Below are 43,243 nucleotides of genomic sequence, written 5' to 3'. Positions count from 1 at the left end.
CCAGCATCCGCTCTGCCAGGCGGTCATCGGCATCGTGCAGGATACCAAGCTCGACTGCACGTTCCTTGCCATTATAGACCGGTGTAAAACTGTGAACAGTAACGATGACCGTGTCCTGCCCGCGTGCCTGCCGTTCCTTTACGAGCCTGCGCACGGCATCGTGAAAGGGAATGTAGAGCGCTTCCGTGCGGGCAAGCCGCTCTTCCCCACTCAGATTTTGATTGCCGGGGATGGTGTAGATCTCGCTTTTCTCGGGCATCGCGCCCGGCGAATCCGGCGGGCGGTTGCAGTCATAGATGAGGCGGGAAAAGCGTTGGTAGACGAGAGTGGCATCGAGCGCAGAGGAGATGTTGCGGGCAACAGCCAAAGCACCGGGATCCCAGGCGATATGGCTGTTCAAGGCTTCCTGCGATAGGCCGAGATCGCCGAACTGCTTTGGCAGCGCGCGCGAGGCATGTTCGCAGATGACCAGCAGCGAGCTCTTGCCATGCGGCCGCTCGATGCCGACGCATTCTCCATCCACTTCGCTTAGGACCCTAGTGAGCACGTCGCTGCGCCTCGCCCTGTGCTTAATAAAATCTTTATAAGAAAAGAATTCTTCAGACGATGCGCCGTGTCAAGCGATTCTGAAAATTTCTCTTCACAAAGGAGGTTGACATAGATTGTGACAGCGTTGTTAACTTCCATTGGGAAAGTGGCACAAGACCAATCCCGGGGAGCAAAATCGCGTGACCGCTGCGTCGAAGACGGTTTCGGACGTCATCCATTTGCATTTTGACGTGCTGACGCGCGCAGAGAAGCAGTTGGCCGAGAGTCTGCTGGATAACTATCCCGTTTCCGGGCTAGGCAGCATCACTACGATTGCCGAAAACGCCGGCGTGTCGACGCCCACCGTCGTGCGCATGGTACAGAAACTTGGCTTCAAGGGTTACCCCGACTTCCAGGCGCATCTGCATCAGGAGGTCGAAGCGACGATCTCCAATCCGATCGCCAAGCACGATCGCTGGGCGTCGAATGCGCCGGGCACGCATATTCTCAACCGCTTCGCCGACGCCATCATCGGTAATCTGCGCCAGACACTGAGCGATCTCGACACGGCAACGTTCGACAGCGTCGCGAGCCTGCTTTCGGACCGCAAGCGCGGCCTCTATTTTGTCGGCGGCCGCATCACTGGAGCGCTTGCGGAGTATTTCTTTACCCATATGCAGGTCATCCGGCCAAATACCGCCCTGCTCTCGTCCAATTCTTCCAGCTGGCCTCAATACGTTCTCAACATGAATGCGCGCGACCTGCTGATCATCTTCGATATCCGCCGTTACGAGCAGGAAATGGTGAGCCTTGCCCAGGCCGCCCGCACACGCGGCGCCGAGATTATCGTCTTCACGGACCAATGGGGATCGCCTGCGGCGAAGCTCGCCCGGCACACCTTTCGCGTCAAGATTGAAGCACCGTCCGCCTGGGATTCCTCGGTTGTGACCCTCTTTCTAATCGAAGCGCTGATCGAAGCTGTGCAGAACTCCACCTGGGACGAGACCAAAGAACGCATGAGAACGCTGGAAGGCCTGTTCGAGCAGACGAGGCTTTTCCGAAAACCGGGTTAGGAGGAAAGGGGCAAGAATAAACAAACAACGATGACGGGCCGGTACAAATAGAACAGCATGTCGCAAACGAAACAGCGTCTGCAAATACCCGCGATCGTGGCGAATATTACCGTCACGCAACCGTCACACAAGCTTCATCTAACGTCAGTAACAGCATCGCCAGACACTGAAAACCGAAGGAGAACGACAGTGATCTCTAATATTTCTCGACTGCTTTCGCTTTCTACTGCGATCGTCGTAGCTTCGACTGCGATCGCCGCAGCAGAGCCGAGCGCAGAACTCATCGCAGCCGCGAAGAAGGAAGGCACGCTCACGACCATCGCCCTCCCGCACAACTGGTGCGGCTATGGTGACGTCATTGCCGGCTTCAAGGCCAAGTACGGCCTGGAAGTCAACGAACTGAACCCAGACGCGGGTTCGGGTGACGAAGTCGAAGCCATCAAGGCAAACAAGGGCAACACCGGCCCGCAGGCTCCGGACGTTATCGACGTTGGCCTCTCCTTCGGCCCGACCGCCAAGGCTGAAGGCCTCCTGATGCCCTACAAGGTCTCCACCTGGGACTCCATTCCGGACTCCGCGAAGGACGCCGACGGCTATTGGTACGGCGACTATTACGGCGTTCTCTCCTTTGTCGTGAACACCGACATCGTCAAGAACGTTCCGAAGGACTGGGCAGACCTGAAGAACTCGGACTACGCCAACACGGTTTCGCTCGCTGGCGACCCGCGCGTTTCCAACCAGGCCGTCCAGGCCGTCTATGCCGCCGGTCTCGCAACCGGTGAGAAGGACGCTGCAAAGGCTGGCCAGGCCGGTCTCGATTACTTCGCCGCGCTCAACAAGGCCGGCAACCTCGTTCCCGTGATCGGCAAGTCCGCATCGCTGGCACAGGGTTCGACCCCGATCGTCGTCGCTTGGGACTATAACGGCCTCGCATGGCGCGATAGCCTGAACGGCAACCCGCCGGTCGAAGTCGTCGTTCCGTCGTCGGGCGTTGTTGCCGGCGTTTACGTCCAGGCTATCTCCGCCTTCGCTCCGCATCCGAACGCTGCCAAGCTGTGGATGGAATACCTTTATTCGGACGAAGGCCAGATCGGCTGGCTGAAGGGCTATTGCCACCCGATCCGCTTCAACGACCTCGCTCAGAAGGGCCAGGTTCCGAAGGAGCTGCTCGACAAGCTGCCGCCGGCTGAAGGCTATGCCAAGGCCGCCTTCCCGAGCATCGAAGAACAGAACGCAGGTTCCGCCGTGATCACCAAGCAGTGGGACAGCGTCGTCGGCGCCAACGTTCAGTAATAAGCATGACATCCGGCCTCCCCGCAAAAATGCGGGGAGGCTTTCTTTCACTCCGAGCCCCCTGAGTAGCTAAGCCATGAGCACTGTTTCTTCCCCCATGGTCAGCACGGCCCCCTTGATCAACAAAGACCGCGTGATCGATTGGCTTGGCATCGCACCATTCGTTATTTTCTCCCTGCTGTTTTTGATCATTCCCACCATTTATCTGGTGGCCGGTGCATTCCTCACTCCCGAGGGCAACTTTACCTTCAAGAATATCGGCGATCTGTTTACGCCGGGTATTATGAGTGCCTACTGGATCAGTATCCGCGTTTCCGTCGCCTCGGCGCTCGGTGGCGCGTTGATCGGCTTCTTCCTCGCTTGGGCGGTCGTGCTCGGCGGTCTGCCGAACAGCGTGCGCTCGACGCTTCTGACCTTCTCCGGCGTTGCATCGAACTTTGCGGGTGTCCCGCTTGCCTTCGCCTTCCTGGCGACCCTCGGCCGCACCGGACTCGTCACCCTCTTCCTGCGCGACTGGTTCGGATTCAATCTCTATGGGACGGGCTTTAACCTGCTGTCCTTCTTCGGCCTCACCATCACTTACATGTACTTCCAGATCCCACTGATGGTGCTGATCCTGACGCCGGCGCTGGACGGCATGAAGAAGGAGTGGCGCGAAGCCTCTGAAATCCTCGGCGCTACCAACCTCCAGTACTGGACGATGGTTGCCCTGCCGATCCTCTGGCCGAGCCTGCTCGGCACCACGCTGCTTCTTTTCGCGAACGCCTTCGGCGCCATCGCAACCGCCTATGCGCTGACCGGCAGCTCCCTCAACATCGTGCCGATCCTGCTTTATGCGCAGATCCGCGGCGACGTTCTTCACAACGCAAACCTCGGTTATGCGATCGCGCTTGGCATGATCGTGATTACCGGTGTCTCAAATGTCCTCTACCTCATGCTGCGCATGCGCGCTGAACGGTGGCAAAAATGAAAGCTCAACGCCTCGGTGCATGGATCGCCATCATTCTGGGTGCATCCTATTTCGTCATCCCGCTGCTCGGCACCCTGGAATTCTCGCTGCGCATGCGCCGCGGAACCTACAGTTTCGACGCTTACGCTTCGGTCTTCTCCGACGAGCAGTTCCGCGCCACTTTCGGCTACTCCATGCTGATGGCGCTGTTGACGATCATCTTCGGCATGCTGCTCGTCGTCCCCACCGCCTATTGGGTTCGCCTGCGCCTGCCGCAAATGCGCCCGATCGTCGAGTTCGTGACGCTGCTGCCGCTCGTCATCCCGGCGATCGTGATCGTGTTCGGCTATCTGCGCATGTATAACTCGTCGTCGATCTTGCCGCTGACCGGCTCTACGACCGGCACGAATATCCTGCTCGTCTGCTCCTATATCACACTCTCCCTGCCCTACATGTACCGCGCCGTCGATACCGCCATGCGCGCCATCGACGTCCGCACGCTGACGGAAGCGGCAGAAAGCCTCGGAGCCAGGTGGACGACCATCATGTTCCGCTGCATCTTCCCGAACGTCATGAGCGGTGTGCTGTCCGGCGCTTTCATCACGCTCGCGATCGTCATGGGCGAATTCACAATGGCAGCGCTTCTCAACCGGCCGGCCTTCGGACCGTACCTGCAGCTCGTCGGCGCCAACAAGGCCTATGAGCCCTCAGCGCTCGCCGTCATCGCCTTCTCGATCACCTGGCTCAGCATGGGCCTGCTCAACCTCGTTTCCCGTTTTGGCAAAGCCCGCCCGGCTAAGGCATAAGGTATTTGGCTCATGTCTTTTCTCACACTGACCAACATTCAAAAATCCTTCGGCCAGGTTCAGGTCGTTCATAACTTCAACATGGACATCGAGAAGGGGGAATTCGTCTCCTTCCTCGGCCCGTCAGGCTGCGGCAAGACCACGGTCCTGCGCATGATTGCCGGCTTCGAAGCGCCGACCGGTGGCAATCTCTTCATCGACGGCAAGGACCAGCGCCCGCTGAAGCCGAACCAGCGCAACATCGGCATGGTCTTTCAGGCCTACGCGCTGTTCCCGAACATGTGCGTGCATGACAACGTCGCCTTCGGCCTCAAGGTCGCCGGCATGGCGAAGGCCGAGATTGATACCCGCGTCAAGGAAATGCTCGGCCTCATCCGTCTCGACCATCTGGCGGACCGCTATCCCTACCAGATGTCCGGCGGCCAGCAGCAGCGCGTCGCCCTTGCCCGTGCGCTTGCCGTCAAGCCGCAGGTGCTGCTGCTCGACGAACCGCTCTCCGCGCTCGACGCCAAGATCCGCGTTTCGCTCCGCGAGGAAATTCGCGCGATCCAGCAGCAGCTCGGCATCACCACTGTCTTCGTGACACACGACCAGGAAGAAGCGCTTTCGATCTCCGACCGCATCGTCGTCATGAACGCCGGTAGGGCAGACCAGATCGGGACGCCGTTCGAGATCTACAACACGCCTGCCACGCGCTTCGTCGCGTCCTTCGTCGGGACGCTGAACATGATCGAGGCGAAGGTTGTCGATCCGGCCGCTAACCGCATCCAGATCGGCGATCAGGGGGTGACGCTCAGGCATTCGATCGCGGCTTACAAGGCAGGCGACACCGTCTCGCTGGCGCTGCGTCCGGAAGCGGGCTCGCTGTCCGATAACGTCAAGAGCGATACGGCGCTGACCGGCGAGGTGGTCTCTGCCCACTTCCTCGGCTCCGTGATCCGCACCCGCATGAACGTCGGCGGCAACGTGATTTCGTTCGACATGTTCAACGCCCCTGGCGTCACGCCACCACAGGCCGGCGAGACCGTCACCCTGCGCTTCATGGCAGCTGACCTGCTCGTCATCCGGGACTGATCGAGGCTAGACCAGCACTGCAACGCGATGCTGCGGCCCGGAGCCCCCTCATCCGCCCTCCGGGCACCTTCTCCCCGCTGGGGAGAAGGGAGAACTGCCGCGACGCTGACTGCCCCCTCTCCCCTAGGGGAGAGGGTCAGGGTGAGGGGGCCGCGGCCGCAGCTTTGCGATACGCGCCGGCAAACGCCTGAAATGCCCTTGAATTAGGCGCCCTAATAGCGCAAGGACCGACATATTACCGGTCCACAGAGAAGCGCAGTCTCATGTCCCCCACCTCGACGCCCGCCCCTCGCCGCCTCACCTCTCAGGATTTTCGCACCCTCGGCCTTTCCGCGCTCGGCGGTGCCCTGGAATTCTACGATTTCATCATCTTCGTGTTTTTCGCGACGGTCATAGGCCATCTGTTCTTTCCGCCGGATATGCCCGATTGGCTGGTGACGATCCAGACCTTCGGCATTTTCGCTGCGGGCTATCTCGTGCGGCCTCTGGGCGGCATCGTGCTTGCGCATTTCGGCGACCGATTCGGCCGCAAGCGCGTCTTTGCCTTTTCGATCCTGCTGATGGCGCTTTCGACGCTCGGCATGGCCGCCACGCCGACCTATGACTCGATCGGCGTCGGCGCTCCGATCCTTTTGATCCTGATGCGCATTCTGCAGGGTGCGGCGATCGGCGGCGAAGTGCCGGGCGCCTGGACCTTCGTCGCCGAGCACGTGCCCTTCCGCCGTGTCGGCTTTGCCTGTGGCTTTCTTTGCTCGGGCCTGACGCTCGGCATCCTGTTCGGCTCCTTCATCGCGACGATCATCAACTCGGTCTTCACGCCAGAGGACATCGCGGCTTATGCATGGCGCATCCCTTTCTTCCTCGGCGGCATCTTCGGCCTCGTCGCCGTCTATCTTCGCCGCTGGCTGCAGGAAACGCCGATCTTCGCCGAAATGAAGCAGAGCCGTTCGCTTGTGCGCGAGCTGCCGCTGAAGGCGGTGCTTCGCGATCACCCGCGCGGCATCATCATCTCGATGCTGCTCACCTGGGTTCTCTCCGCCGGCATCGTCGTGACGACGCTGATGACCGCGACGTTCCTGCAGAAGCTCTACGGCTATACCGCCCAGCAATCGCTTGCCGCGACCAGCTTCGGCACGCTGTTCCTGATCTTCGGCACCGCAGCCGCGGGCGCGATCGTCGACCGCGTCGGCTCCGGCAAGTTCTTCGTCGTGTCGAGCATCTTCTTCGGCGCCGCGACGTTCACCTTCTACAGCTATGCTGCCGTCTCGATGAGCGTGCTCTTTGTGCTCTACGCGATCATGGGACTTGCTGTCGGAATGGTTGGCGCCGTGCCTTACGTGATGGTCCGCGCTTTCCCGGCGCGCGTCCGTTTCACTGGCCTGTCCTTCTCGTATAACGTCTCCTACGCCATCTTCGGCGGTCTAACCCCTCTCGCGGTCGCCTCGCTTCTGGCGGTCAGTCCGATGGCGCATGCCTACTATCTGCTCTTCATCGGAGCGCTCACCTTCGCTCTCGGCCTTTACCTGATGGCAAAGGGAGACCGCATCGAGGCCGAGGTCGGGATCGAAGAACTGACTGAGCGGCTGGCACAGAAGGCGTAAGTCTCCAACAAAAAGCCCCGCTCAACGGCGGGGCTTTTCTTTCTGTTAAGCCTAGCGGATCGCCCGGCCATCCGCGTCAAAACGGTGCATATGCGCTGCGTCCGGCGACGCGAAAACGATCTCGTCCGGCTCATAGGCATGCGCGCCGAAAAGGCGCGCCGTCAGCAGGCCGCACTGCTCGGACTCAAGATAGACGATCGTGTCGGCGCCGAGATGTTCGACATGCACCACCTTCGCCTTCCACGTTCCGCTGTCGCGCGAGAGCGTCAGGTGCTCCGGCCGCACGCCGACGGTCTTTGCCTGGCCGTCGCTCAGTTTGTCGGCCGGAATGAAATTCATCATCGGCGAACCGATGAAGCCGGCGACGAAGAGATTGGCCGGCCGGTTGTAGAGCTCCATCGGCGAACCGATCTGCTCGATCGCGCCGGCGTTCAGTACGACGATCTTGTCGGCAAGCGTCATCGCCTCGACCTGGTCGTGGGTGACGTAGATCATCGTCGCCTTCAGCTGACGATGCAGCTTGGCAATCTCCAGGCGCGTCTGGACACGCAGCGCCGCATCGAGATTGGACAGCGGTTCGTCGAAAAGGAAAAGTTCCGGTTCGCGCACGATCGCGCGGCCGATTGCGACGCGCTGGCGCTGACCGCCGGACAGCTCAGCCGGGCGGCGCGCCAGATAGGGTTCGAGCGACAGCATCGCCGAGGCTTTGCCGACGCGGGTCTCAATCTCCCCCCTCGGCGTTCCGGCCTGCTTCAGACCGAGGCCCATATTGTCCTTTACCGTCAGGTGCGGATAAAGCGCGTAGGACTGGAAGACCATGGCGATGCCGCGCTTTGCGGGCGGCGTCAGCGTTTCGTCCTTGCCATTGATGAGGACGGCACCGGACGTGACATCCTCGAGGCCTGCGATGCTCCGCAGCAGGGTCGATTTTCCGCAGCCGGACGGACCGACGAAAATCACGAACTCGCCGTCACGCACCTCTAGGTCGATGCCCTTCAGCACTTCATGCGTGCCGTAAGCCTTACGGATGGATTTGAGTTGAAGCGATCCCACTACTCATATTCCTCTTATAGTTTGACCGGTTGGCCGGTGCGCACGCTCTCGTCGGCGGCAAGGCAAATCCGCAGCGACGCCACGGCATCGCTCATATGACGGTTGAGGTCCAGATCTTCGCGGATGGCCTTCAGCATGAAGGCCTGCTCCAGATCGCAGAGGTCCTGATGGCCGGGCTCGCCCGCCATCGTCATGTCCTGATCCGGCCTGATGAACTTGCCCTCCGGTCCCGTCTCGGCACTGTGCAAACGGATCACGGAGGTCTTGGTGTGCGTATCGATATCGTCGGACTTGGCATTCGGATCCATGACGATCGAGACCGCCCCGTTCGGCGACATGACATCCTTCACGAAGAAGGCCGTCTCCGAAATCATGGGACCCCAGCCGGCCTCGTACCAGCCGACGGAACCGTCTTCGAAGATCACCTGCAGATGGCCGTAATTATACATGTCCGGCGCGATCTCGTCCGAGAGGCGCAGCCCCATGCCGCGCACCTCCACCGGCTTCGCGTCGGTGATCTGGCACATGACGTCGACGTAGTGCACGCCGCAATCGACGATCGGCGATGTCGTCTGCATGAGCGACTTGTGGGTTGCCCAGGTCGGGCCGCTGGATTGCTGATTGAGGTTCATGCGGAAGACATACGGTCCGCCAAGTTTCCGCGCTTCCTCGATCAGCTTCATCCAGGATGGATGATGGCGAAGGATGTAGCCGATCACCAGCTTCCGCCCGGCCTTCTTCGCCGCCGCGACGACACGCTCGGCGTCGGCGACGGTGGTCGCCAGCGGCTTTTCCACGAAGACATGGCAACCGGCCTCGAATGCCGCGACGGCATAGTCGGCATGGCTGTCGGAATAGGTGCAGATGGAGCAGAGATCGGGCTTCAGTTCGGCAAGCGCCTTCTTGAAGTCGGGCAGGATCTCGTAGCCGGAAAGCTCAGGCGCCAGCACCGGCTTCGAACGATTGACGAGACCGACGATCTCGAAGCCGGGATTGTTGTGATAAGCGAGCGCATGGCTGCGCCCCATATTGCCAAGCCCGGCGACGAGAACGCGGATCGGCTTTTCGGATGAACTCACTTGACGGCTCCCGAAGTGATGCCGCGGATCAATTGCCGCGAGAAGATGACGTAGAGGACGAGGACCGGCAGGATCGCCAGCGAAAGGGCCGCCAGCACCGCGTTCCAGTTGGTGACGAACTGGCCGATGAAGATCTGCGAGCCGAGCGTGACCGTCTTCGTCGCTTCGCTCGGCGCGAGGATCAGCGGGAACCAGAGGTCGTTCCAGATCGGGATCATGGTGAAGACCGCCACCGTCGCCATCGCCGGCCGCACGAGCGGCAGCACCAGACGGAAGAAGATCGCGTATTCCGACAGCCCATCGATCCGCCCGGCATTCTTGAGGTCGTCGGAAACGGTCCGCATGAATTCCGAAAGGATGAAGATCGCAAGCGGAATGCCCTGCGCCGTGTAGACCAGGATGAGCGCGGTCAGCGTGTTGACGAGGCCGGCGGCGACCATCCCCTGCAGGATGGCAACGGTACCGAGGCGGATAGGGATCATGATGCCGATCGCGAGATAGAGCCCCGTCATAAGGTTGCCGCGGAAACGGTATTCCGAGAGCGCAAAGGCCGCCATTGCGCCGAACAGAAGCACGAAGAAGATCGAGGCGACGGTGACGATCACGCTGTTCTGGAAGTAGGTGGCAAAGTCACCCTGCCCCAGCACCGTCTGGTAGCCGATGAGGCTGAAGGAAGTGGGCGTCGGCACCGTAAGCGGCGCCCGGAAGATCGAGTTCCTGTCCTTGAAGGAATTGATGATCGTCAGGAATACCGGGAAGAGCGCTACCAGCGTGTAGGCGATCAGCGCCAGATGCACGAAGCCGGAGCGGACGAGAGATGTGCGTGCCTTGGACATGGCCGTCCTCCCCTCAGAACTGGTAGCGGCGGATGCGCCGCTGGATGACGAAGAGATAGAGCGAAACGCCCGCGAGGATGATCAGGAACATCACCGTCGCCACCGTCGCGCCCATGGAACGGTCGCCAAGCTGCAACTGGAAACCGAAGAAGGTGCGGTAGAGCAGCGTTCCCAGGATGTCGGTCGACATGTCCGGCCCGGCGAGCGCGCCCTGCACGGTATAGACCAAGTCGAACGCGTTGAAATTACCGACGAAGGTCAGGATCGAGATGATGCCGATCGCCGGCAGCACCAGCGGCAGTTTGATCTTCCAGAACTGGCTCCAGCCAGTGATGCCGTCGCATTCGGCGGCCTCGATGACTTCTTCCGGAATGTTGAGGAGCGCCGCATAGATCAGCATCATCGGAATGCCGACATATTGCCAGACGGAGATCAGCGACACGGCGATCAGCGCGCTGCCCGGCCTTCCGAGCCAGGGCGCAAAGAGCGACTTCATGCCGACCAGGTCCATCATCCAGGGCGCGACGCCCCAGATCGGCGACAGGATCAGCTTCCAGATGAAGCCAACGATGACGAAGGAAAGCAGCGTCGGCAGGAAGATCGCAGTCCGGTAGAAGGTCACGAAACGCAGCTTCGGAATGGAAAGCATCGCCGCGAGCGCAACGCCGATCGGGTTCTGCACGCACATATGGATGATGAAGAAGATGACGTTGTTCTTCAGCGCGTTCCAGAAGTCGTGCGCCCACCGCGCATCGCCGAAAAGAACCTTGTAATTTGCAAAACCGACGAATGCGGGCTGGCCGTCGATGACATTGTAGAAGGACAACCGAAGCGTCTCGATCAGCGGCAGGATCATCACGGCCGTATAAACGAGGAAGGCCGGCAGCAGGAAAACGAGGATGTGCCAGCGGGCGGGCCGCTTGATCGGAGCCACATCGATGGCGGCGTTTTCGGCTTCGTTCATGGCTTTTTGGCCGTTCTTGTTGGCCGTCGAGGCACGGCGCAGGTGGAAATAGGGATGGCAACGAAGAAAACCGCTCATCCGCCCTGCCGGGCGCCTCTTCGCTACGAGCGAACCGCCATGCCTCCGGCATGACGAGACCCCTTCTGGCCTGCCGGCCATCTTCCCCACAAGGGGGAAGAAGACGCGCGGCACGATCCCCTCCCCGCCAAACCGCGCATCGGCGGCCGCCTAAGCCCCTCCCCCTTGTGGGGAGGGGTTGGGGAGGGTTTTCCCATCACTTCGCCGGCTTGTACCAGCTGTCGAGGCCCTTCTGCAGCTTCTCGGCAGCAGCCTGCGGCGTGTCGGTGCCGTTGATGACATTGGCCGATTCAACCCAGGTCTCGTTTTCGAGGCTCGGGGTGCCGCGCGCCAAGATCTGGTAGGTCGAGCGGATCGTCGGCTTGCACTTCTCGCGCCAGGAGACGAATTCCTGGGCCAACGGGTCGTTCATCTTTACCGGCGTCGAGTTCAGGCTGAAGAAGCCCGGCAGCGAGTTGGCATAAATTTCGGCGAATTCCGGAGAGGCAACCCAGGTGAGGAACTTCTTGGCTTCCTCGGAATGGGCGCTCTTGGCATTCAGGCCGATGCCGATGTCGTTGTGGTCGGAGATGTAGCAGGTGTCGCCGGCGTTCTGAACCGGCGGCGGGAAGGCACCCATCTTGAACTGAGCCTGAGAGTTGAACAGGCCGATTTCCCACGATCCGGCCGGGTAGATCGCAGCGCGGCCGAGCGTGAAGAGGTTCTGGCTGTCGGCATAGGTCTGTGCCTCGAAGCCGTCGCCGAGATAGGGCTTCCACTTGGCGAGAGTTTCGTAAGGCGCTACCCAAGGCTTGTCCGTCAGCTTCTGCTCGCCCTTGATGAGGGCTGCGCGGCCTTCCTCGCCCTTCCAATAGTTCGGGCCAATGTTCTGGTAGCCCATGGTCGCGGCTTCCCAGAGATCCTTCGTACCCATGGCCATCGGGATGTAGGTGCCGTCAGCCTTGATCTTGTCGAGCGCTGCGAAGAATTCGGCTTCCGTTGTCGGGATTGCGATACCGAGCTTGTCGAAAGCGTCCTTGTTGTAAATGAAGCCGTGGATGACCGAGGCCATCGGCACGCAGAAGGTGGCCTTGCCGTCGTCAGTGGTCCAGGCCGCCTTGGCGACCGGCGAGAAGTTCTCCATGCCCGACAGGCTCGTTAGGTCGGCAAGGAGTTTCTTGTTGTAGAGTTCCAGCGAGACATCGAACGGCCGGCAGGTGATGAGGTCGCCTGCAGAACCGGCATCGAGCTTGGCATTGAGTGCGGCATTGTATTCCGTCGGCGCGGTCGGCGAGAACGTAATCTTGATGCCCGGGTTCTTCGCCTCGAAGGCCGGGATGATCTTTTCCTGCCAGATGGACAGGTCGTCGTTACGCCAGCTTTCAACCGTCAGCGTGACGTCGGCGGCATATGCAAAGCCGGCAGACGTGAGCAGGCTGGAGGCAAGCAGCAGGCTTTTCAGAGCAGTGTTCTTCATTTCCCTCTCCTGTTTAAGCGCCATGGGGCGCTATCTTTGGTTCTGAAACAAGCAGTTGGTGTGCCTGAGGATATACCTCAACACTCCGTGAGGGCCGCCATATACTGCCGGCCCCGAAAGCTCGACGGACGCGGAAAGCGATGCCGCCTCCGGCCGGTGCGCCCTCCGGTACGCTCAACCGGGCGCGATAAACTCGCAAGGAATAGCTGGCTGATCTCCCATGGCGCTCGCACTGAAGCGACATCCCGACGCGACCGTTTAAAGACAGCGACTGATGCTTGGCGCCGTTCTATCTGCCTCTACTTGCTGTTCCCTATCCGGAATTAAGGCCAAAAAAATACCAATTGTCCAGCCGAATTTAACTTTTGAGGCCAATAAATTTCTTTCAAAAATTTTTTCTTTAAAAATCAGCATGATACAAAGATGAGGATTTTGAAAACCAATTCTGCTTGGTAAATGGTATTTTTTTGGTATTGTAACAAAGCCAAGCGGACGCGGCATTCGGAGGTTAGATGACGGGGCTTGCAATCGGCATAGACGGAGGCGGATCGAGCTGCCGTGCCGCAGTTGCCGACAGGGTGGGCAATATTCTGGGTCGCGGCAATGCCGGACCTGCCAATATCCTTTCCGATCTGGAAAGCTCGCTGATCAATATCGTCGAATCAGCGCGTGAGGCTTTGCGGGCGGCAGGCCTTTCTGCCGACACCCTTTCCAAAGTCTCGGCCGTCGTCGGCGTCGCCGGAGCCAATGTGGGAGACTATGGCGTACGTATCGAGCGAGCCCTGCCCTTTGCGGACGGCCATGTCGTGACGGATGCCCTGATCGCGCTTCAGGGCGCGCTGGGAGATTCCGATGGCGTCATCGGCGCCTTCGGCACCGGCTCGGTCTATAATGCTCGCCGCGACGGCAAGCTCCATGGCATCGGCGGCTGGGGGTTCGTCATTGGCGATCAGGCAAGCGGCGCGCGTCTCGGCCGCGACCTCATGGAAAAATCCCTGCTCGCCTACGACGGCGTGCGCCCGCCATCACCTCTGACAGCAAGGATATTGGCTGAGTACGGCGACGATCCTGAACGCCTCGTCGAATTCGCCCACGTTTCGAAACCGAAAGACTTCGCACGCTATGCGCCGCTGGTCTTCGACTACGCCGCGCAGGGCGATGAGATCGCGGTCGGTATCGTCAAGGATGCGGCCGCGGCAATCGGCGAAAACCTGGACGCGCTGCTGTGGCCGGAATGTCCGGCAATTTGCCTGCTCGGCGGCCTCGCCAAGGCCTATGAACCGTGGCTTTCAGAGCGACATAAAGCGCTGCTCGCACCGCCGAAAGGCGACGTCCTCCAAGGCGCAGTCAACCTTGCAGTCAAGCGCCTGACCGCTGCAAAGAGAGGCGCCGCATGACCGACGACCTCGCGACCATCCTGTCGCCCGAGCGCCTGCAAGCCGGCGGGACCGGCCCTCTCTATGTAAAGCTGCGCCGCACTCTGGAAGATGCCATGCGCACCGGCGCCCTCGGCCACGGCGACGCCCTGCCGCCGGAACGCGATATCGCAGAATTCGCCGCCGTCAGCCGTGTCACGGTTCGCAAGGCGATCGACGATCTCGTCGCCGATGGCCTGCTGGTCCGTCGCCACGGCTCCGGCACCTTCGTGGCCAAGCCGGTCTCGAAGGTCGAACAGCGGCTTTCGCAGCTCACGTCCTTCACCGAGGACATGGCGCGGCGCGGCATGACGGCGCGTTCCGAATGGCTGCATAAGGGCATCCATACCCCCTCGCCCGACGAAATGATGATTCTGGGCCTCGCCACAGACATCAAGGTCTCGCGTCTCTCGCGCCTTCGCATCGCCGACGATCAGCCGCTGGCGATCGAGCATGCGAGCGTCTCCGGCGAGTTCCTGCCCGATCCATCCGTGGTGACGACATCCCTCTATGCCGAACTCGAACGCCGCGGCGTCCGCCCCGTCCGCGCCGTGCAACGCATCTCGGCCACGAACATGAAGGAAGCCGACGCCCATCTCCTCGGCGTTCCGGTCGGGGCCGCGGGCCTTTCGATCGAGCGTATCTCCTATGTCGGCTCCGGCCGGGCGATCGAATTCACCCGCTCGCTCTACCGCGGCGACGCCTATGATTTCGTGGCTGAGCTTACGATCGGGGCCAGTTGACGGCTACCAGAGCCGGGCAATCCAGCGTTGATCGCTGGAGAGCCTGTCGAAAACCGTGTCCGCCGAAATCAGCGGAAGTCCGTTCGCCATGGCCGTGGCGGCAATCAGCCGGTCGAACGGGTCACGATGCGCCCAGTCCATCGTTGATGCCTGCAGGCAAACGTCTGGCGTCAATGCAACGGTTCGTCCGCCCTGCCGCTCAAGCAGCTCCGCTAGGTCATGAATGTATGACTGCATCGCGGGCCATTTGCCGAGCCGCACCTTTTGACCGATCTCGAACAATGAAATGGGGCTGACGAGAACGGCATCCGCTTGCTGGATCACAGTGACGGCCCTCGCCGTCAGCCGCGCGTCGGCCGTCAAGGACCATGCCCATGCGTGAGTGTCGAGCAGAACCGCGTTCAATTCGCGCCTTCCCAGTTCGCCAGATCGTCCTCATCCATCGGCTCGAAGAAGTCGGGCGCGCTCCCGCCGACCTGCCCCTTCAGAATTCCGATCGTGAAGGAATTCTGCGGGATGGGTGTAAGCTTGACGACGGGCTTCTGCCCCTTGGCAATGACAACCTCCTCACCTGAAAGCGCAGCGTCGATCAGTTTCGAGAGATTTGTCTTGGCTGCGTGAACCGTCACTTTCATGGCCACCTCATTAGCTAACTTAGCTATGTTAGCATAGGAATATCGCCCTTGCCAGATCAGCCGTCAGGATACTCAGTTGCGGAAAATCCAGTTGCCGCAAAAACATAAGGGCGGAAAGTGAAGCACTTTCCGCCCTTCTTGATTCAATCTCTGAACTGACCGCCGACGATCAAGCCGCGTCGTCGATTTCCTCGTCCACCTTGCGCGGCAGGTAGTTCAGCACCGGCCCGAGCCAGCGCTCCACGTCGGAAATCGTCATGCCCTTGCGCGCGGCATAGTCCTCGACCTGATCGCGCTCCACCTTTGCAACACCGAAATAGTAGCTGTCGGGGTGGCCGATATAGAGGCCGGAGACGGACGAACCGGGCCACATGGCGTAGCTCTCCGTCAGCTTCACGCCGGCTGCCTTTTGGGCATCGAGCAGCCGGAAGAGCGTTGCCTTCTCCGTGTGGTCGGGCTGCGCCGGATACCCAGGTGCCGGGCGAATTCCGGCATACTCCTCGGTGATAAGCTGCTCGTTGGTCAGCTTCTCATCCTTGGCATAACCCCAGAACTCCTTGCGGACCCGTTCGTGCATGCGCTCGGCGAAGGCCTCGGCGAAGCGGTCGGCGATCGCCTTGACCAAAATCGACGAGTAGTCGTCATTCGCCCGCTCGAACCGCTCTGCAATGGCGACTTCCTCGATGCCGGCCGTCACAACAAAGCCGCCGACATAGTCCTGGACGCCGCTCGAAACCGGCGCCACGAAATCCGACAGCGCCACGTTCGGGCGGCCGTCGCGCTTCGAAAGCTGCTGGCGGAGCGTGAAGAAGGTGGCAAGCTCTTCCTTCCGGGCTTCGTCCGCGAACAGACGAATGTCGTCGCCGACGCTGCCTGCCGGCCAAAAGCCGATGACGGCACGCGGGCGGAACCACTTTTCGTCAATCACCTTCTTGAGCATCGCCTGCGCATCGGCCCAGAGCGCGCGTGCCGCCTCGCCCTGCTTCTCGTCGTCGAGAATGGCAGGGTAACGGCCGCGTAGCTCCCAGGTCTGGAAGAACGGCGTCCAGTCGATGTAGCGGGCGATATCCGCCAGATCATAATCCTCAAACACCTTGGTGCCGATGAACCGCGGCCTGGTCGGCTTGTAGGAGGCCCAATCCACCTGGTGCGCATTCTCGCGGGCACGCGGGAGCGGCAGGCGAACCTTTTCAGCTTCGCTGCGCGCATGCGCCGCGGCAACCTTGGCATATTCGCCGCGGATACCGTCGATATAGGTCTGACGCGTATCCGGAGACAGCAAGGACGAGACGACGCCAACGGCGCGGCTCGCATCCGTAACATAGACCGTCTGGCCCTTGTGATATCCTGGATGGATCTTCACTGCGGTATGAACACGGCTGGTCGTCGCGCCGCCGATCAGAAGCGGGATATCGAAGCCCTCACGCTCCATTTCGGCTGCCACGTGCACCATCTCGTCGAGCGACGGCGTGATGAGACCCGAGAGACCGATGACATCGACCTTCTCCTGCACGGCTGTCTCGAGGATCTTCGTCGCCGGCACCATGACGCCCAGATCGATGATCTCGTAATTGTTGCACGCAAGTACGACACCGACGATGTTCTTGCCGATATCGTGCACGTCGCCCTTGACGGTCGCCATCAGGATCTTGCCGGCAGACTTCCTCTCGTCGCCGCCGTTCAGCCGCTTCTCTTCTTCCATATAGGGTAGCAGCACGGCAACCGCCTGCTTCATGACGCGCGCCGACTTGACGACCTGCGGCAGGAACATCTTGCCGGAACCGAAAAGATCGCCGACGACGTTCATGCCGGCCATCAGCGGGCCTTCGATGACGTGCAGCGGGCGCTCGGCCTTCTGCCGGGCTTCTTCGGTATCGGCCTCGATATATTCGGTGATGCCGAGGACCAGCGCATGCTCGAGACGCTTCTCGACCGTCCACTCGCGCCAGGAAAGGTCCTGGGCTTTCGCTTCCTTCGTGCCGGCGCCGCGGAAGCGTTCGGCGACTGCGAGCAGGCGCTCGGTCCCATCCGGACGGCGGTTCAGGACGACGTCTTCGCAGGCCTCGCGCAACTCCGGATCGATGTTATCGTAGACGGCAAGCTGGCCGGCGTTGACGATGCCCATGTCCATACCCGCCTGGATGGCGTGGTAGAGGAACACGGCATGCATCGCCTCGCGCACCGGCTCATTGCCGCGGAACGAGAAGGACAGGTTGGACACGCCGCCGGAGATATGCACGAGCGGCATCTCCTTGCGGATGGTGCGCGTCGCCTCGATGAAGTCGACGCCGTAATTGTTGTGCTCGTCGATACCGGTCGCAACCGCGAAGATGTTCGGATCGAAGATGATATCTTCCGGCGGATAGCCTGCCTTCTCCGTCAGCAGCTTGTAGGCGCGCCGGCAGATTTCCACCTTACGCTCGTAGCTGTCCGCCTGCCCTTTCTCGTCGAAGGCCATGACGACGACGGCCGCACCGTAGCGGTGCAGCAGCTGCGCGTGAGCAAGGAAATTCTCCTCGCCTTCCTTCAGCGAGATCGAATTGACGATTGGCTTGCCCTGAACGCACTTGAGACCCGACTCGATGATCGAGAACTTCGAGGAGTCGATCATGACAGGCACTCGGGCAATGTCCGGCTCGGCGGCAATCAGGTGCAGGAACTCGACCATCGCCTTTTCGGAGTCGATCAGGCCTTCATCCATGTTGATGTCGATGATCTGCGCGCCGTTTTCGACCTGATCGCGCGCAACGTCGAGTGCTGCTGTGAAATCGGCGTTGGTGATCAGCTTGCGGAAGCGGGCCGAACCGGTGACGTTGGTGCGCTCACCGACGTTGACGAAGGGGATTTCCTTGGTCAGTTCGAAAGGCTCAAGCCCCGACAGCGACATGAACGGCCGATGCTCCGGGATCGGGCGCGGCTTGTACTTGGCGACGGTTTCGGCGATCGCGCGGATATGCTCCGGCGTCGAGCCGCAGCAGCCGCCGACAATATTGACGAGACCTTCGCGCGCAAAGCTGTCGATCTGCGCCGCCATCAGTTCCGGTGTTTCGTCGTACTGGCCGAACTCGTTCGGCAGGCCGGCGTTCGGATAGGCGCAGATGAAGGCATCGGCGACACCCGAAAGCTCCTGCAGATGCGGGCGCATCGCATTGGCGCCGAGTGCGCAGTTGAGGCCGATGGTGAACGGGTTGGCGTGGCGGACCGAGTTCCAGAAGGCCGACGGCGTCTGGCCGGAAAGGGTGCGGCCGGAAAGGTCGGTGATCGTGCCCGAGATCATCATCGGCAGGCGGATGCCCTTGGCCGCGAAACGCTCCTCGCACGCGAAGATCGCGGCCTTGGCATTCAGCGTATCGAAGATCGTTTCGATGAGGATGATATCCGCGCCGCCGTCGATCAGGCCATCGATCTGCTCGCCGTAGGCAATGCGAAGCTCGTCGAAGCTGACGGCCCGGAAACCTGGATTGTTGACATCAGGCGAAATCGACGCCGTGCGGTTGGTCGGGCCGATCGCGCCCGCCACGAAGCGGCGGCGGCCATCCTCGCGCTCGGCGCGAATTGCCGCGCGCCGCACGATCTCGGCACCGTCCTTGTTGAGGTTGTAGACTTCGCCTTCCATCTGGTAGTCGGCCTGCGCGATGCGGGTCGAGGAAAAGGTATTCGTTTCCAGAATATCCGCGCCGGCCTTGGCGTATTTGTAATGGATTTCCTCAAGCGCATCTGGCTGCGACAGGATCAAAAGGTCGTTGTTGCCCTTCTGGTGACAGGCGCAGCCGATGAAGCGCTCGCCGCGGAACTGGTCTTCATTATAGCCGAGTCCTTGGATCTGCGTGCCCATGGCGCCGTCAAGAACGAGGATTCGCTCGCTTGCGGCTTTCCGCAAAGCTGCAAAGATTTCATTGCCGTCGCGTTTTGCCCCTTGGGGACCAAAGAGATTAGTGAACACGGGCGGACTCCTTGACAATCGTTTAAAGGCCAGAGCGACCAATCACATAAAGATATGTTTATGTCAATATATGCTTTGACTTTGTGATGGTTCGCGAGGCGGGGTGACAGACTCGGGCTCGGCCTATATAGGCTCTTTCGCAAGTCGTTGTTACGAAATCGGAGGAATGACATGGCATCTGTAACTGGCGACGCCGGCATTGGTCATTGGAGCACCCGCGCCTATCATCGCAACTGGCTTCTCGCCCAGGCAAACGGCCTCTTCGATTTCTTCCAGCACAATTCGATCAATCCTAAGGGCGGTTTCTACGATCTCGATGATCACGGCCAGCCGCTCGACGCCGACGGGCAGGTCCGCGGCATTCACATTGCATCGCGCGCGGTCCACTGCTTCTCGATCGGCACCCTTCTCGGCCGCCCCGGCGCGAGCGATGTCGTCGATCACGGCATGGATTACCTTTGGAACCATCACCGCGATACGAAGAACGGCGGCTATTTCTGGTCGCTGAACAATGATGGCCCTGTCGACTCCACCAAGCAGGGCTATGGCCATGCTTTCGTCTTGCTTGCCGCCTCCTCGGCAAAAACCATCGGCCATCCGCTGGCCGATGCCATGCTGGCCGACATTACCGAAGTCCTCAACACCAGGTTCTGGGAACCAATGCACGGCGCCATCGCTGAAGAGTTCACTGCCGACTGGCAGCCGCTCGACGGAGGTCGCTATCGCGGCCAGAACTCCAACATGCATCTCACCGAAGCACTGATGGCCGCTTTCGAAGCCACCGGCGACAGAGATTATCTCGCTAAGGCCGAAAGCATCGCCGATCTCGTTATCCGCAGGTCGGCCGGTTCCGTCGGCTGGCGCGTCGCTGAGCATTTCAGCGCCGACTGGGGTCTCGACAAGAGCTACTACCATCCGAACGAGATGTTCCGCCCGGCCGGCACCACGCCAGGCCATTGGCTGGAATGGGCACGCCTTATCCTGCAGCTCTGGGCACTCGGCGGCAAGAAGCACGACTGGATGCTGGATGCCGCCAAGGGCCTCTTCTCGCAATCGATGGCGCTCGGCTGGGACAACGGCAAGGGCGGTTTCTTCTACACGCTCGATTGGGACGATAAGCCGGCGAAGCGCAACAAGCTCTGGTGGCCGGCCTGCGAGGGTGCGGCTGCCGCACACTTCCTGAACGAGCATCTGCCGAGCGACTTCCACGAGCAAAGCTATCGCAAGATCTGGAATGTCATCGAGAGTGCCTTCATCGACCATAAGAACGGCGGCTGGCACGAAGAACTGACGGAAGACCTCGTTCCCTCTCACAGCCTCTTCCCCGGTAAGGGCGATATCTACCATGCCCTGCAGGCCTGCCTCATCCCCCTCTTTCCGGCGACGGGCAGCGTCACCAAAGGCATTATCGAGGCAAAAGGGAAGATTTGAGCAGGCGACTGCTGGCGCGTGGCCCGATGACCGCTTCACGCCAGCCGCAGGGAATCCAGATCTTTCGCCAGCATCAGCGACAGCGCCTCGACGACGAGATTGTGGTCGTCCCGCTGCGGCAGGCCCGAAACCGTGACCGCGCCGATGCAGCCGGTTCCCTTGACATTGATCGGAAAGCTGCCGCCATGCGCTGCATAGTCAGCGCTCGAAAGCCCGTTGTCTTCGACGGTCTTGCCGTCCTTCTGAAGCTTCAGGCCGCAGGCGTAACTGCTCTTTGAATAGCGGAATACCACGTTGCGCTTGCGCCGCACCCATTGGACGTTGTCGGGCGTAACACCCGGCAGCGCCGCGTAAAAAACCGGCATCGAGTGCAGCGAAACGTCGATCGCCACGCCAAGCCCGCGTTCCGTCGCGAGTTCCTGCAGCAGTTTGCCAAGCTGCCAGGCTGTCGTGAGGTCGAAGGCATCAAAGCTCAATACCTGTTCCTGCTCCGCAATCCGGCTGAGATCGTCCTCAACAGTCATAGGCCTTGCTCCTCCTGCCACATCGAACCGGCAGAGAGCATCCGCAAGCGGCAGTGAAAAGTAAAGCAACGTCTGGAGATTTCGACAGCTTAGTGCGCCACCGATGACAGTGAACCGATGATATCCTCCGGCGACATGGGCTCTTTCGAGCGTAGCAACACCGTGCCGTCACAGTCGAGCAGGAGAAGGCCGAATTCGCCGGGCCGCGGCCCCTGGAGATCGTCGCGGATTTCATCGGCGTCGAGGTCCTCGGATCCCTCGAAAGTGGGAAACACCCCGCCGCCGGCGACATTCAGCACCTCTATATCATTCTCGATGAGCGAAAAACGCGCCCGGCGCAGCGACTCGTCCTGCACCGTGGCACGGTCATCATCTGCATCCGCAAAAATGATGAGAACACGTTTCCGGCCGATGAATGGTTTGAGACAGTCCGGGGACGTGGGCGCCTGCGGCGCCGGCCCGATGATTTCGCGTATGATTGATTTAAGCATGATGCTCACATCCTTCGTTCTGTCTTCAACGATTGGAAGTGAGAGCGGTTCCCTTCAAAAGCAGAGGGGATCGCGGACCACCGCGATCCCTCGCGCGGCCTCATTCGGATGGTTTGCGCTCCGCCGGGCGGGTGGGAACGGCCACCACATCGGCCGTGCCGTTGGCAAGAAGGCGTTTGCGGACCAAGACGCGCATGACACGGGCGGCCGTCGAGAAGCTCATCTGGTCGAGCGGCCCCTCGCCTTCCCACGGCTTTGTCAGTCTTTCGGTAACGGCGCCGACAATGTTGTTCGGCACGATGTCGTCGCACTCGCGCATGGCTTCGAAGACGAGGCTGATCGGAACGACCCGCCCTTCGAAGGTGACGATTGGTTCTGTGAGTTCCGTATCCCATTCTTCGAAAGCATAGAGGGCTTCGCGGAAGAGTTCCTGAAGGGTGATCGGCGCGTGTCCGTTGTGAAGTGGCGGCAAGGCATTCGTCATGTCTGTCTCCTCTCTAGGATTAAGCCAGTTCCTCCTTATCGGCCGGATCGAATCAGAACTCGGAACTCGGGGCTCCTCCGGAACCGATAACACGATTCTTTTTATAGTGTAACACTCGCGTGATAAAGCGATTTATGCCCGCCGCGCCGTTGAGATGCGTTTCCAAATAAATAAGCCGTTGATATTCCTGAAGAACATCAACGGCTTTTTCCCGGAGTTTGAAAGGCCCTAGGCCTTACTGCTCGAGCGCGAAGGTCAGGTTGACGGTGACATGATAGGTGTTTTCGCCGCCCTGAATCGGCACGGAAGAGTCGCCCGCCTCCTTCGCCATCGTTGCGCGATAGGCTGGTTGCGGCATCGGCCGAACGCTGCTCTCGCTGATCTCGATGACGCGGCCCAATTTCACGCCGGCGGCCTCCGTCAGCGTCTTTGCCTTCTTCATCGCGGCTGCGACGGCATCCTTGCGCGCCGCTTCCATGGCCGCCTCCGGCTTGTCGTTGGTGAACTGGATGTCGCCGCCCTGGTTGACGCCGAGCGTCACCGCCTGGTCGATCAAGCCGCCCAATTCGCCGAGATCGCGCACGCGCACCGTCAGCCCGTTTGAGACCTGATAGCCGATAAGCTCCGGCGGCTTCGGCTGGCCGTCGTTGCTCTGCGGATAATTGTATTGCGGCTGCACGGAGAAGCCCGAAGTCTGCAGATCCCTGTCGGCGATCCCCTCTTTCTTCAGCGCCGCCAGAACGGCGGCCATCGCCTTGTTGTTCTCGTCGAGCGCCTCGCGGGCCGTCTTCGCCTGCTTGACGACCGCAAGGCTGAGGACGGCCATATCGGGCGCTGCCGCCGACTGCCCCTCGCCCGAGACCATGACCACCGCCTCACGCGGCCTCGAATCATCGGCAGCCGCCGCTGCCATCGGCAGGACGGCCGGCACACCGATCAGCACGCCGAAAGCCAGGTTTCTAATAGTCCGCAGCGCCATGTTTCACTCCTTGGTTGTCGCGACCCCGGCTAGCTGTTTGCCGATTGATTGTGAAGCTATTGCGGCAACGTCTTGTCGCTGCATCCGAATTGCGTTAGAGCGAAACCGCACCGGGGGACCATTGCCCCGCTGCCGGCGCGGCCAAGCCACGCACGGGCCTGTAGCTCAATGGTTAGAGCCGGCGGCTCATAACCGCTTGGTTGGGGGTTCGAGTCCCTCCGGGCCCACCATCTCGCTTTGTGCCGTTGCGATTCTTGCTAACACCTTGAATGGAAAGGTGGTATTGGCGGTTCGATAACCCGATTTCCGCGAGTAGCGAACAGGCTCCGCGAATACCAGCCTGAGGACTGCCCTTTTGAAGGGAAGGTCCCCATTATCGTATATATCCCAAGGGCTTGCTAATAAAGCGAGCGCCGGTTCGATAAATTCGTCCAGCCGGCGTGCCGGGGGCACGATTCGAGCTATCTTCTCTTCGAGAAGCAACTTCTCCCGTTCCAGCTTCTCGATCTTGTCCTCATAGGCTTTTATCACCGTCGAGTTTCCAGTCTCGATGATTCGGTCGAGGAGCGTCTGTATTTGCTTCTCGACACTACGGAGTTGGTTTTCGACTTGGCCCTTGCCCTGATGAGCTTCGGCAGCCCGCATGTTCCACGCATCAATGAACATCGTTTTAGCCAATCCAAACAGCTCGCGCGTCGGCTGAAGGCTCTGCAAAATCTCCGCAAACCCGCCCTCTATTTTCTCACGAGGGATTGATTTGCGGCTATTTTCGCAACCTTCTGTATCGCAAAGGTAGTATGGATAGTATTTGGAGCGGCCCTTCGACCAGCAAGCGGTCATTACGCGGCCGCAGTCATCGCAGAGGACGAAACCGCGCAGCGGGAAATCCTGATTGATGTCCTTCCGCACGGGAGCCTTCGGATTTTCGTTCAGGCGCTCCTGAATCCGCTCGAACGTCTCCAGGCTGATTAAAGGTTCATGGTGCCCTTTTCGTGGTGACACGCCCCACGCCGGCATACCGACGTAGCCCGCATAGATAATATTCGTTAGTAGGCGCTCAACCCGCGTGTAGTACAGTTTGCCGGTACTCGTGTCTTTAGGGAACGCAGGCCTTGCATCTAAGAAGTGCTTGAACTCGCCCTTTGACTGCAGATGCCCAGAAGCGAAGCTTTCCAGAGCCTCAACGAGAATGGACGCGACTGGCTCGACTCGAACCAAAATCTTCCCATGCTCTCAATTCGCGGCGTACTTATAGCCTATCGGCGGGGCGAACACCGCATAACCCCTTTCAAGTCTTGCTGTCATCTTCTGGATCACTTGACGTTGATTCTGGGACCGTTCAAGCTCTCCCGTAGCGGCGAACATCGTCTCTACGAACCTTCCCTCGGGGGTGTCTTCTAGTTTTAGGTTCAAGCACACGACGTCCGCTCCGCGCGTCCTAAACTCGCGGCGAAGCCTCCAGTGAAACTCCGTATCGCGCGCAAATCGCTTGAGATCATCGAAAATGATGACGTAGGGCTTCCCCGGTTGGGCATCGAGGTAACTCAAGAGTGCCACAATGCCAGGACGTTTCATGAAATCACCGCCACCCGTGATGTCATCGGGGAAAACAGCCGCGACCTCTAAGTCGTTTTGGTCAGCAAATTGGCGGCAACGGTGCTCCTGGCTCTCTAAGCCATGGCCTTCAATTTTCTGTCTCAGACTGGATACGCGGCAATAGATAATCGCTTGCGGCTTGCCGGTCGGCTCTACGCTTTTCTTTTTCATTCTACCTCCAGTACGCCCACGGGGCTCGAGCAAGTTGATTGTCTTTTACGGTCGGATTTCTTCGATTTTACCGTTTCGAAGGCCATATCCGATTCCACCGCGCCATCCGCGGAATTCTGTCAGCAGACTCCATGCAGTGGGTGAACGCCGAAACCGAGCTCGACGAACGTCATGACGATGGACCACGGCGACTGGCCTGGACCTTGTAACCTTTCAATTCCGCGTACTGGCAGCAACGGTGCTCCTGACTTTCCAGGCGGCTCCCCTCAATTTTTCGTCTTGTTCTGGATACGCGGCAATAGATAATCGCTTTCGGGATAACTGCCGCCTCGTCATTTTCCTTGTTCATTCTGCCTCCAGAACGCCCAGGGGGCTTGAATATGTTGATGGCCTTATACGATCGGCCTTCTTCGATTTTACCGCATCGAAAGCCCTTTTTGCTCCTACCGCGCCATTTGCGGAATTCTGTCCGTAGACTGCTTGCAGCGGGTGAACGCCGAAGCCAAGCTCGACGAATGTCATGACGATCAACCATAGCGACTGCGTGAACTCTTCCTTTTGCGCGGCGCTCAGGTCCGCAGCGTCGAACCAGGCTTGATACCTTTCGACATCCACGGTTACGATGGGCCGAGCCGACGCAACGAAGCCGTCGGGAAGACCGTTTCTAACAAGATTGCTTTCGCCTTTGTTTGTGCGGTTTTTCTTATCCTTCATGATGCAAGCCTTCCCACCGCCGACGGTGTCAAAGCCTCTCCCGTGCATACTTAGGACGCGGCGCTTTCCTTTGCGCTCCGACTCCGACCCTCGCATTGCCGACCCCTTTCCTGTTAGGTGCGCCTCTCTTTTTGAGAGTTCGAGGTTCTATTTTCGTACTGCAAGGCTATGTGTGTTTCTCCGACCGTCCGTTCCAAAGATGCGTTCTTGTCGGCTTAACGGCGCTACCGTCATTCACGTTAATCGCTGTTCGACTAGAAAGGCGGCCCGGGCAGTCTGATACTGGTCGTTGATATTGGAGTTCCTGACCGAATTTCACGTTAGCCAATACTAATAGATAAGATGAGAAAGAGTCAATAACTCATTGGTTATAATCGGAGTCTTGAATTATTGTTTGATGTGAACGTGATTGGCTGAGCTGGATACATCCAACGATGTCCTGGAATTTTCTTCTTCAGAAGGTCGGAGTCTTTCGATACTTGTCGCTACCCAACTCTCGCAAAAGCTGCCACTGAAGCGGCACGAATTTTGCGACCTCGAGTTTCAGCTCTAGGACGAGCGATAGTTTCAATGGCAACATGACGAATCGCCTCGCGTCGATTAATTGCAAGAGCGTTGACGAAGGCTATCTCGCCGACGTCACAGGGTGACACGTGAAGGAATTGGAAGACATCGATTACAAGTCAGCGGCAAACGAAAGAAGCATTCCTATGAGCCTCGCAGCGTCTATAGCCAGCCGATCCATTTGAAGGTGAAGCTGGAGATATAATTCGAGAGCGGACACTTCGCGTTTGTGGGGAGCATATTGAATCGGGCCTCGCCGACAACAACTGTGAGCAACGGCTGTGCTCTGACGACCACTCGGTATTTTGGCAACAGTTTTCTGAAGTGCTCCTGGCGCATCAACTGAAAGCATCCGGATTGAAGCTGTCCCACGCTACGGAAGGTCCCGATTTTGGTCGAGCATGGCGGTCAACGCATATGGATTGAGGTGATTACGCCTGAGCCAAAAGGCCTGCCAGACGCCTGGATAAATCACACCATCGGTAACGTAGTCATCGTTGCCGACTACAACAGCGAAAAGGACCGCACGACGATCGAGGAGACCTTCAGGCGGCTGGTTGAACTTGTTCAAAGCCTCGACGAGGAACAGGAGCGGGCTGCGAGAGAGAACCTCTCGGATGAGGAACTGGCCGTATTCGACTTGCTGAAACGGGACGATCTGAACAAGACGGATCGTGAACGTGTCAAGCAGGCGAGCCGGGAGATGTTGGCCACGATCAAGCAGCAGCTCGCAAAACTCGAACGTTTTTGGGAAAAGGAGCAGACGAAGGGCGAAATGGAGACATTAATTCTGGATGAAGTCTTCATCAAGCTCCCGACGCCACCCTTCACGCCAGAGAAAAAACAGCTTGTTGCCAACAACGTCTACGCGCATTTCTGGCAGCAGGCGATGACTGGGGGATACGCGAGACTCTGACCATGTCCGCGAGGACGCCGTGCAGTCCCTGAGAAAGATCGGGCCTCAGGCCAAGGCTGCGATCCCGGCTCTGGTGGCAATCGAGAATGAGAGTTTCATCGGCAGCTACGCCAAGGATGCACTGAAGGAAATAAGGAGTCACTGACGACACCATCGTCTCCGGCCCATCGCCCGCTCCCCCCAGCTTGCTGAGCCCTCTCATCTACAGTCTCAAATGGCCATCGCGTCAGCGTGCAGCGGCTCCAAACGCGAGGAGCCAGTAGACTGCGAAGAGAAGCGTGACCCGCGTGAACGACCAGGCCATCCAAGATCAGAAAGAGCTTGACCCTAATGCCCGATTAGAGATGCTGTCATTGAATGGCTTGAGCATCTCGCGTCTTGTCGAGACGCATCATTACTTCGTCATGGAAGACGTCGCCGACCTTCAAAGCCGCCCTGTCCGTTGCCCACTCCCGAAATCCGACCTTGGAATAGAGGCGACGCGCCGCGTGATTACTTTCCGCCACCGCGAGGCGAACGGTGTGACAATGCTCGAAAGCATGTCCGATTGCTGCGTCAAGCAGATGTCTTGATATAAGAGATCGAGGAGCTTTTTTGAACGGCGAGCCAATTCGTCCCTCCTCGACGGACAGCCTCGCGCGCGCGGTTGTGAGCACGGGCTTTCCTCACGAAAAAAGCGATATCGCGCCACTCTTGCAACGTATCAAAGTATTTTGACAAGTTCTCAGGATATCCGTCGAAGTTCGTCGCCAGTTCTGGATATTTCTTATGTCGCGTCAGGGAGGCTCGATGCTCATACAGAAACGTTGTTTCCATGGGATATCGTTGCGGCTGGGCTCATCGCAACTGAGGCCGGGGCAATTCGAAGCAATCTTGTCCCCGTTCCAGACCACATCCCTGCCGATTTATGGGGAGAGGAAGTCGTCTTTGCTTCATCAGAGATACACGGCGCACTTGTGGCGCATCTTCTAAGTAGCTGACGCACAAATGCGGTTTTCCGACCCTTGCGGGTCGGTGGCACGAAGCTAGGATGAAGGATCGAAACTGCAGGAACCGCTGGGTTTCAACAGGCGGTGCATAGCCTTCAGCACCTTGGACTGATTGGCCATGTTCATCATCGACATGAAGGCGTCTGTACTCCCTGCTCGATGACAACGGGAAACGAAAATGACTTCCCCAACGCCGTCTGGTCACCTCGCAAAACTGAATCAGTGCATTTCGGAGAACGAATACCTCGGGAATGGCAAACGGCGGGCGGCCAACGGATTGCCATACACCGCTGACTCATGCATCAAGCCGAAGAAAACTCTAGCCAGCCCTGTTATGTCCTCGATAAGGGGTCATACCGTCGCCTCCGTCGCCTGCCCTCGTCGCTCGTTCACGCCAAAGAAGAAGTATCCGGAGTCTCAAAAATGCGCATCGAGCCGGAGCAGCGGATTTATGTTTGCTTTTTCCTGTTTGCGACTTCGATGGGAGCGTTGCTATCCAGGCTACCTGATCTTCAGGTTGCGCTCGACATAAACAAGTCTGAGCTCGGGTTGACGCTTATAGGCGCGGCAATAGGAGCGTTAACATCTCTGACCTTTTCGTCGCCCATCATCGTCAAGCTAGGCGCACGAACAACGGCATTCGCTACCGTTCTGGGGACGTCGGCGATGATCGCGATCGTTCCATGGGTTGGCTACGCGCCACTGGTCTTCTTCGTGCTCTTTTGCGAGGGTTTGCTGGCCGGGGCCCTTGAGATCAACTTGAATGTCGAGATCGACCGTATCGAGGCTCAGCTTGGGCGCGGCGTCATGAACCGAGTCCACGGTTTTTGGAGCCTTGGATTCTTCGTGACCGCATTGGCCTCTTCAGCAATCAGGCAAGCTGGCGTTTCAATGCAGCTCCATCTGGCGATTACATTTGCGGTCGTTTTGATCGTGGGAACGATCGCCATAAAGGGAATGCGCAGTGCCTCGGCACCCCATCTATCACGACAAGCAGGTTCTTCCCATATTGCCCTGCCGACAGTAGCGCTGTTGCCGCTTTGCTTGATCGGGATCGCAGCGTTCCTTGTGGAGGGAGCAGGGATCGATTGGTCCGCGATTTACATGCGAGACGTTTTCGCGGTGGAGCCTTTCATTGAAGGGATGGGACTCACGCTTTTCACCTTCTTCATGGCCCTGGTCCGGCTATATGCAGACCCGTTTGTTGATCGCCATGGTTCCCGCGCGGTTGCCGCCGTCCTGCTAACGTTGGCTTCACTTGGCGTGTGCTGCGTTTGGCTGGCTCCTGTTCCGATCATCGCACTCGTTGGATTTGCCATGATGGGCGCTGGATGCAGTGCGGTCTATCCCTTGGCAGTCTCTGCGGCAGCACAGAGAAAGGATCGAAGCCCTCACTTGAACGTAGCGGCGTTGGCGCAGATGTCGTTTGTCGTTTTCTTCCTCGCTCCTCCGCTCCTGGGCTTCGCCGCCGAAACGGCAGGCATACGAACTTCTTATCTACTCTGCCTTCCGATAATTTTGACCGCGTTGTGGTCGGTGCGGTCACTCGCGCCACGCCGTCAAATGAAAGCATTCGGACTGGCTGAATGAATCCGACATCTCATACTTGCAGCCCATGTTGGAGACAGGCCGCCGCCTTAGTGGATTAGGTGGACGAATATATAGCTTTTCCAGATTCCGGTTGCAGATAGCATTCTGTGGAGGATGCTATCACCGCAATTGGCTGTAATGGATCATTCGCAGTCGCCGGACGTGCTTGCGCCCTAATTTATGCCTGATGCGGGCTACCCGTCTTGATGTTGGGCAAACTGTCACAACATTGCGGAGGACGGCATAAACGCTGATTATCCCGATTGATTGTTTTCTTGGATTTCGAGGCCTCATCTCTCAGTAAGAAAAGCTTCCCCATTGAAGTGGCATGGGTCTTTGAGAATGGCGAATCGCGATCGGCGCTGATCCGCCCTGCCCCAGACTGGACGGACTGGTCGTCTGAGGCCGAAGCTATCCATGGCATTCCACGCCAACGCCTTCTGGATGAAGGTGTGTCTGTCGATATTATTGCGGCCGAGATGATCGATGCACTGAGCGGACACAAGCTCTATGCCAGCGCACCGTCCTGGGATGGAAAATGGCTGAGTCTGCTCCTGAGGGCGGCGGGATATCCACGACATGCCCTCCGGCTTGCCAGGTCAGAGGAAGCTTTTTTCGACGCCGCGCGTATGGCCGCCGGAGCCAAACTTACGGACGCGGAAATTTCGGCGTTGGTCGCAACGATCCTCCTGAAGACCGACCCAATCGCCCTCGCTCACCGTGCCCTGCCAGATGCCGTGCTCGAATTGGATCGGTGGAGGTCGATCCGAGCTATCGTTGATGTCCGGACAGGCAAAATCTGAGAGCGATTGTTGCCTGCTCCGCCGGCCTTTCCGCGAACTCTGCCGAGCCGCCCGAGATCAGTTAACAGTCATCAAGTACGTGAGCTGCTCCCGCTTCCCGATCGGAGCATTGAAGCGGTCTAAGGTCACGCTGAGTGACTGCGGTCACTGGATTTTGGCGTTCTGCTGCTCGTCAATGCTTTGAAGAAGACGTTGGCGCGTTGATCCTCATGGAATTTTTGCCAATAAATTTTGTGATCAACAGCGTCGATAGCTCCTCCTGAGTTCGATGCCCTTGATTGAATAACTCAACTGCAGTGCTGCAGAGCAACTGTGAAGCCTGTTCATTCGGCGTCATTCGATAGTGGCGGTACCAAGCCTGGACAGCGTTTGACACGATCCTCAAGTCGCTCTCTCTCACCGATACACCTAGATCGATCATCTCATCCCCCTTGCTTAACAACTACTAATCTACACTACTAAAGTAGTAAGGTTCGTCAATGACGAACGCTCGTGTGCGTTTCCGCGAAATCCCCTCTCAAGGAAGGCGTACAAGCCTTAAGCTGTTGCACAGTTCATATTGATCGCCGCCTTGCGGCTCTTCGCTTAATTCGTTCCCAGCCCAAGCGGGGGTCATCAGGTGCAAATTGCCCATCGCGAAGCTTTTTTAACTTTGAGATCAGGAATTCCAAGCCTTCTTCATTAAAGCAGATGACAACTTCACCCTGTTCTAGCTTCTCTTTTTCTACGGTAAGCAGCAACTCGGCATCCTCTTTGACAGACTTCACTATATAAACGGCGACCACAGCGTCGACTGGATCGCGCCAACACCGGTCATATCGTTGTTACCCAACTGTACTAGCTCACCACGCAACGGCGGTGAGGTTCATGGCACAGATCATTTTCTTGCATGGTGCATCAAGCAGCGGAAAGTCCACAATCGCTGGGGCGCTCCAGGCTCGCATCGAGAAGCCTTTTTGGCACATTTCCATCGATCATCTACGAGACTCAGGGGTTTTTCCCATGAGCCGGTTCCGTAGCGGTGAGTTCCGATGGTCCGATGCCAGAGCAGCTTTCTTCGATGGGTTTCACCGTTCGCTGAAGGCCTATGCAGATGCAGGTAATGATCTGATCCTAGAACACATCTTGGATACGGAAGGCTGGTTGGAGACGCTTCGGAAGCTAATGGCGCAACACGACGTGTTCTTCGCGGGCGTTCACTGCCCGCTTGAGCTTCTAGTCGAGCGGGAAGCAGCGCGGGGCGATAGGCCGATTGGTAGTGCCAAGCAGGACTATGAGACGATTCATCTTGGCAAAACCTACGACATAGACCTGAACTCAGTCGATGGGACTGATATTAACGTGGATAAGGTACTCCTGGCTTGGCGGAGCGGCGATCGATCCTCAAGTTTCAGCTCGCTGGACCGCTGACGCACGACCGCTTAGGGCCGAATGCGGAAGCTCGTCCAATTCCGGAATGCGCCATGTGTGGACGGCTCCGGGTTGGCAAGAGGTTTTTGACTTTTTGCACGCTGCTGGTCGGAGCTGCCATGTGTCCGGCCTTTGAATGCGGCGCAGAACAGGGCCGCTGGCCATAATGCTCTCCGCAGATTGGGTCCCGGTCAATAGCTCGCGCTCGAAGCGCCTGGCGCATAGTGGGTTGTCCCTTTCCTTGGGCCGACTGGCATAGGTGCGTTATAAGTCTCCTGCTCTTTACCAACGACGTTCACGACATAGCGTCGTGTTTTCAGGCTCCGGCTAGGACCGGTGTTATTCGATAGGGTTCGTTACGGCTCATCATTGCCCAGGCAACCCGCGCCATCTTGTTGGCGAGCGCTACCGCCACCACTTTCGAGGACCGGCGCTCCATGAGGTTGACGAGCCAGGGGTGGCGAGTATGACCCAATAGCTTCGCTCGCTTGATCACCGCCAACGCGCCGACGACCAACAATTGCCGGAGGTATCGGTTTCCGGCCTTGCTGATGCCTCCAAGCTTCTCCTTGCCGCCGCTCGAGTTTTGCTTGGGTACCAACCCGATCCAGGCACTCAGATCACGACCTGAGCGAAAGACGGTTGGATCGGGGACGCTGGCCGCCAACGCCGTTGCCACCAGGGGGCCAACGCCTGGAATTGCTTCGAGCTTGCGGCTGAGATCGTTGGCGCGATGCCATTTCAAAATCCGCCGATCCATGTCCAATATGCGCTGCTTCAGCAAGTCAACTTGATCTGCCAGTGCTGCGAGACATAGGTACGCCTCTGCCGGTATCTCAGTCTTTTCGCCCTTCCGGATAAGATCAAGAAGTGCCTGCAGCCCATTGCGCCCGACGCCCGCGACGATGCCGAACTCGGCAAGATGGGCGCGGACAGCATTGATCGTCATCGTGCGCTGGCGAATGAACAGCATACGGGTACGATGAAGCATCAGGATCGACTGCTGGTCCACTGTCTTGATCGGGACAAAGCGCATGTTCGGTCGCATCACCGCTTCGCATATGGCTTCGGCATCAGCCGCATCGTTCTTGTTGCGCTTCACGTACGGCTTCACATAGCGGGGCGGCATGAGCCGCACCTCGTGACCGAGCTTCGTCAGCTCTCGCCCCCAATGGTGGGCAGTCGCACAGGCTTCCATGCCAATCAGGCACGGTTTAAGGCCTGCAAAGAACTGAGCAATATAACGGCGCTTCAGTGGTCGGCGAACGACGGCCGTGCCGGTTGCGGAAATGGCGTGCACCTGGAACACCGACTTAGCAATGTCGAGTCCAATCGTGGTAATCTCTTCCATGGATGGCTCCTCCCATGCGGTTCCTAGCAACACCGCAATCTTGGCACATCGCGATGCCGGCGGAGGAGCCGTCCACAGCATCAACAGCGGTCATTCACGCTATAGTCTAGGCCTGGTGGGCGACAAACTCTTTACATCTGAAGACCTCGGCCAGAAGCCGCGTTCCCATATCCGCTTCCTGCTCCGAGAGCGCGGAAAACCCCAGCAGCAATCGCAATCTGTCCGTGGAGGTCACGTTCATCCGCGAAAGCGGCATGACGACGACACCTCTCTTCAGAGCCGCGGAAGAGACGGCGGTGTCATTGTTCCAGCTCCCGGTGCTTTTGATCGTGAGATTGATCCCCTGATCCGGCAGCAGCACTTCGATATGCTCGGCCATGCGTTCCATCAGGAAACCCGCCAACATGTCGCGTGAGGCACGAAGCCGTTCTCTCAGACGGCGGAGATGCGCAGGAAAATAGCCCTCTTCAAGGAAATCTGCGATCACACGCTGCTGGAAGGTCGGCGGGCAGCGGTCGACCGCCGGACGCACAGCCCTGAACGCGTTGACCAGATCGGTCGGAACCACGAGGTAGCCGATCCTGAGGCTCGGCAGAAGCGCCTTGCTGAACGTGCCGGTGTAGAGAACCCGATTGGCCTTATCGAGGCCATGCAGCGAGGCGATCGGATGCCCCTGGTATCGGAATTCGCTGTCGTAATCGTCCTCGACGATCCAGCAATCATTCTCCTCGGCATAGGCGAGAAGGCCGAGCCTTCGCGAAAGCGAGAGGACCGACCCGACCGGATATTGATTGGAGGGCGTCACGTAGAAGACCGAGGGAGGCGACATGACATCGGCCATCAGTCTTTGCGTGTCGATCCCATCCTGATCGACGGGGAGGCCGACAACGTTGATGCCGTTCAGCGCCAGGCACTGTCTGGCAGGCGGATAGCACGGGTCTTCGACGACGGCCGTATCGCCCGGAGTCATCAGCACGCGAAAGGCAAGGTCGAGCGCCTGCTTGCGTTCCGGCCGTGATGAAGACCTGTTCGGCCGTGCAGCGGACGCCGCGCGAGACTGCCAGATGCGCGCTGATGGCGGCTCGCAATGCCTTTTCGCCCTGAATGTCTCCATAGCCTTCGAAGGCATAGTTCATGTGGCGGGCCGCAATGCGGTTCAGCAACCGTGCCGTTCGCTCGTCATGGGCGATGCGACCGGTGACGAATGGCAGGGCCTTCTGTGGCTCGAGGCTCGGTCCGCGGGTCAGGATCGCCGTTGCGGCGGCTGACACGCTGCGGCGGATCGGATGTGCGCGTTCCCCGCCGGGTCGGTAGTCGATGCGCGAGACACCATCGGGAATGGAGGATGCAATATAGGTGCCGGACCCATGGCGGGCCACGGCGAAACCCTCCGCGATCAGGATTTCATAGGCCTCTGCAATGACGCCTCGCGAAATCTTCCACTCTGTAGACGCAAGGCGCGTCGACGGCAGTCGTTGCCCGGTCGTGAGCCGTCCCTCGGCAATAGCGTTTCTGAGCGAGAGATAGAGTTGTCTCGGCAAAGGCGCGGCAGACGAAGGATCGATTGCGGGCCGAAACCTTGCGGACGGACCTTCCCGTCTCCTCTTCAGTGTCATGTACGACCCCCGAGTGGCCCATTTAGCATGGGAAGAGTGGACCTGTTAAGGGAGCCAAAATTGCATATATGATGGGCCACTTTCAAGCGGCAATCCCATCGACGGTTGCCGCATCTGCCATCTTTGACGGAGAAGACATGGAGCATCGGAACCTCGACGTGCCTTACTTCAGCCAGTGGGAGACGCCGGAAATGACGTTGCCTGTCCTGTCGGAAGGGGCGTCCGCCCTGCATCGCGATCCGCTCTGGCGCAATTCGGGCGCGGAAACGATCGAGGAATATGCGCGCTGGCGGTCAATGTCTGCGGCATGGCCTGCCTGAAGATGATCCTTGCCGCTCGCGGCGAGGCGCATCCGATCCTTTCGCTTGCACATGCCTGCACCGGTTATGGCGGCTATGTCGTCAATGAGGCCGAGGCATCGATTAAGGGGCTGATCTACGCCCCCTTCGTCTATTTCGTCCGCGAGCGGTTCAATCTTTCGGCGGTTGTCCGGGCAGATGTTCCGGCGGCCGGAATTCCCCCGATCCTCGCCGGACATCGCTTCTTCATCGCCTCGGTCAACAGCGCCATCCGCTGGCCAGAGCGCGAGCCGCCGTCGAAGGGCGGCCATCTCGCCCTGGTGACGGCCGCCTCGCAGGAGAGCATCTGTTTTCACAATCCCTCCGGCCACGACCGCGCCAGCCAGGCCGACGTCGTGCTGCCGCTCGCCATCTTCGACCGCTTCTTCGCCAACCGCGGCATCGCGGTCGGCTTCTGATTTCTGACCGGCCTTCCTTCAGGAGATTTTCATGAGCCCATCCATGACCAGGCTGCGTATCGCCGTGCTTTTCGGCGGCCGTTCCAGCGAGCACGACGTCTCCGTGATGTCGGCCATCAACGTGATGCGGGCGCTCGACCCGCAGAAATATGATGCGCTGCCCGTCTTCGTCACCCGCGAGGGGCGGTGGCTGCAAAGCCACTTCAGCGACGGCGAACTCGACAGGCCTGCGGCCGGCGTCGAAATCTGCCTCGTGCCGGGCGGACACGGCCGCATCCTGACGATCGGGCTTGACGGAAAGGCCGCCGAGGGCGGTAGGATCGATATTCTCTTTCCGGTCCTGCATGGCTTGCACGGGGAGGACGGCGCGGTTCAGGGGCTCTCCGAGGTGGCGCGCGTGCCGCTGGCCGGCTGCGGCATTCTCGGCTCGGCAGCCGCACTCGACAAGGATATCGCCAAGCAGCTTCTGAAGGCGGCGGGACTGCCGGTCGCCCGCTCGGTGACGATCCATCAGGACGCGCCGCCCGCCTTGGAGGCGCTCGAAGGCCAGCTTGGCCTGCCGCTTTTCATCAAGCCCGCGCGGCAGGGTTCGTCAGTTGGCGTCAGAAAGGTTTCGGGCAGCCAGGAATTCGCGCCCGCGCTCGCCGAGGCGTTCCGGCATGACCGCAGGCTGCTCGCCGAAGAGTTCATTGCCGGGCGCGAGATCGAATGCGGCGTGCTGGAAGATACAAAAGGCGGCCTCTTCGTCTCCCGTCCCGGCGAGATCGTGCCGGCCGCAAGCCACGGCTATTACAGCTATAACGCCAAGTATATCGATGAGAACGGCGCGGCGCTGAAAGTGCCGGCGGAGCTTCCCCCGGAGGTCGAAGGCAGGATTAGCGAGATGGCGGCCCGCGCCTTCCGCGCGCTTGGCTGCGATGGCATGGCACGCGTCGATTTCTTCCTGATGGAAGACATGCGTTTCGTCGTCAACGAAGTGAACACCATTCCGGGATTCACCGACATCAGCATGTATTCCAAGGCAATGGCCGCAAGCGGCGTCGGTTACGCGGAAATCATCGACCGGCTAGTAGAGCACGGCTTGGCGAGAGCGGCGTGATTCCAATCTGACAACAAATGTAACGTCCGCAATAGGCCGACAGACGACGGCCACCTTGGCTGGAATGCGCCAAAAGTAGAAGTTATCGCGGAAACGGCCGGTTTCCGCTTTCGGCCCGAAGCAGACGTCATGTAACTGTTACACTCTCGCCTTAGCCGGAGAGCGTAATTGGATTGGACTGAACTTTCATGCAAAAACTCCTTGTTCGCCCCCTCTCAATCAACGACGCACTAGCATTTCGTGACATCCGCCTTGAGGGGTTGCAAAATCACCCTGAGGCATTCGGCGCGGACCTCGAAGAGGAGCGTAAACGACCCATTGAATGGTTCGCAGACCGCTTGAAGAACAACTCCGTGTTCGGCGGCTTCAACGAGGTCGGCGAGTTGTCTGGAGTGGTAGCTGTCGCGCGCGGCCAGAGTGCAAAGACACGACACAACGCTTCAATTTGGGGCATGTACGTGAGGGGCGTTTCCCGAGGCACGGGGCTATCGAGGCATCTGCTCGACGCAGCAATCGAAAATGCTTTCGAGCATTGCCAAACCGTTCGCCTCACGGTGGTAGAAAGTAATCACGCAGCCCGTCGCCTTTATTCCAAGGTCGGCTTCCGGGAATGGGCAACTGACACTGCGGCTCTAAAGGTTGGCGACGTATTTCATGACGAAATCATGATGCGCCTCGACAAGCCACAATCTGCGCAGACGACCTAATGTCTCCTATTGGCGCGCCATTAGCGGCCATTGCGATTCCATTTGATCCCGCTACTATCCACCCCGACAAGGGGACAAATTCAACGGCCTGTCCACTCAGTCACCAGAAGGTAGCCATGAAACCGATCGTTCTCATCGCAGCTATGGATGCAGACCGTGCTATCGGCAGAGGAAACGATATTCCATGGCACATCCCTGGCGAGCAGAAAGTTTTCAAGCAAGTGACGATGGGCAATGCCCTCATTATGGGCCGCTTGACTTACCTCTCCCTGCCCGGCCCGCTGCCGGGGCGGTATTCCATCGTGCTATCTCGTTCGTTCACTTCTCAAACAGCCGGTGTGCTCTCGGCGAGGTCGCTCAACGAGGCACTTTCACTGGCATCGGAGTTGCCGGGTTCAGAGATAACTGTAGGCGGTGGTCAAGAGATTTATAAGCTCTTCCTTCCGCTCGCCAATCGGATTCATCTGACGGTGCTGGATGCCACATTCGGCGGCGACCGCTTTTTCCCATTGTTGCCCGAGGATGAGTTCTCGGTCTCCAGTTCAGAGCGGATTGAAGGCCCATTGCCATACACACACTTCATCTACGAACGAAGCTCCGGATTTCCCAACTAGCTGCGTGATGACTGCAAAGGGCCGAAAGCAGAAGAACACCTCGGCCGGAAAGCGCCAAGGGTCCCCCGAAATCGCGGGACTGAGGGCCTGCGATGTCGATCCCGATGACGGCCATGCGGTTTTACCGCCGCTTTACGCCTGAGTCCTGACGTATGACGCGACAGTCGCCAGAGTCTACGACTCCTAATCCGTTGTACTATACAAACGAATTAACCCTTTCGCATCCTCGTGGCGAATTCTACTTTGTGTTACAATTTTGCGGTGGTGTCATAGAGATCGTGCAACATGCAGGGCGGCATATCGTCGGTTGCTAATGCACGAGCCAGCGACTGAGCGCGGAAACTTTCGCCCTAAAAGACACCTATCTCTGCCGGAATCTTCTCTGCTCGATTCCGGCGGCAATTTTTTTGCCGGAGGAGAAATTCCATGCATCACATTCCACGCCGCGAATTCATTATTCAAGGCAGTGCGGCCCTCGCCTCGCTGGCGTTCCTCCGTTCACGGTTTGCCCACGCCTTTCCAAGCCGGGCGGGTGAGACCGTGATCCCATGGCTTGATCAGCCGCCGCCCAATCCCGTTCCGGCGGTCATCCAGAACCAACTTGTCTGGGAGGATATGGATTCATGGGTGACACCCAACGACAAGTTCTTCAGCATCGCGCATTTTGATCGGCCAACCATTGACGCGAATGCCTGGAACCTGGAAATCGATGGGTTAGTGAAGAAGCCCCTGAGCCTTTCGCTCACCGATCTCAAGGCGCGGCCCCGCCAAGAGGTGGTTTTCACAGTGGAATGTTCGGGCAATCACGGTTTACCATTTTTCACCGGCGGCATCGGGAACGCCCGCTGGGCTGGCACGCCGCTAGCTGCCATACTTGAAGAGGCAGGCGTGAAAGAAAACGGCATCGAAGTTGTTTTTTGGGGCACTGACGTCGGCGACATCGCTCTTAAGGATGACACTCGTGACGTCAAGATGCATCAGAACTTCGCCCGCAGCATGTCGCTCGCCGATGCGATGAGCCCCAACAACATCCTCTGCTACGAGATGAATGGGGCCGCCCTGCCGGAACCCAACGGTTTCCCGTTGCGGCTCATCGCACCCGGCTGGTACGGCATCGCCAACGTCAAGTGGCTAAAACGCATCGAGATACGCAACACGCGCTTCATGAGTCTGCTGATGGGCCGAAACTACGTCACCATCCGCGAAGAAGAACACAATGGCGAGACGGTGTGGGCCGAGACCTCGGTCGGCCGTGCGTTGCTGAAGTCCGCGCCTGCCAGAGTGACGCGCAGCGATGCCGGATACCGGATTAGCGGTGCGGCCTGGGGTGCTCCCATCGCCAAGGTCGAAGTGAAGGTTGATGATGGCCCATGGCTCGGGGCGATGATCGACTCTACCGAAGAGGCCGAATTCGCCTGGAAGGTGTGGTTTTTAGACTGGAAAGACCCGCCGAAAGGCGAGCACACGGTCACCTCGCGCGCCATTGATATGGCCGGGCAAATCCAGCCTGCCATGGATGATCCCTGGATTACCAAGAAGCATACCTATTGGGAGAGCAATGGTCAGGTAACGCGCCGCGTTAGCATTGCGTGAGAAGGTTCACCGGTGGTCGCAGCCGTAAGCAAGCAGACGCGGGATCGAGGTGACCTCATGCCAACTTATGCGGCGTTAGGCAGCAAAGACCACCAAAAGCGGCTTCCCAATTGAATAAAGGAGCATCTTCGGCCCCTCCTGCGGAACGCGCCGTGAGGAGACAATCATGGCCGCGCGTTTGCCGCTCGAGTGGATCGACCCGGTCGACTGATCATGAGTAAAATGAATGCTTTGTCAGCGCGCGAGTATGCATGAATATCTTTGCCGCTATATCGCCGGTGTAAGATGTGGGCGTTCCTGTCTTGAATTTCGCCATAAGGTTTCAACGCCTTCGCAGCTGGAAACGCTGGCCGATAGCAACGGCGAGCTCGTCGATCGACTTCGATCCGTCTGCTTCGATGATATCGCGTCCGAGTGTCTGCGCCTCCACACGAAGCCGATCAGCAATAATTTGATCCCGCCGTCTGAGATTGTCGGCTGCGCGTTGAGGATCGCTTACCTCACCGCCAAATTGTCCCTTGCCGCGCTTTTGCATCGAATCGTCTTTGAATTCATCTGACGGCAATAGGCAGACGAATTGCGATGGATCGCCCAATAGCGGTGACACGAGGCGCGGCGTCAAACCATAGCCTTCGGCGATGACCGGCATGCCATTCGGCAATGCCAGGGTGGTTAGGTCCTCCAGCACGAACGGGAAACGGTCGTGAAAGGATTGCCAGGCTCGCGAGGCCAGGTCTTCCGGTGTAGGCCGCATCCACCGCTCATCCAGCGTTTGCCGCAGAAAGACTGCATATCTGGGTTCCCGTTCCGCGAGCCGCTGGTGGTGACGGAGATCATGAGCATCGTAGTGATACACGGGCACGCGATATTTGCGAGCCAATGCGAGCGCGATGCTGGTCTTTCCCGCGTCTGTCGCCCCAGCTATCCAGCAGACTTTCGAAAGTTGGTCTTCGAATTGCTCGTACATAAACCATCGTTGTAACCTGAAGCCGGCCTTTTTATGGGCAACGAACCGGTCACATCGTTCTGTCCTGAATCAAAAACCCGCCACCGGGTGGTGACGGGCGGTGAGTAAGCGTCTCTTCAGCGCGGTTTGGGCGACGATAGTCCATTCTCCCTTCCGAGTTCACGAACGATCCCGCGAACTAGGTCACGCAAAGTCCAACCTGTCATCGCCTGGCCATAGCCGCCTCGAGGCTCATAGGACTGCGATTTTCGATTGATGCTGCTCTTTGCATCGGGTATCCGGCTCGACACTGCAGATGAGAATGAGTGATGATCGTCGGGTGAGCGCACTTTAGGAAGTGCATAGCGCTTATGTGCCGCGCGACCACAGTTGTGGTATTCTTGCTTACAGGGAGGTAGTTGTCATGCCGGACATCGCCTCATGGCTGGCCCGCCTCGGGCTGGACAAGTACACAAAGGCGTTCACCGACAGCGAAGTCGATTTCGATGCGCTTCGGCATCTCAGCGAAGACGACGTGAAGGAGCTGGGTTTACCCCTCGGCCCGCGGCGCAAGGTTCTGGCGGCGATTGCCGCACTGGACACAATGTCGCCAACGAGTTCCCCACCAGCGCCTTCGCCAGTCGAAGCCGAGCGGCGGCAGTTGACAATGCTGTTCATTGATCTCGTGGGTTCGACCGCGCTGTCACAGCGGCTCGATCCGGAGGAAATGCGCGACGTCCTGCGCGCCTATCAAAGTGCGGTGTCGACGGAGATTGCACGGTACGATGGTTGCGTTGCCAAGCTCATGGGCGATGGCGTGCTCGCCTATTTCGGTTGGCCAAGGGCGCATGAAGACGATGCTGAGCGGGCAGTGCGGGCGAGCCTGGCGGCAGCGGCTGCGACCGCCAGATTGACATCGCCGTTGGGCAAATCGCTGGAAGCCCGGATAGGCATCGCCACCGGTCTCGTCGTGGTCGGCGATCTCATTGGCGAAGGATCAGCGCAGGAAGAGGCCGTGGTCGGCGACACGCCCAACCTTGCGGCGCGCTTGCAGGCCTTGGCCGAGCCAAACACCGTCGTGATCGCCGACAGCACGCACCGGCTGGTTGCCGGGTTGTTTGAGATGATCGATCTCGGTCTCCAGCAGCTCAAGGGCTTCGCAGCTCCCGTCCCGGCCTGGCGCATCACCGGCGAAGCCGATGCCGAGGGACGTTTCGATGCGCTGCACGGCATACCGACGCCGCTGGTAGGGCGATCCGAGGAATTGGAGCTTCTGCTTCAACGCTGGCAGAAGGCCCGGACAGGAAAAGGTCAGGCGGTGATGCTGTCGGGGGAGCCCGGCATTGGCAAGTCGCGCCTGACAGCGGCGTTGGAAGAGCGCCTGAGCACCGAGCCACACACACGGCAACGCTACTTCTGTTCCCCCTACCACGTAAACAGCGCACTCTACCCGGTGATCCAGCAGCTTGGGCGCGCTGCCAGACTTGGAAGGACCGACAGTACAACCGCGAAGCTGGACAAGATCGAGGCGCTGATGCTCCGATCGACCCCGGACATAACCGAAGCTGGCCGGCTTCTGGCAGCTCTGTTGTCAATCGACACCACTGGCCGCTATGCGCCGCTGACGCTGACACCGCAAGCGCAGAAGGCCCGTACGCTCAGCGTTCTCATCCAACAGCTTGAAGGGATCGCGGCGAACCACCCCACTACGATGGTCGTAGAGGATGCGCATTGGCTTGATCCGACGACAGCCGAATGGCTCGACATGCTCATCGCACGCCTGCCCGATCTGCCGGTGCTTCTCATCGTCACATTTCGTCCCGAATTCCGCCCGCCTTGGCGGGGATTGTCACATGTGACGGCCCTCTCGCTTGGCCGTCTCGAGCGCGATCAAGGAGCAGCGATCGTAGACCGGGTAGCCGGCGGCAGGACTCTGCCTTCGGACGTCAAGAACCAGATTTTGGCCAGGACGGAGGGCGTGCCGCTGTTCGTCGAGGAGTTGACGAAGACCGTCCTTGAGTCCGGCTTCCTTGTCGACGCCGGCAATGATTATCGATTGAAGAGTCCATTGCCAGTGCTTGCGATCCCATCGACTTTGCAGGATTCACTGATGGCCCGCCTCGACCGACTCTCTTCGGTCAAGAACATGGCGCAGATCGGCGCGTGCATCGGTCGCGTCTTCCACTACCGGCTGCTGGCGGCAGTCGCCGGATGCGATGCCGCCAGGCTCAGGGATGATCTTTACAATCTCGAAAAATCCGAGTTGGTCCTGCGGAATGGCACCGCCCCCGAGGCGACCTACGTCTTCAAGCATGCACTGGTGCAAGACGCGGCATATCAGAGCCTTCTCAGGAGCCGACGGCATCAAATCC

At 59.1% G+C, this 43,243-nt stretch carries 43 protein-coding genes, 1 tRNA gene and 5 pseudogenes; 25 read left to right on the top strand and 24 right to left on the bottom strand.

Annotation, left to right across the window (positions count from 1 at the left end):
* Positions 1–547, bottom strand: a 547-nt coding sequence (locus ACPYOI_RS16150; RefSeq protein ID WP_481423024.1) for an N-formylglutamate amidohydrolase, incomplete at its 3' end; no start/stop codon positions are given.
* A gap of 181 nt (positions 548–728) precedes the next feature.
* Between ACPYOI_RS16150 and ACPYOI_RS16145 the strand changes: the two genes are divergently transcribed.
* The 7 genes and pseudogenes from ACPYOI_RS16145 to ACPYOI_RS16115 all read left to right on the top strand — a co-directional run bounded on the left by ACPYOI_RS16145 (position 729) and on the right by ACPYOI_RS16115 (position 7,324).
* A complete protein-coding gene (locus ACPYOI_RS16145; protein ID WP_481414821.1) occupies positions 729–1,601 on the top strand; it encodes a MurR/RpiR family transcriptional regulator in 873 nt (290 codons plus the stop codon).
* 189 nt (positions 1,602–1,790) lie between these two features.
* Positions 1,791–2,894 (top strand): ABC transporter substrate-binding protein, encoded by a 1,104-nt coding sequence (locus ACPYOI_RS16140; protein ID WP_168830639.1) that lies wholly within the window; start codon positions 1,791–1,793, stop codon positions 2,892–2,894.
* A gap of 76 nt (positions 2,895–2,970) precedes the next feature.
* The gene (locus ACPYOI_RS16135; RefSeq protein WP_481414822.1) at positions 2,971–3,864 is read left to right on the top strand and encodes an ABC transporter permease; all 894 of its coding nucleotides are present in this window, start codon (positions 2,971–2,973) and stop codon (positions 3,862–3,864) included.
* Entirely contained in the window at positions 3,861–4,649 is a 789-nt protein-coding gene (locus tag ACPYOI_RS16130; protein ID WP_168830637.1) for an ABC transporter permease, read from the top strand. Before ACPYOI_RS16135 ends, ACPYOI_RS16130 begins: the two co-directional genes overlap by 4 nt.
* A gap of 12 nt (positions 4,650–4,661) precedes the next feature.
* The gene (locus tag ACPYOI_RS16125) at positions 4,662–5,723 is read left to right on the top strand and encodes an ABC transporter ATP-binding protein (protein ID WP_481414823.1); all 1,062 of its coding nucleotides are present in this window, start codon (positions 4,662–4,664) and stop codon (positions 5,721–5,723) included.
* A gap of 27 nt (positions 5,724–5,750) precedes the next feature.
* A pseudogene (locus ACPYOI_RS16120) lies at positions 5,751–5,884 on the top strand (endonuclease domain-containing protein); the annotation flags it as partial.
* 102 nt (positions 5,885–5,986) lie between these two features.
* Positions 5,987–7,324: an MFS transporter gene (locus tag ACPYOI_RS16115; RefSeq protein ID WP_481414824.1), complete on the top strand. Its 1,338-nt coding sequence runs from the start codon at positions 5,987–5,989 to the stop codon at positions 7,322–7,324.
* A gap of 51 nt (positions 7,325–7,375) precedes the next feature.
* On the opposite strand, the gene ACPYOI_RS16110 is transcribed toward ACPYOI_RS16115, so the two are convergent.
* The 6 genes from ACPYOI_RS16110 to ACPYOI_RS16085 all read right to left on the bottom strand — a co-directional run bounded on the left by ACPYOI_RS16110 (position 7,376) and on the right by ACPYOI_RS16085 (position 13,291).
* Complete coding sequence (locus ACPYOI_RS16110) at positions 7,376–8,377, bottom strand: ABC transporter ATP-binding protein (protein ID WP_481414825.1); 1,002 nt, start codon at positions 8,375–8,377, stop codon at positions 7,376–7,378.
* Positions 8,378–8,391: 14 nt separating this feature from the next.
* The gene (locus tag ACPYOI_RS16105) at positions 8,392–9,456 is read right to left on the bottom strand and encodes a Gfo/Idh/MocA family protein (protein ID WP_481414826.1); all 1,065 of its coding nucleotides are present in this window, start codon (positions 9,454–9,456) and stop codon (positions 8,392–8,394) included.
* The gene (locus ACPYOI_RS16100) at positions 9,453–10,292 is read right to left on the bottom strand and encodes a carbohydrate ABC transporter permease (RefSeq protein WP_481414827.1); all 840 of its coding nucleotides are present in this window, start codon (positions 10,290–10,292) and stop codon (positions 9,453–9,455) included. Before ACPYOI_RS16100 ends, ACPYOI_RS16105 begins: the two co-directional genes overlap by 4 nt.
* Positions 10,293–10,305: 13 nt before the next feature.
* Positions 10,306–11,256, bottom strand: coding sequence for a carbohydrate ABC transporter permease (locus ACPYOI_RS16095; RefSeq protein ID WP_481414842.1), 951 nt, complete (start codon positions 11,254–11,256; stop codon positions 10,306–10,308).
* Positions 11,257–11,530: 274 nt separating this feature from the next.
* Positions 11,531–12,790, bottom strand: coding sequence for an ABC transporter substrate-binding protein (locus ACPYOI_RS16090; protein WP_481414828.1), 1,260 nt, complete (start codon positions 12,788–12,790; stop codon positions 11,531–11,533).
* A gap of 258 nt (positions 12,791–13,048) precedes the next feature.
* Entirely contained in the window at positions 13,049–13,291 is a 243-nt protein-coding gene (locus ACPYOI_RS16085) for a hypothetical protein (protein WP_481414829.1), read from the bottom strand.
* 11 nt (positions 13,292–13,302) lie between these two features.
* Between ACPYOI_RS16085 and ACPYOI_RS16080 the strand changes: the two genes are divergently transcribed.
* Positions 13,303–14,187 (top strand): glucosamine kinase nucleotide-binding domain-containing protein, encoded by an 885-nt coding sequence (locus ACPYOI_RS16080; RefSeq protein WP_481414830.1) that lies wholly within the window; start codon positions 13,303–13,305, stop codon positions 14,185–14,187.
* A complete protein-coding gene (locus ACPYOI_RS16075) occupies positions 14,184–14,948 on the top strand; it encodes a GntR family transcriptional regulator (protein ID WP_168830627.1) in 765 nt (254 codons plus the stop codon). Before ACPYOI_RS16080 ends, ACPYOI_RS16075 begins: the two co-directional genes overlap by 4 nt.
* A gap of 3 nt (positions 14,949–14,951) precedes the next feature.
* Here ACPYOI_RS16075 and ACPYOI_RS16070 read toward each other — a convergent pair whose 3' ends face one another.
* The 3 genes from ACPYOI_RS16070 to metH form a co-directional block, all read right to left on the bottom strand.
* The gene (locus ACPYOI_RS16070) at positions 14,952–15,353 is read right to left on the bottom strand and encodes a type II toxin-antitoxin system VapC family toxin (RefSeq protein WP_481414831.1); all 402 of its coding nucleotides are present in this window, start codon (positions 15,351–15,353) and stop codon (positions 14,952–14,954) included.
* Positions 15,350–15,583 carry a type II toxin-antitoxin system Phd/YefM family antitoxin gene (locus ACPYOI_RS16065; RefSeq protein WP_168830625.1) on the bottom strand — a complete coding sequence of 78 codons (234 nt, stop codon included), beginning with the start codon at positions 15,581–15,583 and terminating at the stop codon, positions 15,350–15,352. The genes ACPYOI_RS16070 and ACPYOI_RS16065 overlap by 4 nt, the downstream gene beginning before the upstream one ends.
* Positions 15,584–15,752: 169 nt before the next feature.
* Positions 15,753–19,526 (bottom strand): methionine synthase, encoded by a 3,774-nt coding sequence (gene metH / locus ACPYOI_RS16060; protein WP_481423023.1) that lies wholly within the window; start codon positions 19,524–19,526, stop codon positions 15,753–15,755.
* Positions 19,527–19,697: 171 nt separating this feature from the next.
* Between metH and ACPYOI_RS16055 the strand changes: the two genes are divergently transcribed.
* Positions 19,698–20,957 carry an AGE family epimerase/isomerase gene (locus ACPYOI_RS16055; protein ID WP_481417372.1) on the top strand — a complete coding sequence of 420 codons (1,260 nt, stop codon included), beginning with the start codon at positions 19,698–19,700 and terminating at the stop codon, positions 20,955–20,957.
* Positions 20,958–20,992: 35 nt separating this feature from the next.
* On the opposite strand, the gene ACPYOI_RS16050 is transcribed toward ACPYOI_RS16055, so the two are convergent.
* The 4 genes from ACPYOI_RS16050 to ACPYOI_RS16035 all read right to left on the bottom strand — a co-directional run bounded on the left by ACPYOI_RS16050 (position 20,993) and on the right by ACPYOI_RS16035 (position 23,435).
* A complete protein-coding gene (locus ACPYOI_RS16050; RefSeq protein ID WP_168830622.1) occupies positions 20,993–21,481 on the bottom strand; it encodes a heme-degrading domain-containing protein in 489 nt (162 codons plus the stop codon).
* 89 nt (positions 21,482–21,570) lie between these two features.
* Positions 21,571–21,972 carry a DUF4174 domain-containing protein gene (locus ACPYOI_RS16045; protein ID WP_481417373.1) on the bottom strand — a complete coding sequence of 134 codons (402 nt, stop codon included), beginning with the start codon at positions 21,970–21,972 and terminating at the stop codon, positions 21,571–21,573.
* Between the two features lie 100 nt (positions 21,973–22,072).
* A complete protein-coding gene (locus ACPYOI_RS16040) occupies positions 22,073–22,456 on the bottom strand; it encodes a BRA0787 family protein (RefSeq protein WP_481417374.1) in 384 nt (127 codons plus the stop codon).
* A gap of 235 nt (positions 22,457–22,691) precedes the next feature.
* Positions 22,692–23,435 carry an SIMPL domain-containing protein gene (locus tag ACPYOI_RS16035; RefSeq protein ID WP_481417375.1) on the bottom strand — a complete coding sequence of 248 codons (744 nt, stop codon included), beginning with the start codon at positions 23,433–23,435 and terminating at the stop codon, positions 22,692–22,694.
* A 154-nt stretch (positions 23,436–23,589) separates the two neighbouring features.
* Between ACPYOI_RS16035 and ACPYOI_RS16030 the strand changes: the two genes are divergently transcribed.
* Positions 23,590–23,665, top strand: a tRNA-Ile gene (locus ACPYOI_RS16030).
* Between the two features lie 346 nt (positions 23,666–24,011).
* Complete coding sequence (locus tag ACPYOI_RS16025; RefSeq protein ID WP_481417376.1) at positions 24,012–24,191, top strand: hypothetical protein; 180 nt, start codon at positions 24,012–24,014, stop codon at positions 24,189–24,191.
* Between the two features lie 27 nt (positions 24,192–24,218).
* Here the strand turns inward: ACPYOI_RS16025 and ACPYOI_RS16020 are convergent.
* The 4 genes and pseudogenes from ACPYOI_RS16020 to ACPYOI_RS16005 form a co-directional block, all read right to left on the bottom strand.
* Positions 24,219–24,653: pseudogene (locus tag ACPYOI_RS16020) on the bottom strand (recombinase family protein); the annotation flags it as partial.
* Positions 24,654–24,668: 15 nt separating this feature from the next.
* Positions 24,669–25,202: a recombinase family protein gene (locus ACPYOI_RS16015; RefSeq protein WP_481417377.1), complete on the bottom strand. Its 534-nt coding sequence runs from the start codon at positions 25,200–25,202 to the stop codon at positions 24,669–24,671.
* Positions 25,203–25,371: 169 nt separating this feature from the next.
* Positions 25,372–25,551: a hypothetical protein gene (locus ACPYOI_RS16010; protein WP_481417378.1), complete on the bottom strand. Its 180-nt coding sequence runs from the start codon at positions 25,549–25,551 to the stop codon at positions 25,372–25,374.
* The gene (locus tag ACPYOI_RS16005) at positions 25,548–25,916 is read right to left on the bottom strand and encodes a hypothetical protein (protein WP_481417379.1); all 369 of its coding nucleotides are present in this window, start codon (positions 25,914–25,916) and stop codon (positions 25,548–25,550) included. Before ACPYOI_RS16005 ends, ACPYOI_RS16010 begins: the two co-directional genes overlap by 4 nt.
* Positions 25,917–26,871: 955 nt before the next feature.
* Here ACPYOI_RS16005 and ACPYOI_RS16000 point away from each other — a divergent pair.
* Both ACPYOI_RS16000 and ACPYOI_RS15995 read left to right on the top strand, forming a co-directional pair.
* Positions 26,872–27,396 (top strand): type I restriction enzyme endonuclease domain-containing protein, encoded by a 525-nt coding sequence (locus ACPYOI_RS16000; protein WP_481423022.1) that lies wholly within the window; start codon positions 26,872–26,874, stop codon positions 27,394–27,396.
* A gap of 19 nt (positions 27,397–27,415) precedes the next feature.
* Positions 27,416–27,541 (top strand): hypothetical protein, encoded by a 126-nt coding sequence (locus tag ACPYOI_RS15995; RefSeq protein ID WP_481417381.1) that lies wholly within the window; start codon positions 27,416–27,418, stop codon positions 27,539–27,541.
* Positions 27,542–27,746: 205 nt separating this feature from the next.
* Here ACPYOI_RS15995 and ACPYOI_RS15990 read toward each other — a convergent pair whose 3' ends face one another.
* The gene (locus ACPYOI_RS15990) at positions 27,747–28,052 is read right to left on the bottom strand and encodes an N-acetyltransferase family protein (RefSeq protein ID WP_481417382.1); all 306 of its coding nucleotides are present in this window, start codon (positions 28,050–28,052) and stop codon (positions 27,747–27,749) included.
* 12 nt (positions 28,053–28,064) lie between these two features.
* Between ACPYOI_RS15990 and ACPYOI_RS15985 the strand changes: the two are divergent.
* From ACPYOI_RS15985 to ACPYOI_RS15975, 3 genes and pseudogenes are all read left to right on the top strand, one after another.
* Positions 28,065–28,376 (top strand): annotated as a pseudogene (locus ACPYOI_RS15985) (inositol monophosphatase family protein); the annotation flags it as partial.
* Positions 28,377–28,808: 432 nt separating this feature from the next.
* Positions 28,809–29,975, top strand: a complete 1,167-nt coding sequence (locus tag ACPYOI_RS15980) for an MFS transporter (protein ID WP_481417384.1) — start codon at positions 28,809–28,811, stop codon at positions 29,973–29,975.
* Positions 29,976–30,238: 263 nt separating this feature from the next.
* Complete coding sequence (locus ACPYOI_RS15975; RefSeq protein WP_481417385.1) at positions 30,239–30,778, top strand: 3'-5' exonuclease; 540 nt, start codon at positions 30,239–30,241, stop codon at positions 30,776–30,778.
* 554 nt (positions 30,779–31,332) lie between these two features.
* Here ACPYOI_RS15975 and ACPYOI_RS15970 read toward each other — a convergent pair.
* Positions 31,333–31,518 carry a hypothetical protein gene (locus tag ACPYOI_RS15970; protein WP_481417386.1) on the bottom strand — a complete coding sequence of 62 codons (186 nt, stop codon included), beginning with the start codon at positions 31,516–31,518 and terminating at the stop codon, positions 31,333–31,335.
* A 127-nt stretch (positions 31,519–31,645) separates the two neighbouring features.
* On the opposite strand from ACPYOI_RS15970, the gene ACPYOI_RS15965 reads away from it, so the two are divergent.
* Positions 31,646–32,188: a chloramphenicol phosphotransferase CPT family protein gene (locus tag ACPYOI_RS15965; RefSeq protein WP_481417387.1), complete on the top strand. Its 543-nt coding sequence runs from the start codon at positions 31,646–31,648 to the stop codon at positions 32,186–32,188.
* A 316-nt stretch (positions 32,189–32,504) separates the two neighbouring features.
* Here ACPYOI_RS15965 and ACPYOI_RS15960 read toward each other — a convergent pair whose 3' ends face one another.
* Together ACPYOI_RS15960 and ACPYOI_RS15955 are read right to left on the bottom strand one after the other, a co-directional pair.
* A complete protein-coding gene (locus ACPYOI_RS15960; RefSeq protein WP_481419527.1) occupies positions 32,505–33,539 on the bottom strand; it encodes an IS110 family RNA-guided transposase in 1,035 nt (344 codons plus the stop codon).
* Positions 33,540–33,645: 106 nt separating this feature from the next.
* A complete protein-coding gene (locus tag ACPYOI_RS15955) occupies positions 33,646–34,653 on the bottom strand; it encodes an aminotransferase-like domain-containing protein (protein ID WP_481423021.1) in 1,008 nt (335 codons plus the stop codon).
* Here ACPYOI_RS15955 and ACPYOI_RS15950 point away from each other — a divergent pair.
* Positions 34,541–34,807, top strand: a complete 267-nt coding sequence (locus ACPYOI_RS15950) for a hypothetical protein (protein ID WP_481423025.1) — start codon at positions 34,541–34,543, stop codon at positions 34,805–34,807. The two genes, ACPYOI_RS15955 and ACPYOI_RS15950, sit on opposite strands and share 113 nt — an antisense overlap.
* A gap of 93 nt (positions 34,808–34,900) precedes the next feature.
* On the opposite strand, the pseudogene ACPYOI_RS15945 reads toward ACPYOI_RS15950, so the two are convergent.
* Positions 34,901–35,155, bottom strand: a pseudogene (locus ACPYOI_RS15945) (GntR family transcriptional regulator); the annotation flags it as partial.
* A gap of 137 nt (positions 35,156–35,292) precedes the next feature.
* Here ACPYOI_RS15945 and ACPYOI_RS15940 point away from each other — a divergent pair.
* From ACPYOI_RS15940 to ACPYOI_RS15920, 5 genes and pseudogenes are all read left to right on the top strand, one after another.
* A pseudogene (locus ACPYOI_RS15940) lies at positions 35,293–35,912 on the top strand (hypothetical protein).
* Between the two features lie 31 nt (positions 35,913–35,943).
* Positions 35,944–37,011: a D-alanine--D-alanine ligase family protein gene (locus tag ACPYOI_RS15935; RefSeq protein ID WP_481417389.1), complete on the top strand. Its 1,068-nt coding sequence runs from the start codon at positions 35,944–35,946 to the stop codon at positions 37,009–37,011.
* A gap of 188 nt (positions 37,012–37,199) precedes the next feature.
* Positions 37,200–37,718 (top strand): N-acetyltransferase family protein, encoded by a 519-nt coding sequence (locus ACPYOI_RS15930; protein WP_481417390.1) that lies wholly within the window; start codon positions 37,200–37,202, stop codon positions 37,716–37,718.
* A gap of 116 nt (positions 37,719–37,834) precedes the next feature.
* The gene (locus tag ACPYOI_RS15925) at positions 37,835–38,332 is read left to right on the top strand and encodes a dihydrofolate reductase (RefSeq protein ID WP_481417391.1); all 498 of its coding nucleotides are present in this window, start codon (positions 37,835–37,837) and stop codon (positions 38,330–38,332) included.
* Positions 38,333–38,758: 426 nt separating this feature from the next.
* Positions 38,759–39,925 carry a sulfite oxidase gene (locus ACPYOI_RS15920; RefSeq protein ID WP_481417392.1) on the top strand — a complete coding sequence of 389 codons (1,167 nt, stop codon included), beginning with the start codon at positions 38,759–38,761 and terminating at the stop codon, positions 39,923–39,925.
* A gap of 322 nt (positions 39,926–40,247) precedes the next feature.
* Here ACPYOI_RS15920 and ACPYOI_RS15915 read toward each other — a convergent pair whose 3' ends face one another.
* The gene (locus ACPYOI_RS15915) at positions 40,248–40,679 is read right to left on the bottom strand and encodes a hypothetical protein (RefSeq protein WP_481417393.1); all 432 of its coding nucleotides are present in this window, start codon (positions 40,677–40,679) and stop codon (positions 40,248–40,250) included.
* A gap of 616 nt (positions 40,680–41,295) precedes the next feature.
* Between ACPYOI_RS15915 and ACPYOI_RS15910 the strand changes: the two genes are divergently transcribed.
* A partial coding sequence (locus ACPYOI_RS15910) for an adenylate/guanylate cyclase domain-containing protein (RefSeq protein ID WP_481423020.1) occupies positions 41,296–43,243 on the top strand: 1,948 nt, incomplete at its 3' end.

The organism is Rhizobium sp. SVR5-2C (assembly GCF_056755115.1).
This window is presented reverse-complemented; position numbering and strand designations above follow the sequence as displayed.

What these genes read in the sequence shown, in the direction of transcription:
- ACPYOI_RS16005 (WP_481417379.1), bottom strand. Translation starts at nt 25,916, where the DNA reads ATGAAGGATAAGAAAAACCGCACAAACAAAGGCGAAAGCAATCTTGTT.
- ACPYOI_RS16125 (WP_481414823.1), top strand. Translation starts at nt 4,662, where the DNA reads ATGTCTTTTCTCACACTGACCAACATTCAAAAATCCTTCGGCCAGGTT.
- ACPYOI_RS15955 (WP_481423021.1), bottom strand. Translation starts at nt 34,653, where the DNA reads ATGGAGACATTCAGGGCGAAAAGGCATTGCGAGCCGCCATCAGCGCGC.
- ACPYOI_RS15915 (WP_481417393.1), bottom strand. Translation starts at nt 40,679, where the DNA reads ATGCGGCCTACACCGGAAGACCTGGCCTCGCGAGCCTGGCAATCCTTT.
- ACPYOI_RS15960 (WP_481419527.1), bottom strand. Translation starts at nt 33,539, where the DNA reads ATGGAAGAGATTACCACGATTGGACTCGACATTGCTAAGTCGGTGTTC.
- ACPYOI_RS16010 (WP_481417378.1), bottom strand. Translation starts at nt 25,551, where the DNA reads ATGAACAAGGAAAATGACGAGGCGGCAGTTATCCCGAAAGCGATTATC.
- ACPYOI_RS16035 (WP_481417375.1), bottom strand. Translation starts at nt 23,435, where the DNA reads ATGGCGCTGCGGACTATTAGAAACCTGGCTTTCGGCGTGCTGATCGGT.
- ACPYOI_RS16065 (WP_168830625.1), bottom strand. Translation starts at nt 15,583, where the DNA reads ATGAAAGTGACGGTTCACGCAGCCAAGACAAATCTCTCGAAACTGATC.
- ACPYOI_RS15980 (WP_481417384.1), top strand. Translation starts at nt 28,809, where the DNA reads ATGCGCATCGAGCCGGAGCAGCGGATTTATGTTTGCTTTTTCCTGTTT.
- ACPYOI_RS15925 (WP_481417391.1), top strand. Translation starts at nt 37,835, where the DNA reads ATGAAACCGATCGTTCTCATCGCAGCTATGGATGCAGACCGTGCTATC.
- ACPYOI_RS16050 (WP_168830622.1), bottom strand. Translation starts at nt 21,481, where the DNA reads ATGACTGTTGAGGACGATCTCAGCCGGATTGCGGAGCAGGAACAGGTA.
- ACPYOI_RS16015 (WP_481417377.1), bottom strand. Translation starts at nt 25,202, where the DNA reads ATGAAAAAGAAAAGCGTAGAGCCGACCGGCAAGCCGCAAGCGATTATC.
- ACPYOI_RS15920 (WP_481417392.1), top strand. Translation starts at nt 38,759, where the DNA reads ATGCATCACATTCCACGCCGCGAATTCATTATTCAAGGCAGTGCGGCC.
- ACPYOI_RS16080 (WP_481414830.1), top strand. Translation starts at nt 13,303, where the DNA reads ATGACGGGGCTTGCAATCGGCATAGACGGAGGCGGATCGAGCTGCCGT.
- ACPYOI_RS15965 (WP_481417387.1), top strand. Translation starts at nt 31,646, where the DNA reads ATGGCACAGATCATTTTCTTGCATGGTGCATCAAGCAGCGGAAAGTCC.
- ACPYOI_RS16085 (WP_481414829.1), bottom strand. Translation starts at nt 13,291, where the DNA reads ATGCCGCGTCCGCTTGGCTTTGTTACAATACCAAAAAAATACCATTTA.
- ACPYOI_RS16115 (WP_481414824.1), top strand. Translation starts at nt 5,987, where the DNA reads ATGTCCCCCACCTCGACGCCCGCCCCTCGCCGCCTCACCTCTCAGGAT.
- ACPYOI_RS16040 (WP_481417374.1), bottom strand. Translation starts at nt 22,456, where the DNA reads ATGACGAATGCCTTGCCGCCACTTCACAACGGACACGCGCCGATCACC.
- ACPYOI_RS16135 (WP_481414822.1), top strand. Translation starts at nt 2,971, where the DNA reads ATGAGCACTGTTTCTTCCCCCATGGTCAGCACGGCCCCCTTGATCAAC.
- ACPYOI_RS16130 (WP_168830637.1), top strand. Translation starts at nt 3,861, where the DNA reads ATGAAAGCTCAACGCCTCGGTGCATGGATCGCCATCATTCTGGGTGCA.
- ACPYOI_RS16090 (WP_481414828.1), bottom strand. Translation starts at nt 12,790, where the DNA reads ATGAAGAACACTGCTCTGAAAAGCCTGCTGCTTGCCTCCAGCCTGCTC.
- ACPYOI_RS16095 (WP_481414842.1), bottom strand. Translation starts at nt 11,256, where the DNA reads ATGAACGAAGCCGAAAACGCCGCCATCGATGTGGCTCCGATCAAGCGG.
- ACPYOI_RS15935 (WP_481417389.1), top strand. Translation starts at nt 35,944, where the DNA reads ATGAGCCCATCCATGACCAGGCTGCGTATCGCCGTGCTTTTCGGCGGC.
- ACPYOI_RS16075 (WP_168830627.1), top strand. Translation starts at nt 14,184, where the DNA reads ATGACCGACGACCTCGCGACCATCCTGTCGCCCGAGCGCCTGCAAGCC.
- ACPYOI_RS16100 (WP_481414827.1), bottom strand. Translation starts at nt 10,292, where the DNA reads ATGTCCAAGGCACGCACATCTCTCGTCCGCTCCGGCTTCGTGCATCTG.
- ACPYOI_RS15930 (WP_481417390.1), top strand. Translation starts at nt 37,200, where the DNA reads ATGCAAAAACTCCTTGTTCGCCCCCTCTCAATCAACGACGCACTAGCA.
- ACPYOI_RS16045 (WP_481417373.1), bottom strand. Translation starts at nt 21,972, where the DNA reads ATGCTTAAATCAATCATACGCGAAATCATCGGGCCGGCGCCGCAGGCG.
- ACPYOI_RS16055 (WP_481417372.1), top strand. Translation starts at nt 19,698, where the DNA reads ATGGCATCTGTAACTGGCGACGCCGGCATTGGTCATTGGAGCACCCGC.